This window comes from Campylobacter sp. RM5004, assembly GCF_022369455.1.
GTDB lineage: Bacteria > Campylobacterota > Campylobacteria > Campylobacterales > Campylobacteraceae > Campylobacter_E.
Genome location: NZ_CP059599.1, coordinates 1842551 through 1898802, shown reverse-complemented (window position 1 = coordinate 1898802; position 56252 = coordinate 1842551). Strand labels below are relative to the sequence as shown.

Here is a 56252-nt window from a genome sequence, read left to right as displayed (position 1 = left end):
ATTTAAACTTGCGCTCGTTGTATTAACCAAAATATCAAATTCAAATTCTTTTAAATTAGTATCAACTTCGCATAAAAAATCTTCTTTTTTACTTCTATTAATTACTTTAATATTTATGTTATTTTCTTTTAAAGCATAATAAACAGCTCTAGCAGCCCCACCTGCACCTATTATTAGAGCATTTTTTATATTTTCGTTTTTTATAGGCTCATAAAAGCCAAAAATATCAGTATTATAAGCCTTTAAAAAGCCATTATCATTGATAATTGTATTTGCAGCTTTTATTGCTTTTACTTCTTGGCTTTGTTCATTTACGGTATTAATTACATCTTCTTTATAAGGCAATGTAATATTAACGCCTTTATAATTTAATATATTTTCTTTTAAATCTTTTGTATTTGTTACTAAAATCTTTTCGTAATTTGCTTTTATATTTAATTTTTCATACCAAAAATTATGAATTATTGGAGATTTAGAGTGAGCGATAGGATTTCCTATCACTCCAAAGTTATTATTTTGCATGATAATAGAATGCGTCTTTTTTCACATTATCTCTTATGTATTTTAAAGCATTTGCTTTATCGCTGTTTGAATATGGGCCAACGATAACTCTACTCATTCCTTTATTATCTGTTACAACTTTATATTGTAAGCCTAAAGTATCAAGCTTTTTAATCTCGTGAGATTTTAAGTCAATGTTTTTACCAGCATAAACTTGAATAAAGCTTCCTTGATTGCTTGTGCTTGGAGCTTTAGTTTCTTGTTTTACTAAATTAGTTGGCTTTGATATATTCAAGGTATCAAAAACTGAGCTTTCTTGCTTAGGCTTAGTTTCTTTTTTAACTTCTTGTTTTACTTGAATTACTTCTTTTGGACTTTCTTGAGCTTTTGTTGTTTCTTGGGTAGCTTGTTTAACTTCTTCTTTTATAGGAGTTACTTTTGCTAATTCTTTTACAACATTTTGAACTTCTTGAGATTTTTTAGGTTCTGCTTCAACTATGTTATTTTCTTTTTTAAGTCTTTCTTCTAATGAAGAAAAATCATCGCTAAAGCCATCGTTTTCGCTTTTTAAATTCTCAAATACTTCATTATCTTGACTTTTTTGTTCAAATTTTGCACTAGGCTCTATCGGAGGTAAAGCAGGTTTTGAATTATCACTACTTCCTACAATTTTAAAAATTATTAGTACTATTAAAAATACAATAATTACCATAATGATTTTAAATAAAACTTGCTTTTGTTTATTTTTCTTATTGTTGTTTTCTAATACCAAATCTTCAAATTTATTGTGTTCTTGCATTTTTCATCCTTTACATATGTTTTGACCAAGACGCTCCACGCTCTTTTTGGTAAATTTCATAAGGTAGTGCTAATATATTATATTCTTTTGGCATATCAAGAGTAGGGAATACTCTCCATTCAACAGGCATTTTTTGAGCTAACATTGCGCTTAATTTATTAGCTAACCCACAACCTTCAGTAAAAGCTGTATGACCTTTATGAATATAAAGATGTAAATGTCCTGGAGTTTTGCTTTTATAAGCTGTAAAATTAATAAAACCTTCTTCTCTTAATAATAATTGTGCTCTGTGCCAAAACTTTTCAGTATTAAAACCATTGTAATCAAATACAATATTTTCTACTTTATCTTGAGCATTTACTAGATTATGTGCGATTATGATTTTACCTTCTGCATGCTCTCTCATAAGGCTTGGTGATAAAAATTCATTAATTCTTTCGTATTTATTATAAAAAGTTCTACCTTTATGCTCTATTTTGCTTACTATATTATCTCTTTTAATGAAATAATGTGAATTAATCATTTTAATAAGAGCTATATCATTACTTGTTAGCATTTTAAATCCTTATATAATGGAAATTGTTTAGATATTTCTAAAGTTTTTAATTTAGAAGCTTTAATAATTTCTTCGTTATTAATATTATTTAAAACTTCTTTAATAATTTGTGCTATTTGCACCATTTGCTCTTCTTTCATTCCACGAGCACTAAGCGCAGCTGTTCCTAATCTTAAACCGCTTGTAATAAATGGCGAACGTTTTTCGTTTGGAACTGAGTTTTTATTAGCAGTTATTCCTGCATTTTCTAATGCGATTTGAGCATCTTTTCCACTAAAATCACATTCGCTAAAATCCATTAATAATAAATGATTATCAGTCCCACCACTAACAAGCTTAAAACCTGCTTTTATCAGTTCATCTGCTAAAACTTTGCAGTTTTTAATAACTTGATTTGCATAGCTTTTCCAACTCTCATCAAGATTGTATTTAAAACCTACAGCTTTTGCTGCTATTATATGCATTAATGGGCCACCTTGAAGATTAGGGAAAATTGCTGAATTAATTTTCTTAGCTAATTCTTCATCATTTGTCATAATAATTCCGCCTCTTGGACCTCTTAAAGTCTTATGAGTTGTTGAAGTTACAATGTGTGCATGTGGAAATGGGCTTGGATGAAGACCTGCTACAACAAGTCCAGCAATATGTGCAATATCTGCTAATAAATATGCTCCAACTTTATCTGCAATTTTGCGAAATCTTTCAAAATCAATAATTCTTGCATAAGCACTTGCTCCGCAAACTATTAATTTTGGCTTTGTTTCTAATGCAATACGCTCAATTTCATCATAATTTAAATAGCCATTAACATCTACTCCATAGCTATAACTAGTATATACTTTACCGCTAGCATTTACTTTAGAACCATGTGTTAAATGTCCGCCAGCGCTTAAGTCCATTCCTAAAATAACATCACCAGGATTAATAAGTGCAGCATAAGCTCCTTGGTTTGCTTGTGAGCCTGAGTGTGGTTGAACATTTGCGTAATTACAATTAAATAATTTTTTGCAACGCTCAATTGCTAAAACTTCAGCTTTATCAACTATCTCACAACCACCATAATATCTTTTAGCAGGATAGCCTTCTGCGTATTTGTTTGTAAGAATACTTCCACTAACTTGCATAACTTCAGGAAAAGTAAAATTCTCACTAGCAATCATTTCAAGATTTTCATCTTGTCTTTTAAATTCTTCTTTTATTATGTCATTTATTTCTGTATCAAATATCATTTTAACCCCTTTTAAATTTATTAATCCTTTTTAGGACGCATTGCAGGGAATAATATTACATCTTTAATTGATTTTTTGTTTGTTAACATCATTACAAGTCTATCAATTCCTATTCCTTCTCCCGCAGTTGGAGCCATACCAAAACCTAGTGCATTTACAAAATCTTCATCCATTTCACAAGCTTCATCATTACCTGCTTTTTTAGCTTCAACTTGTGCTAAAAATCTTTCGTATTGATCTAATGGATCGTTTAATTCATTAAATCCATTAGCTAATTCTTTACCTGCTATAAATAATTCAAATCTTTCAGCTATATCAGGATTTTCATCACTTCTTCTGCTTAATGGACTAATTGATACAGGAAAATCTGTAATAAATGTAGGATTGATTAGCTTGTCTTCAACATAATTATCAAATAATTCAGCTTGTAAATGTCCTAAATCTAGTTTTTCATTAGCTTCAAAACCATCAGCCTTTAGTTTTTTTAGTATTTCTTCTTTATTTTCAACTATGTTTGCATCAATTCCACCTATTTTTACCAAGGCTTCTTTATAAGGAATTTTTGCAAATGGAGTGCTAAAATCAATTTGTTTATCATCATAAGTAATGATGTTTGAAGAATACCCTAAATGTTCTATTAGCTTGCTTAATAAATCTTCTGTTAAAGCCATTAAATCTTTATAATTATGATAAGCCCAGTAAAACTCAATAGTGCTAAATTCAGGATTGTGAGTAAGATCCATTCCTTCATTTCTAAAACAACGATTTAGTTCAAACACTGCTTCAAATCCACCAACAATTAAGCGCTTTAAGTGAAGCTCAGGTGCAATTCTTAAGAATCTATCAACACCTAAAGTGTTATGATGAGTTATAAATGGTCTTGCGTTTGCTCCGCCTGCAATTTCGTGCATCATAGGAGTTTCAACTTCTAAAAATCCTAAATTTTCAAAATATCTTCTAACAAAAGAAACAATCTTACTTCTATTTATAAAATCTTGTCTTACTTCTGCATTCATTATCATATCAAGATATCTTTGGCGGTAGCGACTTTCCATATCTACTAAGCCATGGAATTTTTCAGGTAAAATACAAATGCTTTTTGTTACTAAATCTAATTTGCTAACATGAATACTAAATTCGCCTTTTTTGGTTACAAACGCATAACCACTAACTTTAATAATATCTCCAACTTCAATTAATTTTTTGATATTATCAAACCAAACTTCATCTATTGTGCTTTTATTAAAATAGATTTGAATGCTATCACTAAAGTCTTCAATATTAGCAAAAACGGCTTTCCCACCATCACGCATAAATTTAATTCTACCTACTAAATCACAAACTTCTTCTGATTTCTTTTCTTCGAGCTCGTTTATGAAATTATATTTATCTTTAAATTCCTTAATACTCATCGGCTTTGTTACAAAATGAGAATAAGGATTAACTCCTAAAGACCTTAACTCTTCGGCTTTCTTAATTTTTTGTTGTTCTAGTGGGTTTTCAAACATATTTTACCTTTCTATATAATTTATTTTTTTTGACAATCTTTGCAAGTTCCGTATAATTGCATTAAATGGCTTGATAATTTAAATCCATGTTCTTTTGCAATTTTTAATTGTCTTTGTTCTATTGTATCATCTTGGAATTCAATAATTTTTCCACAAGTTTTGCAAATCATGTGATCATGGTGTGGTTTGTTTGCTAATTCAAATTTTTTACCTGCAGAACCAAAAGAAATTGAAGTAACCATTCCTGATTCTTCTAATAAATTTAGTGTTCTATAAATTGTAGCAATCCCTATATTTTGGTTTGGATCCATTGCTTTTAAAGCTTCATATAATTCATCAGGAGTGCTGTGTTCTTCATTGTTGTAAAGTAATTTAAGCAAGCACTCTCTTTGCTTTGTATATTTTAATCCACTTGTTTTTAAGATTTTTTTAAACTCTTCTAACAGAGCATCATATTCCATATTATTTTCCATTTTTATCTCCTTTTAAAATTATTCTTCTTTTTTTAATTCTTTTTCTACTGCTTCTTTTTTAGTATTTATTGTGTTTTGAACTGCTTTAGTATTTGCAATAATTGAACCTGTTTCTATTAATACAGGAAATACCATACTATTTGCAAAAAATTGTCCTATTTTATTGTTTAAAATAGGAACTTCATTTATACAGCTTGCTATTATAGAAAAAATCACAAATATTTTTCCAGCTCCAAATACAAAACCCATAATTCTATCAATAATACCAAGACCGCTTAAAGAAGCTAATTTTGATATTATTCTTCCTAAAATTATAAATATTCCCCAAACCACAACTAACGCTAACACAAAACCAAATAGGTTTAATAACATTTCGTTATCGGTGTTGTAAACATATTGTTTAATTAAATTACCAACTTTTTCTGAATAGCTCGTGCTAACATAAACACCTACTAAAATACCTGCTAATCCAAAACCTTCTTTAATAAGACCTGAGATTATTCCACCTAGGCCTAATATTAAAGTAACGCCGATTATTATACAATCAAGTAATAAGCCGCTATTCATATCAAATTCACTAATTCGTTGTATTGTGTGCTATATCTTAAAGCTAATTCTCTTGTAATTAAACCTGCACGAACAGCTTCTACAAGGCTTTGAGTTTGAGTTTTCATTCCCGTTCCTTGTTGGTTTAACTGCATTTGAGAATAAATTTGATGGTTTTTATTTTCACGAATTAAGTTAGCAATAGCCATATTGTTAATAAGAATTTCGTGAATTGCTAAACGACCACCACCTTTTTTAGGTATCAAGCTTTGTGCAATAACAGCTTGTAATGAAAACGATAGCATATTTCTTATTTGATCTTGCTCTCCACCACTAAAGCTATCTACAATACGGTTAATTGTTTGCATAGCTGAGTTTGTATGCAGTGTTCCAAATACTAAGTGTCCTGTTTCAGCTGCTGTGATTGCTGCTGCTATTGTTTCTCTATTTCTCATCTCACCGATTAAGATAATATCAGGGTCTTGTCTTAACGCGTATTTTAAAGCAGTTTGAAAGCTCTTTGTATCTATATCTACGTTTCTGTATGAAAATACTGAGTTTTTGTTTTTATGCATAAATTCAACAGGATGTTCTATTGTTAGAATATGCTTACTTTCAGTTTCATTGATTTCGTTTAGCATTGCTGCTAGAGTTGTTGATTTACCAGAACCTGTTGGACCTGTTACTAGGATAAGCCCTTTTTCTTTTTTGATTAATTCTTTAAAAATTGAAGGAGCTTTTAAATCATCTAAACTAGGAATGTTTTCAGGAATTAAACGAAATGCAGCTGCAAGTTTTCCTTCTTCAACATAATAATAGTTTGCTCTAAAACGACCAACGCCTTCTACTGAGTATGCGAAGTCTAATTCACGCTCTTCTTCTAAAGTTGCTTTTTGAGCGTCTGATAAAATACTATAACAAGATGCTTTAATGATATCTGAGTTTAAAACATCAAACTCCAAATCATTTAAAACACCATGAATTCTAAGTAGCGGTTTTCTACCTGGAATAAAGTGTAAGTCACTCGCATCATTATCTTTCATAAATGCTAGAATACCATTCATTTGAATGGCTTTTACTTGCTCTTCTTGTTGATGAATATTATCCATAATCTTTCCTTATTCTATAATTTTAGGAACTGAAAAAAAGTGTTCGCTTCTTGAAGGAGCATTTTCTAAAATGCTTTCAATTACTTCTGATTTTTCAGGTATATCTTCTCTTAATGGGGTATAATTTAAATTATTAATTTCTAAATTATTAGTATCAATTTCATTTAAATTATCTACAAATTTTAAAATATCATCAAATTCAGCAAGCAAAGTTTGTCTTTCTTCGTTACTTAATTTAAGTGATGATAATTTTTCTAGTCTTTCTAATAACTTTTCATCTATTAACATAATCTCACCTTGTTAATCTAAAATTAAATCCGATTATATAATAAAAATTTAATATAGCACTAAATTTATCAAGATTTACAAAAAATTGTTACAATTTCAGCTTTAATTTTATCAAAATTTAAGGAATTTAAATTGAAAGAAAATACATATAGTGTTGAAGAATTTGGAATCAAAATTGAGCGTTTTTTGAGAAAAAATAAATTTATAATCATATTTATAATAATTGCAATCATTGCTTATTTTGCATTTAATTCTATTAACGATAGCATAAAGATTAAAAATACAAAAGAAGCAAATAGTTTATATAATGAGTTATTAATTACTAAAGATAATGATAAATTAAATCAATTAAAATCTTTAAATCCTAATTTATATTTAGCATTATTAATGGATGAAAAGTATATTGAAGAATTAGCTACATTTAAGCCAAGTAATGAAGATAAACTACTTTTAGAGATTTATAAAGCTAAGGAATTTGAATCAGGAATTTTCTTAAAAGATTTAAAAACAATTCAAGAAGCATACGAACTATTACAAGCAAATAAAATAGAAGAGGCTAGGGTAAAACTAGATTTAATCAATGCTAATTCAGTATTTTATAAAGTAGCAAATAGCTTAAAACATTATCAAGGCAACAAATGAAAAAATATTCATTATTAGCTTTATCATTATTATTTTTAGCATGTTCAGGTTCAAAACAATATTATGAGCCACAAAATACAGAAAAATTAAGTTCAATAAATATAAAAACTGAAAATATATTAAAAAATTATAAAGATTATGAAATCATAAATCAAAAAGATAATTTAACCTTTATATCTAATAACTTAGGTTTTTTAAAAATATTAAAAGATAAAGAAGTAGTATTTGATAAAAAATTTGAAGCAAAAATCGTAAGCATAGAAACCGAAGGCAATAAAGCTGTAATGGTTGATGCTTTAAATAATGTTATTTTATTTGATTTATTAGAGCAAAATTATTTATTTAGCGATAATTATGGACAAGCAAATGGGGTTATTAAAAAATTAGCAAATCCTATTTTTAGTGGAAATGTTATTATCGCTCCTACTTTAGATGGTAATTTAGTAATATTAAGTAATGTAAATAATACTTTCATTAGAGCTATAAATGTTGGAACTCAAGAATTTTTTAATAATATAATTTTCTTAGACGCAAGTGATGATAAATTAATTGCAGCAAGTTCAAGCAAACTATTTACTATACTAGATAATAAAACATATACAAAATTAATAAATATCAAAAAAGCACTTCTTAAAGATGAATTAATATATGTTTTAGCAAGCGATGGAAGTATTTATAAATTTGATTATTTATTAAACGAAATTTCAAAAACCAAATTTAAATATGCAAATTATAGCGAAATTCACGCAAATAATGGCTATTTATATGCTTTAGAGCATAATGGCTATTTAATTAAGCTTGATGAAAATTTAAATGAAATTGCTGTATTTAATCTAAAATCTAAGATTAAAAAGAATGCATATTTTAAAGATGATATTTTGTTTTACAACGATAAAAGTTACAAACTAAAATGACTTTAATAGATATAGGTAATACAACAGCTTGCGTTTATAAAAACGAACATTTAAAGCGAATAGAGTTAAAAGATTTTTCACCTAGTAGTTTTAAAGAAAAAGTTTTTTATATAAGCGTAAATGCAAATTTTTCGGTATTACCTAGTAATTTTATAAATCTTGAACCCTTTTTTAGCCTAGATACTTCTTATATAGGCTTAGGAGTTGATAGGATTGCATCTTGTTATTATATTGATACGGGTGTTATTGTAGATGCAGGAAGTGCAATAACTATTGATTTAATGAAAAATAAAAAACATTTAGGTGGTTTTATATTACCTGGAATTGAATCTTATCTTAATGCTTATAAAAATATATCTTGTAGATTAAATTATGATTTAAATACCACATTAGACCTAGGTTCGTTACCAAATTCTACAAAAGATGCTATTAGTTATGGAATAATTTCTAGTATAGTAACTTGCATTAAAGAATTTGCCAAAGATGAAACAATATACCTAACAGGTGGAGATTCTAGCTTTTTAAATCAATTTTTTAAAAACGCAATCAATGAGAAAAACCTAGTTTTTCAAGGAATGCAAAAATTAATTAAAGACTTGAATTTATAAATAAATAAAATTATCATTTTTTTAAAAAATACAAAAGGATGGAATATGGCACAGCATTTTGATGTTATTGTAGTCGGTGGTGGAATTAGTGGAGCTGCGTTATTTTACGAGCTTAGCAAATATACAAATGTAAAAAAAGTAGCTTTAATAGAAAAATATCATGCTTTAAGCACTCTTAATTCTAAAGGAACTAGCAATTCTCAAACAATTCACAGCGGAGATATTGAGACAAATTACACTTATGAAAAAGCTTCAAAAGTTAAACCTAATGCTGATATGATTGTAAATTATGCAAAATTAGTAAAAGCAGAAAATAAGTTTATGTTTTCTCATCAAAAAATGGCTTTAGCTGTTGGTGAAGAAGAATGTGCCTTTATGCAAAAACGCTACGAAGAATTCAAAGAACTATATCCATATATTAGAAAATTTGATAAAGCAGAAATCAAAAAAATTGAGCCAAAAGTAATAGAAGCTTTAGGTGGTGGGGATAGACCTGAAGAAATATTTGCTATGGGTGCTTTAGAAAATGATTGCTATACGACCGTTGATTTTGGAAAAATGAGCGAGAGCTTAGCTGAAGAAGCTATGAAGGCTAATCCTGATAATCAAATATTTTTTAATGAAGAAATCGTAAATATTTACAAAAAAGGCGATACTTTTTATCTAATAAGTGCTAATAAAACCGAATTTAGTGCAAATTTTGTTGTAGTAAATGCAGGTGCTCACTCATTATATTTAGCACATAAAATGGGTTATGGATTAGATTACGCATGTTTGCCTGTTGCAGGTAGCTTTTATCTAACAAAAAAACATTTATTAAATGGTAAAGTCTATATGGTTCAAAATCCAAAATTACCATTCGCAGCATTACACGGCGATCCTGATATTTTATGCGATATGAATACTCGCTTTGGTCCAACTGCTTTAGTTTTACCAAAACTTGAGCGTTATCATGGGCTTAAGAGTTTGCCTGAGTTTTTTACTACTTTACGCCTTGATGGAACAACTATAAAAATCTTACTTGATTTAATGAAAGATAGCACTATTAGAAATTATATTTTAAGAAATTTCTTATTTGAAGTGCCGTATTTGAATAAATCTTTATTTGTAAAAGACGCAAGAAAGATTGTCCCAAGTCTTACAACCGATGATATAACTTATGCAAAAGGCTTTGGTGGAGTTCGCCCACAAGTGCTAAATAAAACAGAAAAGAAACTAATGCTAGGAGAAGCAAGCATAGTGCCACAAAATCAAGGAATTATATTTAATATGACTCCAAGTCCAGGTGCAACTAGCTGTATGGGAAATGCTTTAAGAGATTTAAGAATGGTGGTTGATTACTTAAAGCTTGAATTTAACGAAGAATTATTTAATAAAGAACTAAGGGGAGAATAATGAAAAAAACAAAAATAATTGCAACTTTAGGGCCAGCAAGTGATAGCGAAGAATGTATAAGAGAAATGATAAAAGCAGGGGTTAATGTATTTCGCTTAAACTTTTCTCATGGCTCACATGAATATCATAAAGCAAACCTTGATAAAGTTAGAAAAATTTCAAGTGAATTAGGCGAAAATATCGGCGTATTACAAGATATTTCAGGGCCAAAAATTAGAGTTTTAGAACTTCCTGAGCCGTTTTTATTAAAAAAAGGCGATAGATTAGACATTTATAGACATACAATTAAAGCTAATCAAAAATCAGATAATCATTATGAAGTAAGCACAAATTATAATGAAATCTTAGGAGCTGTAAGACCTAGCGAAGCGATATTTTTATGTGATGGTTCTATAAAAGTAATCGTTGAAGAAGTAGGGCAAGATTATTTAAAATGCCAAGTTCAAAACGATGGTAAATTAGCTTCAAATAAAGGAATAAATTTTCCAAATACAAAAATAAACATAGAAGTAATTACTAAAAAAGACAAAGATGATTTATTATGGGGTGTAAAAAACGATGTTGATTATATGGCAATATCTTTCGTTCAAAACGCTTATGATATAAAAAATGCAAAGCAAATCCTAGCAGAAAACGGAAACAAAACTCAAGTATTTGCAAAGATTGAAAAGTTTGATGCGGTTGAAAATATTGATGAGATTTTAAATGTAAGTGATGGAATAATGGTTGCTCGTGGGGATTTAGGTATTGAAGTGCCGTTTTATAAAGTGCCAAGCATTCAAAAATCAATCATCAAAAAAGCTAATGAAATGGGTAAGCCTGTAATTACAGCAACTCAAATGCTATTTTCTTTAGCAAATAATAAAAGTGCAACCAGAGCAGAGATAAGCGACGTTGCAAACGCTGTGCTAGATGGAACTGACGCTGTTATGCTTAGCGAAGAAAGTGCAGTTGGAATCGATCCTGTAAATGCTGTTAGCATTATGTCAGCAACAATTAGCGAAATAGAAAAGATTTATCCATATTGTAATTTTAATCACGACAAAAGAGATATGACAGATACTATTGCAGCATCAGCAGTTCAGCTTGCAAAAGATATTAATGCAGACGCTTTAATTTGTCTTACAAGCAGTGGTGCAAGTGTTAAGAAAATGGCAAGATATAGACCTGATACAAAAATCATTACAATGAGCCATTGCGATAAAACTTTAAAAAGCCTTAGTATTTGCTGGGGACTTAGCGAAACTTATGTAGTAGATAAAGCTTCTAGTTTGCACGAGCTTTTACACAATTGTGTAAAAGTAGGGGTAAAAAAAGGCATAATGGATAAAAATAAAAACTATGTTATAACAGCAGGTTATCCAGTAGGCGAGACAGGTAGCACTAACTTAATTAGAGTTTTAGGTAGAGAACAAATAGATTATTATTTAAACTTACAAAATTAATGCAAAAATATTAAGAATTTGAAATAGGAATTTGAAATTTAAAAAATCAAATTCCGAATTCAAATTCTATGAATTTTTATTTATAAAGTAGGGTAGGTGTATAAAGAATTACGAAATAGGAATTTCAAATTCCTATTTCAAATTCCAAGGAGTTTTATTAATAAAACTCTTTTTTCTTTAAATCTTCAATTATATTGCTAGCTAAATCATCAACGCTATTTGCAGCATTGTTTGTATTATTTGCAACCAAATCATTATCTTTGTTTAGATTATCTATTTCGCAAATTGTTTTATTTATTAGATTAATAGCTTGGGTTTGTTCTTCTATACTCATTCCTATATCGTGGATTTGTTGAACTAATAATTTCACATTTGCTTCTACTTGATTTAGTGATGAGCTAGTATTATTAGCTAATTTTCCAACCTCACTTGCAACAACGCTAAATCCGCGTCCATGCTCACCTGCTCTTGCAGCCTCAATAGCAGCATTTAGGGCTAATAAATTAGTATCTTCTGCGATTTGTCTAATAACATCAATTACGCTTTTTATGCTATCGCTTTGCTGAATGATTTCATGACTTTTGTGTGAAATTGCACCCATTGAGCTTGACATTTGATTGATTGCTGCTGCACTTTCTTCAAGATTGCTCTTTGCTTTATTGCTACCGATTAAAAGCTGTTTCATACTATCTTTTAGATTTTTTGAGTTATTCTTTAAACTATTGCTTATATTTTCTTGAGAATAAAGCATATTTTTTATTTCTTTTTGTAAAGTATTTAAGCTTAGTTCAATTTCTCCGATAGGCTCTTTTATATTATTTACAAACTTCATATTTGCATATTCTTTTAATAAACCATCAATTTTATTAATATCTTTACCGATTTTAGTCTTTAACACTCCTAACATTTCTTTTAATATGCCTTTTAAAGCCTTGATTCTAGGGTTATACGGCTCGCTAAATATATCATTATCTAGTTTTCCTAACTTTATTTCATTTGTGATTTTTGTAATTTCATCTATACAGGTTTGATCTTTTTTATAATTTTCTTTTAGCTCTAAAACGGTTTCGTTTATTTGTTTTGCCATTTTTCCAAACTCATCTTTATTGTTTGTCTTTATTTTCATTACATCATCGCTTTTGTATTTTAAGAAATCAAAAAAACTATCAAGACCTTTATTAATCAAATCAAGATTATTAATAATATTTTTTGAAATTACAAAAGCTAAAAACATATTTATTCCTTGAGCAAATATGGCGATTATGATTTGTAAAATAATGGCTTCTTTTGAATTGCTTTCGTTTTCGCTAGCTTTTGAAAGGATTTTATTTGTAATATCATCTTCAAGCTCTTTATAATCTTCAATCAGTTTTGTAGCAACATCAAAAAACTCACTAGCTTTTACATTAAAATTGCCATTTATATTATTATTAAACGCAATATTTATGTATTCTTGAAATTTTAAGTTTTCATCAAGCTTTGATATTGTTTGTAATTTATCATCTAAAAACTTAAGCTTTAATTCGTTTAATTCTTTTAGTTTATTTAATATACTTGTATTCATATAGCTAACACTTGAAAAAGTTGCAATATCCATAGTATTAGCATTAAATACTCCGTTTAAAGTCCCACGCAATAAACCATATCTTTCTTTAGTTTTTGCTACTAGATTTAAAGCATCGCTAAGGCTTGAATAACTTTCATCAAGGTTTAAAGAAAGTTCTTTTGTCTGCATTAGTAAAGAATTAATCGCTTGTGTATAAGCTGCTAAAACCTCTGCTCTATTTTCTTTAGCATCAACCATTGCTCTTAAATTATTGATTTTTGCTTTTGTGTTTTCATCGTCTATTAAAGCATCAACTTTAGTTCTATTTGCTAACATTGATGAGCTATTTGCTCCTGCTAAAACTCCTACACTAAGACCACGTTCAACTTGTAAAAAATGGATTAAATTATTTGTTTTTAAAATAATTTTTGCATTATCTTGGGCTTTTATAGAAGAGTTGTAGGTTTCATAACTGCTCTTAATTAATAAAATATTATAAATTAATAATATAATTAAAAAAGTTCCTGTGAGCAACAAAAGTTTTTTAGAAATAGAAATTTTAGAAATCATAAGTCCCCTTAATAAATTAATTTAGATGTTAAATTTAAAGTTATTTAAAGGATTATATAAACTTTAGGAGAATAAATGAAATTTTTTTTAGTTTTTTGTTCATTTTGTAGTGTTTTGATGTCTCAAACTTTTAATTATAACGATTTTGATGAGTTAAAAGATATTAATGTACAAGATTATTATGTTAGCGAATATATTGATGGAATGGGTGTTAATTGGGATGGAGAAAGATTATTTAACAACGATAATCAAACATACGAGATAAGTAAGAGTTATACAAAAGATTTCCCACCTTTTGATATTAAAGGGGCTTTATTTTGTGGGACTGATTATTACGACACTTTTAATGATGTAGCTTTAAATAAATTAAAATGCACTAAGTTTTATGTAGCAGATGTGCCTTATCAAAAAGGTGATTTAATGGATAGGTTAAAAGTATTAAAAGAATGGTTACAAAAACATCCAAATAATAATATTACATTTATTAAGCAATATGAGTTTAGCGATAGTGATGAATTTATTGATTTTTTTAATCATATGGTATTAAAAGGCTCTGAAGGTGTTTATATGCATAAGAAAAATACGGCTTATGATGTGCCTTTAAAAGAAAAAATCATAAAAGTTAAAAGATTTTATAAAGATAACTGCATTGTTTCTAAGGTAAATCTTGATTCTGATAATAAACTAATCAATTATGAATGCAAATGGAAAAAAGCTAATGCTTTAAGAGCATTAGAAGATGATAATTTAAGTATAGATAATAAAGAATTAACCACTATCGTAGTAGGTAGTGGTTTTACGATAGATGAGATTAATCATCCGTTTGAGCTTGGGACTAAAATAGGTTTTAAATACTATAAATTAGATAAAGAAAATAAACCTATGCATAGCGTATTTATTAGAAGATTTTAAGGAGATAGTATGAAAAAATTATTATTAGTATTAAGTATTTTTGTTTTATTTTTCACTGCTTGTAGCAAAGATGAAAGCGTAAAAGAATTAAAAGCAGGAGATATAATAACTCTTAAGAGTTGGGATAATCAAGAGCTTAAAATACAAAGATTAGAAAATGGCTTTAAAATAGTTGATAGCAATAAATTATTATTAATTGATATTTTTGGCACATTTTGTCAGCCTTGTAGATTAGAAGCTCCTATGCTTTTTGATATTCAATCAAAGCATTTAGATGATTTAGTAATCTTAGGCTTATCTTATGCAGAGAATGCAGACGCACAAAAATTAAAAGAATTTGCTAAAAACTACAATGCTTATTATTTTTTAACAAATGATGAAAGAGCAGATTTAATCGTAGAAGCAATCACAAATGATATAAAATATAACACTCAAGTTCAATTACCTTTTAAAGTTATGTTAAAAGATGGCAAATATCAAAAACTAGGTAATGAGTATTTTATTTTAGGTAAAGCCGATGAAGGCTTATTAAGAGAAAGTATCAACAAAATCAAAGGAGAATAAATGAAAAAATCTTTAATATTATTAAGTGCATTAGCGTTTTTTGGCTGTGCAAATATACAAAATCAAGGAAATGAAATGAATGTAAATAAAACTCTTGAAAATGGCGAATATAAAATAATCCATATTCTTGATAAGCAAAACAATTCACAATACCCTAATACAGGAAATTGGTCTATTATGATTGAGAATAATAGATTTGGAATGTTTGTTGGATGTAATAGAATTTTTGGAGAAGTTCAACAAAATAATGGTAAGTTAATTTTCAAAGCTCCAGCAAGTACAAAAATGATGTGTCCTGAGGATTTGATGAAGGTTGAAGATTTGGTTACAAGCTCACTAACTGAGCTAGATATTTCTTCAAATTCTTTAGAAAATGATAAAGTGAAAATCACAATAGAAGAAAATAAATGAAAAAATATTTAATCTCATTACTTGCATTAGTTTTCATTGCTTGTGCAAGTAATCAAAATAATGAAAAAATTATTAAAGATGGCGAATATAGAATAGATTGTATTTTAGATACTAAAAGTGGCGTTTGTGAGCAAAACACTGGTGGTTGGGCTTTTTTTCTAGATAAAAATAAATTTATAATCTATGTAGGTTGCAATAAATTAATTGCAGATACTAAGCAAAAAAGCGGAAAATTATTTTTCAACAACTTAGCAAGCACTAAAATGATGTGTTTTAAAAGAGAAGCAATGCTTGAAAAACTACTTTTAGATTCACTAGATGAACTTAGCTTAGAGCGTGAAAATATCTTAGGCAATGATAAGATAAAGATAAAATTTGGTAGCAACTAAATGAAAAAATTATTATTAAGCGTATTTTTAGTTCTTTTTGCAAATGCTAATGCGATTATTAAAGATGGCAATTACGAAATACAAAGCTTAGTGGATAAGAAGACAAATAGTGTTTTAGCTGGAAGTAACCCTTATAATTTTATTATTAATAAAGACGAGTTTGAGCTAAATACAAAATGCAATATGTTTTATGGCAAAATAAAACAAAATGATGGCTTATTAATCTTAGATGAGGTTAAGCAAAATACTTATATGTGTTCTAAAAAAGCCAAAGCTGATGAAGAATTTATACTAAAAACTCTTAAGGAATTTAAAATAAGAAATTGCGAGTTTTTAGAAAACGAAGAAATCAAGATAAATTTAAAAGATTTAGTTGTTTATAAAAATTATGACGAGAAAGTAATTAGTGAATTTAAAGACAAGCTTCTTAAATTATATAATATCTCAAACATTGATATGAGTAATGGCAAACTTTTAAGCAAAGGCGAGTTTTTACAAGCGATAAAATATAAAAATTCTTTATTTAAAGCACCTAATGAAAAAGCTTGGGGTATTGTGATAAAAAATGATGAATTTACTATCTTTGTGGGCTGCAATCTAATCTATGGCAAATTAACTCAGGCAAAAAACGGCGATAGATATACAAACGAGTTTTCTTTTAGTGATATTAAAAGCACAGCTTTAAAATGTAAAAGCTCAAAGCTTGAAAACATACTAAAAACAAATCTAAAAACATTAAAAGAGCAAAGAAATGACTTTTTTAGCAAAGATTTGATTTTGTATTATGAGTAAAAGATGATTTTTCTAGCAAATAAACCTATAAATATAAGCTCAAACACCTACGCAAGTAAATTAGGCAAAAAGTTAGGCGTAAAATTAGGCTATTCAGGAACGCTTGATCCCTTTGCTTGTGGAGCGCTTTTGTGTGCTGATAAAAAACATGCAAAATTATTTCGCTTTTTAAATCTTGAGCCAAAGGTTTATGAAGCTACAATTTGGCTTGGTGCAAGTAGCCCTAGCCTTGATAATGAAAATATAAGCTTAACTAATGTAAATGAGCTTGCTTTAGAGCAAATTAAGGTTGCTTTTAATAAATTTCAAGGCGATATAAAATACACTCCGCCTATATTTTGTGCTAAAAAAATCAATGGCAAAAGAGCTTATGAGCTAGCGAGAAATGGCGAAGAAGTAGTGTTAAGCGAGTGTGTAATGAGTGTAAAAGCAGAGCTTTTGCATTATAATTTCCCATTTATAAGCTTTAGATTAAGTGCTAGCAAAGGAACTTATGTTCGCTCATACGCACAGCTAATTTGCGATGAATTAGGCGTAGTAGGAACGCTAAGTTCTCTTAGAAGAATTAGCGAAGGTGAGTTTAAAGAGTTTAAAAAATATGACGCATACACAAGCGTTGATTTAGAAGAAAATGAATATTTAGGCGATATAAACGATGTTTTATTAGGCAAAAAGCTTAGCTTAAATGATTTTAAATATCAAGAATATAAAACATATAAAATTGACTTAGGAGAATGTTTTAGCATAATAAAACTAGATGAAAAAATAGAATATATTTTAAATAAGGTGGAAAAATGTTAGTAGTGTCAAGAAACGCAGGAGAAGGAATAGTAATTGATGGTGGGATTAAAATCAAGATTTTTGAAATCAAAGGCGATAGCGTAAAAATCGGCATAGAAGCACCAAAACAAACTTTGATTTTAAGAGATGAGCTAGTAGATTGCGTAAAAGATGAAAACATTCAATCAGCTGCATCATCAAGCGATTTATTAGATAGTTTGGTAAGTTCTCTTTCAATGTATAAAAAAGATAAGCAATGAAATCTTTTGCAAAAATCAATGTATTTTTAAAAATTACAGGCAAAAAAAACGGCTATCATCAATTAATTTCAAGATTTTATAGGCTTGATAATTTATATGATGAGTTGTTTTTAGTGCCAAAAGATAAGGCAAAAGATTATCATCTAAAGCAAATTCCTAATCTAAATTCCATAATTAAAAATATTGCTTACGAAAGCGAGTTTAAAGAAGACGTTTTGCTTGATAAAATGTATTTAATAAATGATAATTTGGTAAGCAATTTTTATTCAAAAAGCGATATTTTCTCAAAGGTTTTAAGCTTAGTTGATGAGAATTTAAAACAGGAATTTCAAAATAATTTCGCTCTAATTTTGCAAAAAAATATCCCAACTTTTGCAGGGCTTGGCGGGGCTAGTTCAAACGCAGCTTGTTTTATAAAATTATTAAACGATATAAAGCCTTTTGATATTATGCAAATTGCAAGTAAGAGTGGGGCTGATGTTAGCTTTTTTGCTAGTGGGCTAAAGAGCGCAAATGTTAGTGGATATGGAGAAATTATAGAAGACTTTAGCGATGATGAATGCGAGTTTAGTTTAGAATTTTCTAAGCCTTGTAGCACCAAAGATGTGTTTTGCGAGTTTGCAAAAGAGCCAAAATATTATAAAAACGACGAGCTTAGCAGACTAAAAACAAAGGAGCTTTTAAGTACTTTTAAAAATTACGAGCTAAATGATTTATTAAGACCTTGCAATTCTTTGTATCCTAGCACTATAAATTATGCTAAAAAAGAACTTTTTTTAAGCGGTAGTGGTGGAAGTTTTTTTAAATTAGTTTAATTAATTTTAAAATTTAAAAGCCTAATTCAAATTCTTTTGTTTTTTAATCTAATATAACAAGAAATTTCATAGAATTTGAAATAGGAATTTGATTTTTAATTTTAACAAGAAATAGGTCTTATAAAACCTATTTCGTAGTAAGCAAGACTTTTAGAAGTTTTTTAGCGCTTTCAACGCCTGGTTGATTGTAAGTATTTATCCCCATCATAAGCCCGCAAGCTCCAACAACAAGCTCATAATAATATATCAAATACCCGATATTATAAGCACTTTTGCTATCAAGCTCAATCAGGCTTGTATCAATTCCTTCAGCCTTTATAGCATCAAGACAAGATTTGCTTTGAGCGTAAAGTAGCTCATCTAGGCTATGTCCTACGCTTTGATTTTCAAGGTTTTCAAGTCCTTTTATGGGTTTTATTTTTGGGCTATTCTCGCTTGGTTTTATGCGAATAAACTCAACAAATTTATCCTTTGGACCTTCAATTATGAGTTGTAAAAACGAATGCTGGTCTTTTGGACCTATTAGGCTAATCGGAGTAAGCCCAACGCGTTTATATTCTTTAAACTTGCCAAGACTTTCAGCTACAAGCTGCACGAACCACTCGTTAAAATGGCGTAATTCTTCGCAATATGTAAATAAAACATAGTTTTTATTAATCATTTTTGTTGTTAGCGTGTAGGCTAGATTTATGATATGCTTACGAGCCAAAGTATCACTCATGCAAGCTTTTGCGCCGTTTATGATACTTTCTACATCAGCCCCTGCAAGATATAGTGGCACAAGCCCAACATTACTAAGCACAGAAAATCTACCGCTAACATTTTCATCTAAGTTAAAATGCATAATTTCGTTTGTTTGCAAAAACTCATAAAGCTTAGTTTCTTTCATGCAAATGCCGATAAAATGGTGCCTTAGCTCATTTATGCTAAGATTTAACTTGTCGCATAAAATCCTAAAATAACTTATACATTCAATGGTATTTCCTGATTTTGAAACAAGGATAAAAAGGGTCTTTTCAAGGCTAATTTTTTCTAAAATTTCATTAAAAAGAGTTGTTGAGATATTGTCTAAAAAATCAATGTTTTTAATACCTAAAAAACTAGCAATCGCCCTTGTTCCAACGCTACTACCACCCATTCCAAGCACTACAAAATGACTTTTGTTTTTAAAGTTTTCTTTAGCTTTTTTTAATTTTGAAATTCCTATTTCAAATTCTAGTGGCAAATCATAAAACCCCACTTCGCCACTTTGCCTTTCAGTGTTCATTCTATTTATATAATCATTTATGATTTCTTTGCTAGTTTTTTCAAAATACCCTTCGTAATTTATCATTTAAAATCTCTTTCATAAAAGTATTTTGTAGCTTCAAAAAAGCCTTCTACGCTACCGCAATCAAATCTAAGTCCGCTAAATACTAGCCCAATACATCTTCCTTCTTTTGCTTGAGTGTTTAGTGCGTCTGTTATTTGTATCTCTCCGCCTTTGCCTGCAGGGGTATTGTCTAAGATGTCAAAAATATCAGGGGTTAGGATATAACGACCTATAATAGCTAAGTTTGTTTTAGCGTCTTTTGGGTCAGGCTTTTCTACCATGTCGGTGATTTTATAGATGTTTTCTTCTAGTTTTACGCCTTCTATAATTCCGTATTTTTTGGTATCTTTATTTGGCACCTCCATAAGTGCTACTACACTACAACGATATTTCTCATAAGCTTTTACCATTTGACTCATTACACCGCACTCATCATTTACGCATAAATCATCAGCCAAAATCACTCCAAAAGCTTCATTATTTACCATATATTTTGCATGGTTTATCGCATCTCCAAGACCATTCATTTTGCGTTGTCTAGTAAATGTAAAATTACATACTTCCATTTGACGGCGAACATCGCTCAAAAGCTTTTCTTTTTCACTGCCTTTTATAGCGTCTTCTATCTCATAAGATATGTCAAAATAATCTTCTAAAGCTCTTTTTGTTCTACCTGTGATGATACCAATATTTGTAAGCCCTGCCTCAATAGCTTCTTCCATAGCATAGTGAATTAAAGGCTTATCAAGTATCGGTAGCATTTCTTTAGGTAGTGTTTTTGTAGCAGGTAAAAATCTAGTTCCATAACCCGCCGCTGGAAATATACAAGTCTTTATCATTATTTCTTCCTTTTTTAGGTATATATTAAAAAAGTTTAGCAATAATGTGTTAATTTATATTTATAAGGGTAAATATGCCACTAATATCAATAATAATTCCTATTTATAATTCTAGATTAAGCACTTAAAAAATAGTTTTATAAATGTAAAAAAACAAGATAATCCTATGCGAGAAAAGGTTTGGAAGAGTTATTTTAAAAGATAAAATATGATTTTAGTATATTTTATGGATATATTAAAATACTGATATAGTTATAGTCGAGCAATTTATGTCCTATAGTTAAAAAAACAGCAATAAAGCAAAAAAACTTTTCATGGTTTTAATAAAAAGTCATTCTTGAGATAATTTTCTAAATAGTTAGTAACTCTAATAAGTCAAATTGGATTAAAAACCTATATTATAGTGTTTGATAATAAAAAACTTATTTTTTGAAAGCAGGTGCTTATCAAAGCTAATAAAAATCTATTAAATTTATTTTTTAGTTACAAATATACATCTCATAAAGAAAATAACAAATTATGAAAAAGATAGAAGTAAGTACACAAGATATATAGTATTGAGTATAAGGTTTGATAGTAGGATAAATTTTAAGTCTTAAACTTAGAACCTAGGTTTTAGAGAATCTATTTTTTCAAAGCTATACTAATCCTACAAGATATAGTAGAATAACTACAAATAGGTAAATTAATAATATATTAATTTTAGTGAAGTCTGTTCAGAAGACAAATAGAGATATATGAAAAATGAACTTGTTTTATATGGTCTAATAATACTTAACTGAAAGATGCAAACTTAAGCTTTATGTATCAATTTATATAAATTCAACTACTTTAATAAAGGATTAAAAACAAAATAAGTGAAGAACATATAATAAAACATTAATAATTTATGGTTTTACATATATGTATACTTTTATGCATTAGGGTAATTTATTCAATATAATCACGGGTATAATTATAAATAATTGCAATATAAAAGTTTGATTTAAGCTTAAGTATTATCACTAAAATTAATTATTTACTATTTTTAGTTAAAATAGTACCTATGTACTAATATAGTACAAAATTTATTTAAAAGGAGTAAATATGAGTGATAAAAATACTCAAGTTTCAATACAATCTATAAATGCAACAGTATCAAAAGAGAATGACCAACTCACTCAAACAGTAGTAGAGCAAGTTAAAGCAATACTAGAACAAGTAATCACTGCTAGTAATGCTAAAATAGAAATTAGCAATACACGTGAGGGGCAAGCTACCATTAAAGGTAGTTTTGATTCTAGTGATGGTACTGAAAGATGTAGTTTTACGGTGGAAAAAACCCTCTATCAAAATACAATTTCAAAAACTTATTCTAAAAAACTATCGCCGCAAGAACGAATGGATGCGATTGAAGACATGCATAACAAAGGTATAAAGCAAAAAGATATAGCAGATATACTAATGTGTAGTCAACAGACTGTTTCAAGTGATTTAAAAAAAATCAATAAACAAAAATAAAAGGAGATTAAATGGTAAACATAAGCGATTTAGAAAAGGTGAGACAGGCGACTAAGATTTATAGTCAATATAAGAAAGAATTTGACCTTATAAGAGAAGTTGGTATTAGAGCTGAAGCAGCCTTAAAATTATTATAGGTGGCATTGAAGAGCTTACGCTTGGTGATGATATAATTCCTGCTGTTATTTATCAATATAATATTACAAATAATAAAGAGCTGGTAAAGATTATTAATTTTCTTGCAAAATGTAGAAATTATTCAAGCCACAATGATATAAAAATGGTGAGAAAGAATATTAATAATATTGAAAAGAAACTAAATGATGATTGTATTAAATCTATTGAAAGTTTGAATGCTGTTTATGAGTATATGTTTGTAATTTATTTTTCAAAAGGTAATTATGCTAATAATTTAGAAACTTTAGGACTATTTTCATTATTACCGCCATTTTTTAGACATAATGTACTAGAAAAATATCATTATGATTTGCTAACTACAATTTCAAGCTATAGAAAATTATTTAAAACCATAGAAGAGCGAAAATATTCATTAGAAGCTGATTTTAATCATCACTTAAAGCATGCTATTGATGATATCCTATATCAACTTAGCAATATTTATAGAGATTTTGGTTGTTTTAATTGCTTTAGCAATGCTAAGTCATTAAGTTTAATTGATGCTATATATTCTAACGATTTTGTTTATTCTTATCAAAAAAACGAGATACATTTAGCAATGGAATGTTTTTTAAACCATAGAGTTTATAGATTTTATAATAATTTTAAACATCTTATAAATTTTAACAATGAAAATACTTTAGAAAATACTGAGGAAAAAAAAGAAAAAAAGAAATGAGTGTTATAAGCAAATTGTTTTAGAATTGGATGGAGATATGAAAACAGCTGTTGAATATCTATTGGAGTTTAATATTATTAGACAAAGAGTTTTATTAGATAAGTTATTTTTAGTTAAGATGAAAGCTAAAGGTGTAGATGTTGCTACTAAATTTATTTCTAATGGAATTGATTTAGATGTGATTTATGATTTTGAAAATATAAAGCATGAACTTAATAAAACTGAAGTTATAAAACAACGCTTTGGTGAAATTAAAAATATGAAAGAATACTTTATTGGTAAAACAAAACGTGTTAATAATAATATACAAAATCAAGATAGTTTACCTTACGAAACATTAGAAAAAGCTAAAACAGCTTTTGAAAAACATGTGTATAATCATGACTTAGAGAATTATGATGTAAAATATTTAAAGCTACTTATGGATGAAACTTATGATAGAATTATTGGTGATTCTCAACCTGTAAAAGATTTAAGTAAATACTTTGCAGGTTAGTATGCGATAACAGCTAAGCTTATTGCTTAGTTGTTAGTTTTAACTTGCTGTGTTATGATATGTAAAATTAGTTCTATAACCTGTTGCTGGAAATATGCAAGTATTTATCATAATTATCTTTGTAATTAATAAATATTAAAAAAGTTTAGCAATAATTGATTAATTTTTATTTTAGGATTAAATAAAATGACCAATATAATTTTATGTGGTGGGAGTGGGACTAGACTTTGGCCGCTTAGTAGAAGTCTTATGCCTAAACAATTTCTTAGGATTTTTGATAATAAATCTTTGTTTTTACTAACATGTGAGAGAAATTCAAAACTTTGTGAAAAAACCATTGTTGTATCAAATGAACAGCAGTATTTTTTGGCACTTGATGAGATAAGCCAAACAAACGAAATTTATAAAAACATATCGTATTTACTTGAACCACTTGCTAAAAATACGGCTCCTGCGATAGCTCTTGCTTGTATGGGACTTAGCGCTGAAGAAGTGGTTTTGGTAACTCCAAGCGACCATCTTATAAAAGATTTATTAACGTATGAAAAGGTTGTAAAAAAAGCAAATGAGTTAGCTAATGAAGGCTTTTTAGTAACTTTTGGCATAAAACCAACTCACGCTGAAACCGGATATGGATATATAAAATCAAGCGATAATTTAAATGTAGATGGTTTTTACGAAAAACCAGATATAAAAACAGCACAAAAATACTTAAGCGGGGGGGGGTATTTTTGGAATTCTGGAATGTTTATGTTTAAAGCTGGTATATTTTTAGAAGAGCTTAAAAAACATTCAAATGATATTTATGAGATGAGTTTAAAAGCCTATCAAAACTCTAATAAAAACAATAACACTACTAGGATAAAACTTGATGATATGACACAAATCCCTGAAAATAGCATTGATTATGCTGTTATGGAAAAATCAAACCTGATTAAAGTTGTCCCTGCTGATATAAATTGGTCTGATTTGGGTAGCTTTGAGGCTTTAAGTAATGAAATGAAAAGCGTGGAGCATAAAGTCGTAAATTCAAATAATAACTTTGTATATAGCGATAAATTAGTATCTTTAGTAGGTGTTGATGATTTAATAGTAGTTGATACAAAAGATGCTTTATTAATCTCAAAAAAGGGTGAGTCTCACAATGTAAAGCAAATAGTAAGTGAGCTAAAAGATGATGAAGTAAGCAAGGCTCATACTACAGCTTATAGACCTTGGGGTAGTTATAGTGTGCTTGAAGTTGCAAATGGTTATAAGATTAAAAAAATCGTTGTAAATGTAGGTAAGAGACTATCTTTGCAAAAGCATTTTCACAGAAACGAGCACTGGATAGTAGTAAGTGGAACGGCAAGTGTTGAAATAGATGGGGTAAAGCAACTTGTAAGAGCAAATGAGTCTGTGTATATAAAAATGGGGCAAATTCATCGCCTAAGTAATGATGGTAAAATCCCGCTTGTGCTAATTGAAGCTCAAGTTGGCGAATACACAGGCGAAGATGATATAGTAAGATTTGAAGATGATTATAATAGAATTTAAGAAAGGAATTTAAATGAGTAAAAAAGTAGCTTTAATAACTGGTGTTACTGGTCAAGACGGAGCGTATTTATCTGAGTTTTTACTAAACAAAGGTTATGAGGTTCATGGGATTATAAAGAAGAGCATCACTTTTTAATACAGATAGAATTGACCATCTTATGGAGGATAGCAGTGTGGCTAATAATGGTTTTTTCTTACACTATGGCGATATGACTGATTCTATGAATTTAACTAGAATTGTGAGTGAAGTAAAACCTGATGAGATATATAACCTTGCTGCGATGAGCCATGTTCATGTTAGTTTTGATACACCTGAATATACTGCAAATGCTGATGGTATAGGAACTCTTAGACTTCTTGAAGCGATTAGGTTTTTAGGACTAACTGATAAAACTAAAATTTATCAAGCATCTACAAGTGAGCTTTTTGGTCTAGTTCAGCAAGTTCCACAAACAGAAAAAACTCCATTTTATCCTCGCTCTCCTTATGCTTGTGCTAAGCTTTATGCTTATTGGATTACTGTAAATTACCGCGAGGCTTATAATATTTTTGCTTGTAATGGAATACTATTTAACCATGAAAGCCCTATTAGAGGAGAAACCTTTGTAACTAGAAAGATAACCCGTGCAGCTGCAAAAATCGCCCTTGGAATGCAAGATAAGTTATATTTGGGTAATTTATCAGCTAAAAGAGACTGGGGTCATGCAAAAGATTATGTAAAAATGATGTGGATGATTTTACAGGCAAAAGAGCCAGAAGATTGGGTAATAGCAACTGGAGTTACAACGGAAGTTCGTGAGTTTGTAAGACTTGCTTTTGCTGAGCTTGGAATTGAAGTTGAGTTTCGTGGCAATGGAGTAGATGAAAAAGGCTATGTAAAAGCTTGTCATGGTGAGCATAAACTTGAAATTGGCAAAGAAATTGTAGCAGTTGATCCAAGGTATTTTAGGCCTACTGAAGTAGAGCTTTTAATAGGCGATGCAAGTAAGGCTAAAGAAAAACTTGGCTGGGTACCTGAATATGATTTAAATATGCTTGTAAAAGATATGGTAAAATCAGATTTAAAATTAATGCAAAAAGATAAATACCTACAAGACGGTGGATATAAAATCTTAAGGTATTTTGAATGAAAGTATTAAAAATGCTTGTTGCTGACTGGTGGGGTGAAAATAATGAAGCTAATTTTTATAATAATTTAATTATTAAAAGATTGCAAAAAAAATATAAAGTAGTTTATTCTAATACACCTGATTATTTATTGTATGGACCATTTGGGGATAATCATAAGAAATTTAACAATTGTGTTAAGATTTTTTTTACGCTTGAAAATAAGGTTTCAAATTTTGATGAATGTGACTATGGAATTGATTTTGATAATAATATTGCTAACAATGAAAGGCATTTAAAACACTATCATTATTTATCTGAATCATTTTATGATTCAACATTGGAAAAAAGGTTAGAAAAATTAAAATTTAAAAATAAATTTTGCTCTTTTTTGGTTAGCGCAAGGGCTAAAAATTCTCCGAGAGATGAATTTTTTAATTTTTTAAATGCTTATAAAAAAGTTGATAGTGGTGGGGGGTATTTGAATAATTTAGGTTATAGAGTAGGTGATAGATATAAAAATTTTAAAAAATCGAAATTAGAATGGCTAAAAGAATACAAATTCAATATTTGTTTTGAAAATTCATCATCAAGTGGTTATCTCACTGAAAAATTATTTCATGCTTTTGAGGCTGGTTGTATTCCTATATATTGGGGTGATCCAAGTATAAATGAAATAATAAATCCTAATTCCTATATAAACATTCAAAATTATGCAGATTTTAATGAAGCTTTAGAAAAAATAAAAGAAATTGATAGTAATGAAGAAGCTTATTTAAACATGTTAAAACAACCTATTTTTTTAAAAGATATAGATTATCATAAAATGTATTATGAAAAATTAGATGAATTTTTAGATAATATTTTTTCTCTTAATAAATATAAAGCCATAAAAAGACAAATTAAATTTTTTGATAAAATTAAAATAATGATTGGGATGCAATGAAAAAAACAGATAAAATTTATATAGCAGGACACAATGGGCTTGTTGGCTCTGCTATCTTAAAACATTTAAAAAACAAAGGTTACACAAATTTCGTTTGTTTTAGTCATGATGAGCTAGATTTAACAAATCAAGTAAAAGTAGAGCAAATGTTTGCTAAAGAAAAGCCTGATTATGTAGTTTTAGCAGCTGCAAAAGTTGGTGGTATAATGGCAAACAATACCTATAGGGCTGATTTTATATATGAAAACTTGCAAATTCAAAACAATATAATCCATAGTGCGTATTTGTATGGTGTTAAAAAGCTTTTGTTTTTAGGTTCAAGCTGTATTTATCCAAAAAATGCAAAACAACCCATAAAAGAAGAATATTTGCTAACTGATGAGCTAGAGTATACAAACGAGCCTTACGGGGTAGCAAAAATAGCTGGTCTTAAGATGTGTGAATCTTATAATCTGCAGTATGGCACAAATTTCATCTCTGTAATGCCGACAAACCTTTATGGTAATAATGATAATTTTGATTTAGAAAAATCCCACGTAATGCCAGCGCTTATTCGTAAAATGCACCTTGCAAAACTACTTAGTAAAAATAAATTTGATGAAGTTTGTAAGGATTTGGGCGTGGCTAATATAAATGAGGCTAGAGAATATTTAGCTAAATTTGGTGTGAGTGATAAAAGCGTAGAGATTTGGGGAAGTGGAAGGCCTTTAAGAGAGTTTTTGCATGTTGATGATATGGCAGCTGCAAGTGTTTTTGTGCTTGAAAATGTAGACTTTAAAGATATATGTGGAAATGGCGAGATAAAAAATACCCATATAAATGTTGGTTTTGGAAGTGATATAAGCATAAAAGATTTAGCTTATATGATAAAAGATATCGTGGGTTTTGGTGGAGAGATAGTCTTTAGCGCTGCTAAACCTGATGGCACTATGAAAAAGCTTATGGATAGCTCAAAGTTAAATAAGCTTGGATTTATACCAAAAATAAGACTTGAAGAAGGCATAAAAAGTGTTTATGAAAATTATAAGGAAAAGTTTTGAAAGAGATAAAGCTAAGGATTGTTGATTGGTGGGAAAAAGATAATGAAGAAAATTTTTATAACAATACCTTTGTTCAAATTCTTTCAAAAAAGTACAAAGTAGTTTATTCTAATAATCCTGATTATGTTATATTTGGTCCATTTGGATTAGAGCATATAAAATACATAAATAGTGTTAAAATATTTATTTCAGGTGAAAATGCGAGAGCAAATTGGGATTTTGCAGATTACGCTATTGACTGTGATTATATTGATTTTTTAGATAGACATTTTAGATTTCCATTTGCTTTTTGGAATTATGATTATTGCAATATTCAAAATATTAATAACAGACAAGAATTATTAAAGTATAAGAGCAAATTTTGTGCTTTTATTGTTACATCACCTTCAAATTTTAGCCCAAGAGATGAATTTTTTAAGAAGCTTTGCAATTATAAAAAAGTAGATTCAGGCGGAAGACATTTAAATAATATTAGAGGTTATATAGGTGATAGATATAATGATTTTACAAAGAGTAAAATAGAATGGCTAAAAAATTATAAATTTAATATATGTTTTGAAAATAGTTATCATCCGGGATATATTACAGAAAAAATTTTTCAAGCTTTTTCTGCTGGATGTATTCCGATATATTGGGGTGATCCTAGAATAGATGATATTATAAATCCAAAATCTTATATTAATATAAATAAATTTAGTAACTTTGAAGAGGCTATTGAGTATATAAATATTATTGATAATAATAATGATTTATTTTTAAAAATAGCCACAGAATCGGTATTTAAAGAAAATATTGATTATGTAAAATATTTTAATGATAAATGTGAAGAGTTTTTATTTAGTATTTTCGATCAAGACAGTATTAATGCAAAAAGAGCTTATATGCACCATAGGGTTGAAGATAAAATATGTGAAGTATTATCTTATATACCTGCATCTAATAATAAAAATTTTAATATCAAATATTATTTAAGGCATCCGAAAAAGTTGTTTAAATTATTATTAAGCAAATGATGAATTGTTAGATTTTAATTGTTATTGTAAAGAAAATATTTTTATAATGTGCTAATATGATGTTTATAAGTTGTAAAAATATTATTTTTGCATTTCTATTCTTAATTATATGTTGATAAAATTAAGAATAGTATAACTAATAACACTTGTTTTTTTATTGATAATATTTGCTGTAGTTAATTTTAGTTTTGTAAATATGAATATTAAATTTATTAGAATGTTATATGAAAATAGTAAGATTATATAAATAAGTTATGAGGTTTTAAATGCCACTAATATCAATAATTCTACCAACATATAATGTAGAAAAATATATTGCTCGTGCGCTTGAAAGCTGTATAAATCAAACATTAAAAGATATAGAAATAATAGTGGTAGATGATAAAGGTCAAGATAGAAGTATAGATATTGCATATGAATACGCTAGTCGTGATTATAGAGTAAAAATTATTGATAATACAACAAACAAAGGCACTTATGAAGCTAGAAATATAGGTGTAAGAAATGCTAATTCAGAATTAATTATGTTTTTAGACCCAGATGATGAATTAGAACTTAACGCATGTGAGATAGCTTTAGAAAATATGAAACCTAGTATTGATATGGTTTGCTTTAGTGCGTTTTCTATTATGAATCACCAAAGTTCTTATTTTATTAAACGTAATGATAAATCACTAAGTAACATTGAGTACATGAAAGAAAAAAGTGTATGGAGTATATGTGCTAGGGTAATTAAAAAAGATTTATTTTTAAGAACGATTGAAATTATAGGAAAGTATGATAGGCTAGTAATGGCAGAAGATGCCCTAATAAGCTATGTTTTAGCAAATATTTGTGATAAAATACTATTAAATAATATAAGCATTTATAAATATTATGAAGATATAGAATCTATTACTAAAAGTTATGATAATGAAAAATATAAAGCGGTAGAATATTCATATTTTAAGGTAATAGAGCTTATAGATAATATTTCAAGCATAAATGATTTTAATAAAAATTATTCAGAATATTGCAAGAATAAATTATTAGCTGAATATTATTCATATTCAAGAAGAATTTATAAAAAAAAGAATATTTTAAAATATTTAAAGTTAAAATTAATTAGCATTAAACAGCAAAAGCTTGTTAAAAAAACATACGAAAGGTTAAAATGCCACTAATATCAATAATCCTACCAACATATAATGTAGAAAAATATATTGCTCGTGCGCTTGAAAGCTGTATAAATCAAACATTAAAAGACATAGAAATAATAGTGGTAGATGATAAAGGTCAAGATAGAAGTATAGATATTGCATATGAATACGCTAGTCGTGATTATAGAATAAGGATTATTCATAATGAAGAAAATTTAAAATTACTCCATGCAAGAGCCGAAGGGGTAAAGGTAGCTACAAGTGAATTAATTATGTTTTTAGACCCAGATGATGAGCTTGAACCTAATGCTTGTGAGATTGTTTATAATAATTTTGATAAAAATTGTGAGGTTTTAAGATTTGGATATAATTTAATAGGTTTTGATGATAGTTTTAAATTAAATCACCCTAAAGATTATGATGATTTTATTAAAAGAATAAAGAAATTAGAATATTTTGATTTTTTAATGTGGGATATGGCTATAAAAAAGCAAAAATATTTGGAGTGCTTTAAATATATTCAGGAATATGATTTGACTAATATAAATATTGCTGAAGATGTTGTTTTTAATTTTATATTGAATGCTATTTGTGGTTGTTATAAAAAAATAACTTTTACACTTTACAAATATTATAAAAACAATACTTCTATGACCAATATTAAAACTTTAAATAGTTTGGAAGTTTCTATAAAAACTAAACAAGAAATAATTGTTTTTTTTAATTATTTATTTTGTAAATATCCTAATATTTTTAAAAAAGATTTGTATTATTCTCATGATTTTTTTATAAAAAAAGTAATTATGGAAGAAAAATTACTTGTTCAAAATATGAATACTAGCTTGGTAAATAAATTAATAAATAAAATTAAATATAAATTAGAAATTAAAAGATTAAGATATCTACAAAAGAAATATTTAAATAAAGGTTAAAATGCCACTAATATCAATAATTCTACCAACATATAATGTAGAAAAATATATTGCTCGTGCGCTTGAAAGCTGTATAAATCAAACATTAAAAGATATAGAAATAATAGTGGTAGATGATAAAGGTCAAGATAGAAGTATAGATATTGCAAAAGAATACGCAAATATAGATGATAGAATAAAAATTATTGATAATATAACAAACCAAGGCACTTATGAAGCTAGAAATATAGGTGTAAGAAATGCTAATTCAGAATTAATTATGTTTTTAGATCCAGACGATGAATTAGAGCTTAACGCTTGTGAGATTGTAAATAGTATTGCTGGGGGGGGGCAAAGTTGCATTGATATGATTTGTTTTAATGCTATATATATTCAAGAAAATAAAATTATACAAGTAAAAACTTTTAATGATGAATGTTTTGTAAATTCTAATTTTCATAAATTTATTTATGGAATAGATTCATTTTGGAATTTATGTTTTAAATGTGTTAAAAAAGATTTATATTTAAAGTCTATAACCTTTATTGATATAACAAGCAAAATTAATATGGCAGAAGATGCATTGGTATTTTATTTTATACTTAATTGTTCAAAAAATATAATTTCGGTAAGCACATATTTATATAAATATTATATAAACAGTAATTCAATAATGAATACGGGTAATTTAAAAAAGATTAAAGCTAATATAAGTACTGAAAAATATGTAATTAATTTAATTGGTAGAAATAAATCAAAAGATACTAAGAAAATAAAGAGAATTTTATTGTATAGATTAAAAAAATCATTAGTATATAAACTATATAAATATAGAACAACTAAATATCCAAGAATAAAGCCTTTGTTTAGACTCATATTAAGCATAAATAAAAAATACTTTAAAATTATTGGGTTTTTAAATAATTTTAAAATTTGATACCTAAAAATTTCTTTTTTATTTTTGGCTTCAAGTTGGTTTGATTGTATTCAACGATATCTATAATGCTATTATTTGCTTTGTTTATAAAATTAATTTGATCGTGTACTCTTCCAAGTTTTTTAGCTTGTGTTAAATTTAAAAAATACTCATCAATTAATTTATCATGCATATTTTCAAAGTTGTTATTTTTATATATCATCTTATTGATATTGCTTGTTTTGTTAAAATCAATTTGTTCTAAATTATTACCTTCCAAAAAATCCATACCTATATAGTATATGTTTTTATAACCTAAGGATTTACCTAATAACATTAGCAATATTCCGGAAGTTGGCCTTAAATTATCATAATAATTATATAAGCTTAGTTCTTTTAAATATTTATAATTTAATAAATCTTTTAAAGTGTAAATATATGGATGATGATTTAACAATTCATTTAAATCAAAATTCTCATCCCATCCTTTATTTACATAATTTAAACATATATATTCTATTTCATATTCTTGATTCTTTGATATTTCTTGAATTGTTTTTAGTTGAGAATATATAAACTGTGGATTAAACATAACTAATTTAATGTTTTTACCAATATAATATTGTTTTTCGGCATAAAATTGATTACATCTAAATACATCAAAATTACTTGGCAATGAATTTAAATCTATATTTTTAAGGCTTGGACCGTTTCCGGCTACAATTAAATTATCGCTATCTCTTTTAAAATTTATCATCTTTAAATCCTTTTTTTTACACTAGCAATGTAGTATAACCTTTAAATAAAAATTAAGGTTAAAAAATGCAAATTTTAAATAGAATTATAGATGAAAATCATCCGGCACTAGTTATTGCGGAAATTGGTATTAATCATGGTGGTAGCCTTGAAGTTGCTAAACAGATGGTAGATGCAGCTCATCGTGCAGGGATTGAAATAGTAAAACATCAAACTCATATAGTAGAAGATGAGATGAGTAAAGAAGCTAAAAAGGTAATTCCAGGCAACTCAAACGATAGCATATATGATATTATGGCTAGATGTGCTTTAAATGAAAATGATGAATTAGAGCTTAAAAAATATGTAGAAAGTAAAGGCATGATTTTCATATCAACTCCATTTAGCCGTGTAGCTGCTCTTAGATTAGAGAGTTTTGGGGTAAGTGCTTATAAAATTGGCTCTGGCGAGATGAATAACTATCCGCTTTTAAAATTAATCGCTAGTTTTCACAAGCCTACAATTATTTCAACAGGCATGAATGATATAGCTTCTATTAAAAAGGCTGTGAAGATTTTTAAAGACGAGAACACTCCTATTGCATTACTTCATACTACAAATCTTTATCCAACACCACCACATTTAGTAAGACTTGGAGCTATGCAAGAGATGATGAGAGAATTTCCTAATTTAGAAATAGGACTTAGTGATCATACTTTAAATAACAATTCATCAATTGCAGCTATTGCTTTAGGTGCAACGATAATTGAAAGGCACTTCACCGATCACAAAAATAGAGTTGGAGAAGATATAGTTTGTTCTATGGATGAAAATGAAGCAAGAGAGCTTGTAAATGCTGCAAAAGAACTTCATCAAATGAAAGGTGGCAAAAAAGAAGCAGCAAAAGAAGAAAAGGTTACTATTGATTTTGCATTTGCAACTTGCGTAAGTATAAAACCTATTAAAAAAGGAGAAGTGTTTAGTGTAGATAATCTTTGGGTAAAACGCCCTGGAACAGGTGAAATACTAGCTGAACATTATGAGAGTATATTGGGCAAAAAAGCAAAATATGATATAGAAAACGATACTCATATAACCTGGGATATGATAAATGAGTAAAAAAATACTTTTTGTAAGTGGGACTAGGGCTGATTGGGGAAAGATTAAACCACTTATAAAAGAGATTGATAAGTGTGATGATTTTTCTTATATGATTTATGCTTGCGGTATGCATTTGCTAGAGCAATTTGGAAGCACTTATAAAGAGATTATTAAGGATGGATTTTCAAATTTATATTTAGCAAAAAAATATGAAACAAATAAAACTGATATTAATTTATCTCATTTTATAAGTGATTTTAGCGAGTTTGTAGGTTCGTATAAACCTGACATGATAGTAATTCACGGAGATAGACCAGAGGCGTTAGGTGGAGCTATTGTTGGGGCGTTTAACAATATTCTAGTAGCTCATATTGAAGGTGGAGAAAAAAGCGGCACTATAGATGATAGTATAAGACATTCAGTTACTAAGCTATCCCATATACATTTTGTAGCAAATGATGAAGCTAAAGCTAGACTTATTCAATTAGGGGAAGACGAAAAGACCATTTTTATAATAGGTTCAGCTGATATTGATGTAATGCTAAGCGATGATTTACCAACTTTAGAAGATGTTAAAAAATATTATGGTATAGATTTTAAAGATTACGCAGTATTTTCATTTCATCCAGTTACGACCGAAGTTAATTTTATACAATATCAAGTTGAGAATTTAATTCGTGTATTAATTGATAGTAAAGAAAATTATATTTGCATATATCCAAATAATGATTTAGGTAGCGAAATTATTTTAGGTGAGTTAAAAAAATTAGAAGTTAATCCAAGATTTAAGTTGTTTCCATCAATTAAATTTGAAAAATTTTTAATTTTGTTAAAACATGCGAAATTTATTATAGGAAATAGCTCAGCTGGTATTAGAGAGGCTAGGGTTTATGGAACTTATTGTATAAATATAGGCTCTAGACAAAACGCAAGAGTTAAAGATGATATTAGATTTTTAAAGACTTTTAAATCAGATGATAGCGAGCTTTTAGATTTTATAAAAACACATGATTTTAGTATAAAAAATAAAGATAATATTTTTAGTAGTGGAAATTGTGCTAATGAATTTTTAAACGTATTAAAAAATGATTTAATATGGAAAACAAATTTACAAAAAAGGTTTAATGATTTATGAAAGTTTTGGCAATCATTCCAGCAAGAAGCGGCAGTAAAGGTGTAAAAGATAAAAATATTAGACTCGTAAATGATATTCCTTTAATGGCATACACTATAAAAGCCGCTAAAACAAGTGACATTTGCGATGAAGTAATGGTATCAACCGATAGTGTAGAATATGCAAATATTGCTAAAAGTTATGGTGCTAATGTGCCGTTTTTGCGTAGCGAGAAGACAAGTAGTGATACGGCTAAAACTTTAGATTGTGTTTTAGAGGTTTTAGATGAATATAAAAAAATAGGTAAAACATTTGATGTTTTAATAATTTTACAACCAACTTCACCGCTTAGAGATGCTAAAGATATTAAAGAAGCTTTTAAGACTTTTTTAAAACATGAAAAAAGTGTAGCTAGTGTATGCGAAGGTGATAATGTAGTGCTACTTAGAACTATAAAAGATGATAAATTAGAAAAAATAATAGAGCAAAATAGCACAATAAGACGTCAAGATTTTAAGAAAAATTATAAAATCAACGGAGCTATTTATATAAATTATATTAAAGATATAGATGAAAATACAAGCTTTAATGATAATGAAATAGCATTTGTTATGAAACAATCACATTCAATTGATATAGATGCTGAATGGGATTTGCAGCTTCTAACAAAATTGATTTAAATTTTGAAATTTTGCTTATCATTTAGAGAATAATTTCGGAATTTGAAATAGGAATTATCTAATTTTTTTTAGCTTATGATTTCTTAGTTTTATCATTGTAGATGAGCTAGATTCGTTTAGATTATCATCTACAATTATATTTGCGATACTTTTTGCATAGTTTATATTAAATTTATCCCCGTGTAAATTAGCACTACTTGAGTATAAATATTTAAAATCTTTTAAAAATATACTATGTTTATTATCATTTACTAGCCTAAAAGATAAGCCGTTTTTATGAATATATGTGGTTTTTTTTGCTCTTCTTATTTTGTTTTTAAACTTATTTGGGCATTTTGCTAAAAGTTTTAAGCTTGTTAGATAAGCGCTTGTTGTTATGCAAGGCTGATTTAAATTTCGCTTTTTGGCAAAATTAATTTCTTTATAATCCTTGCTTAAAAACCCTGCAGTAGTGTCAGTTTGAGCTAGATAAATCATTTTACAAAGCTTGGAATTTTATTTAAAATCATGGTTGTAAAATCTATCATTTGATTCATCATCCACGGCATTAAAAATATTATTATGATAACAACTAGGATTATTTTAGGCACAAAACTTAAAGTCATTTCGTTAATTTGCGTTGTAGCTTGAAAAATACTTATCAAAAGACCTGCAATTAGTCCAGCAAGTAGCATTGGCAAAGATAGCATTAAAGCGATTTTAAAAGTTGATACTCCAAGCGAAACAAGTGTGCTTTCCATATTAATCCTTATCATCTAATTATTAAATAATTTTAGGCAAAATAACTAAATATAACCAAAACAAGGAAGAGCTATTAAAACTAATTTTTTAAAACTAATAAAAGAATTTGATATAAACCTTTGGCTTTTAATATCTATACTCCTTACCCATTGTTGTTATTGTTTGATTTTTTATTTTAATGAAATAACTCCGATGGCTATTTTTAATATTTATTCTATTACAAATTATATTTTAGCAATTTGTTTTTATTCAATACATAGAACAAAACTAGCCTTTTTTATGACATTTTTTGAGATTTTTACTCATCAAATCGTAGGCTCTTATTATTTAGGTTTTGCTAGTGGGTTTAATGTTGTTTTAATGTGTTTGTTTTTCTTGCAATTTACATTTTTTACTAGATGGTCTAGTATTGCAATGGTAAGTTGTGGTTTGATTTTAAGCGTATATGGATTACATTATTTTAAAGATTATTTGGTTGGCGAATACTCTTATGCTCAAGAATTATTTTTCTATGTAAATTCTTTTGCTAGTGCTGTTTTTATGATTGTATATGGTGCGTTAGCAACAGTTTCTCAGAGCAAAAAACTAGCAGATTTGACCTATTTGATACACAAAGATTTTTTAACAGGTCTTTTTAATAGAAAGTATTTTGAAGAAAAGGTCGTTTCTAATCTTAATAAAGATGAATCAATTTTAATAGCAATATGTGATATAGATAATTTTAAAGCTATAAATGATAATTATGGTCATGATATAGGCGATATTGTTTTAAAAAGCGTAGCATCAGCAATTTATTACGAAATATTAGAATATAAAGGTGTGGTTGCTAGATGGGGTGGTGAAGAATTTATAGTAAAAGTAAATCTTAAAAACAATCAAGAAGCAGAGCATTGTATGAATATAGTAAAAAATTCAGTAGCAAGACAAGAACTTAAAAAATACAATATAAAACCAACTATAACAATAGGTGGAATTTTTATACAAAATCCTAATAAAGATGACTTTGAAAAATATTTCAAAATAGCAGACCAAGAACTTTATTATGGTAAAAAAAGCGGAAAAAATTTAGTAAATATTCAAGTATCTTAAAAAATATTTTTAATTTTAAGTTTTATTTAAGATTAAATATATATAATTCAGTCTTTATTTCATATATGCGGGAATAGCTCAGTGGTAGAGCACAACCTTGCCAAGGTTGGGGTCGCGAGTTCGAACCTCGTTTCCCGCTCCAGTTATTTTATATACTAAAGCCCAGGTGGCGGAAATGGTAGACGCAAGGGACTTAAAATCCCTCGGTAGTTTTTACCGTGCCGGTTCAAGTCCGGCCCTGGGCACCATAAGGTGATATAGCCAAGCGGTAAGGCATGGGCCTGCAAAGCCTTGATCCTCGGTTCAAATCCGAGTATCACCTCCAATAGGCTTTTTAGCATAAATTATCGCTTGTTTAATAATTTTCGGGAGATGGCTGAGTGGTCGAAAGCGGCGGTCTTGAAAACCGTTGAGGTGCAAGCCTCCAGGGGTTCGAATCCCTTTCTCCCGGCCACTTCATTTTTAACAATCTTTTTCATTTTATATTTTATTAAAATTAAGAATATTTTGTTTTAACTTTTAGCTCCTTCGTTAAAATAAAATATTCTTGAAAGATTTATTTTATTTATAGCAATTTGTGTATTTTGAGTTTAAGTAGGTTTAATTTCCTATTTCAAATTCTTTAAAATTTTCTTGGAAATAGGAATTAGAATATTTAAAGGCTTATTGTTAAATAAGAACATTCTTACTATTAAAAATCCCTTAATTTAAATTTTTTAAAAAATGTTTTTGATAGCTAACTTTAATATTTGATTTAATTCCGCTAAAAGACCATCGGAGCTAGGAGTGTTTGCAGTCTCTAAAAGCATATTTGGTATTAGAAGTAGAAATAAAATTAATATAATATGTTTATTTATCTTTAGGTTCTTTAATTCCCATTCGGTAACGCTAGGAATGATTTTTTGGCTTTTTCCAAGATTTCGCAAATCTACTTAAATCTATCTTCTGATGTGTTTTTGTAATCTTGTTTTTGTTCTTCATTTATTTTTCTCATTTTTGTTACATTTTTTATTTTAGCTTCTTCTAGGTATTTTTCATAATAATCAACTGATTTAACTTCATCACCACAGCCAACAAAAAACTAAATCGCCTACAACCATTAAACTTGATATTAAGTTGCTTTATTTTTAAAGAATTTGAAATAGGAATTTGAGTGTAATATATTTAAAGATTGCTGTAAGATAAAATTATATTATTAATAGTATTGTGATTAATTTCAATAATCATTTAAGCAAAATCACTTGCTTGATATTTTTTAATTAAGAATCTAAATTCCTATTTCAAATTCTTTGTGAATTTTAGGAGATTTACTCCTAAAATTTAATGCCAAATTGATTTACCAATAAACCATCAAGCATTCCATTATATTGCTCAATAAAGCCAAGCTCTCTTACAATTGTTAAAGCAAAATAAATTGATGTTATAGGTCCAGCACTCGTAATTATATTATCACGCACTACAACAGGCTCATTTAGTCTAGTTCCTTTAAGACCTTTTTCGCAACCTGGATAGCAAGTAAATTCATAGCTTAAAACCCCTGCATTATCTAATACAATAGGTGAAGCGCAAATTGCTGCTATTAATTTCTTTTGTGAATTAAGATTTTGTAATATAGATTTTATTTTCTCGCTATTTTTAAGATTTGTCATACCGCCAAATCCACCAGCTAAAGCAATCGCATCAATGCTATTTAAATCTACTTCGCTAAGCTTTACTTTAGCTTTTAAAACCATTTTTGTATCAAGCTCTACATTTAAATCATCTTCTAAACTAGCACAGATAATATTTAAATTAGCTCCGTATTGTTTAGCCCTTGATAAAACATCAATAATGCTAATTAACTCAATATCTTCAGCCCCATTTGCCATAGGAATTAAAATATTTTTCATAATCTCTCCTTTTTATCAAAATTAGTAAATATTTTAATTAAAATTAAGTAATTAATTGTTAATATTGATTTTCAAATTTTTTCAAAGGATGTTTATGGAATCAACGGTTCAAGATGTAAAAGCAGCGACAGCTGAAACTCTAAACAAAATGATTGATTTACAAGGTGCAGGTTTTGATTTTGAAGGTTTTGCACTTAAGTATGGATTTAAGATTTTAGGCTCAATTATTATTATTGTTTTAGCTTTAATTCTTATGAATATTGTTGGCAAGATTTTAAAAATTGCTTTAATGAAAGTAAGCACAGATGAAACGCTAACAAATTTCTTAGTTAAATTATCAAAAATCATTATTTTAGTTGTTGGTATCTTAGCAGCGCTTAATAATATAGGCGTAGATACAACTTCGTTTGTGGCTTTATTTACTGCGACTTCATTTGCAATATCTTTTGCATTTAAAGAAACACTTTCAAATATTGCAGCTGGTGTTTTAGTTATTGTTTTTAGACCTTTCAAGATTGGTGATTATGTAAAATTCGGTGCGGTTGAAGGTTTTGTAGCTGATATTAGCTTATTCTCGGTTACTCTTAGAATGCACGATAATACAAATATAATAGTTCCAAACTCTCAAGTAATTAGCAATAGTATTTATAACTATTCTCGTGAAAAAGTAAGGAGAATAGATTATTCAAAAACAATTGAACCATCAGCTTTATGCGAATTAAGAAAAGAAATTGAAAACACTTTAGGCTCAAATGAATTAATCTTAAAAGACCCAGCAATTTTTGTTGGTGTAAAAAGCGTAAATGATACAAATATTGAAGTTAGCGTTCAAATGTGGGTTAAAAACGAAAATTACGAAAGAGCGTCAATGCTTATTAATGAAGCTATGACAAAGGTGTTTATAAAATAATTTTTAAATTTACGAATAGGAATTTGAGTTTATAATTTAATCAAATTCCTATTTCAAATTCTTTTTTACAACCAACCTTTTTTCTTAAAAAATACAATAGGAATTATTGTTGAAATCACCATCAAACTAACAGCTATAAAATACCCATATTCCCATTTTAATTCAGGCATATTTTCAAAGTTCATTCCATAAATCGTGCCTATTAAAGTAGGCGGCATCATTGCAACGGTTACTATAGTAAAAAGCTTTATGATTTTGTTTTGTTCTATATCAATTTTACTTGTTAAAATCGTTTGAATATTGTCTAAAATCCCAAGTTGCGAAAGGCTAAATTCAATTAAAGAATTTAAATCTTTTAAAATAATATCAAGATTTTCTTTTATATGAGCGCTTATTTTATCGCTTTTAATTAGTGATGATAAGGTCTTTTTCTTCTCAAATAATGAATATCTAATCTGCATATTTAAATCTTGAAGATTTGAGATTTTGCTTAGATAAAAATCATAATCAAGCGATATATTTTGTGCTAAAATCTCAGCCTTTAACGCCCTTGATTCTTTATCAATCCACTCTAAAACATCGCCATCTTTATCCACTCTAATATCAAAAATCTCATTTAATATTTCATAACCGCTTTTATAATGAGTTGGATTTGCAAGTATTATATTTTCTACATTTATAAAGGTAGGAAGTTCTCTAGCCCTTATAGTAAATAATACTTTTTTGTTTAGTAAAAATGTAATTGTATCTTTTGTAGTTGTTGTGTTATCAAGAGCGTCTTTGTTTAAAAATACATTATTTATTGTGATAGTATCTTGCTCTTCCCAGTATCTTGCACTTTCTTCTATATTATACTTTTCATCATCATTTGGAAGCTTTAAATTAAAGTTGTTTTCAATGAAACTAATTTCATCTAAAGTAAAGTTAAATAAATCCACCCACAAAACATTTTCAGGGATTTTCTCATTAGTTTTGATTTCGTATTTTATAACGCTAGAATTTTCTTTACAATAAACAAAAATCATAAAAATCCTTTATAGTTTTTGCTTATTATATTAAAACTTCTTATGTTTTGAATATTTTAAACGGCTTAAAAGCCGTTTAGATTATAGAGTTTTGATGTATTTTGCTAACGCTTTAAAATCTTCATCTTTTAGATTTTTTACTTGTAATTGCATAGTTTTTTGTGATTTTCCGCCGAATGTTCCTGCTTTATAACCACTTAATGCTTCATAGATTTCTTGCTCGCTTAAAGTATTTATGATAATTTCAGCACCAGGAGCTAATTTTTCAGCTTTTTTTCCATGACAGGCAACGCATTTTTTAAATAAAGTTGCACCATCAACACTTAAAGCACTTTCAATATTCTTACTTGCATTATCAATGCTTGAAGTAATAGCTTGTGCTACATTATCTGCATTTTCTTTGATTGTGTTAGCTACTTCGTTTGTGCTTTCTTTTAAAGTATTTGCAACATTTTTTGAAGTTTCGCTAATATTTTCGCTCGCATTAGCTACTACTTGATTTATGATAGGCTCTGCTTTTTCTACGATAGGTGCAATGTTTTCAGTGATTTTGTTAGCTGCATCATCAACTGCATTATTTATCTTCTTAGCACCTTCATCTACAACTGATTTTACACTTTGTGTAACTTCTGATTTTACTTCTTCTTTTTTGCTATCATCACAGCCCATTAACATTAAAGCGCTTACAGCTGCTAAGCTTAGTAAAACTTTTTTCATAAGATCTCCTTAAAAATATTTTAGGACAAAATTTTATCATTATTAAATAATTGCAAAATTAAATAAAAAAATTAATTTTTATTATATAGTTTTTTATATTTTAAATTATAAAATTAAGATTTATAAAAGATTTTTTATTATATAATTTTTTATATTTTAAGGAGTTAGTATGAAAAAAGTATTATTAAGTTTAGTTCTTGCTTCAAATTTATTAGCAAGTAATTTAAACATAGCAGCAGCTGCAAACATAGCTTATCCATTAAATGAGCTAAAGAAAATTTTTGAAGATTTACACCCTGATATAAAGCTAAATATTAATTCGGGTGTAAGCGGTGCGTTTAATGCTCAGATTAAAAACGGCGCAGAATATGATGTATTTTTAGCTGCTAATATGGACTTTGCTAAAGATTTAGAAAATTTAGTAAATAATAAAGCAATCACCTATGCTAAAGGCAAGTTATTATTATTTTCAGCTAAAAAAACACCTAGTCTAGATGATTTAAAAACAGCATCTTGTATAGCAATCGCAAATCCAAAAACAGCACCTTACGGACAAGCTGCAAAAGAAGTTTTAGAAAAAGTGCCTAATAGCAAAAACATAATAACAGCAACCAATATTCAAGCAACCTTGCTACAAGCTACAAAAGCTTGTGATTATGCTTTTATTGCGGCTTCAAGTTTAGAACAATTAAAAGAATTAGGATATAGTGAAAAAAATATTTTAAAGCTTGATGATAATTTATACGAACCTATTTTACAAGGTATGATAATTACTAGCAAAAACCCTGATTCTAAGGTGTTTTTTGACTTTTTATTAAGCGATAAGTCAAAGGAAGTATTTAGTAAATATGGCTATGAATGAGCTTGTTTTAAAGCATAATTTTGATGATTTTAGTGTTGATGCGAAGATTTGTTTTAAAGACTCTGAAATCATCGCACTTTTTGGAGATAGTGGCAGTGGTAAAAGCACTATGTTAAAACTAATTGCAGGGCTTATTGATAAGCCTTTATTAGAAGATGTTGCTTTTTTGTTTCAAGACTGCACTTTATTTGAAAATTTTAATGTTTATGAAAATTTAGTTTTTACTAATACAAAAAGCCTATTTGATGATTTAAAATATAAATTTGGCAAATTACTTGATAGTAAAACTGCTAAATTTTATGATGAGTTATTAGAACTTGCTAATCTAAAAGAGCTTAAAAATAAACCCATTTCAAGCCTTAGTGGAGGGCAAAAGCAACGCTTAGCATTAATTTGTGCTTTGAGTAAAAACTCAAAATATATTTTATTAGACGAGCCTTTAAGTGCTTTAGATGATAGTAATAAATTAGCCCTAATTAAGCTAATTAAAAAAATTAATAAAGATTATAAAAGCACGATAATTTTTGTTTCGCATTCTTGTTTTGAGATAAATGCTCTTGCAAATAGGGTGTTTTTCGTAAAAAATGGTAGAATTGAAAAATGCCTAAATAAAGAAGAATTTTATTTAGAAAAAATCCAAAATAATGAGTTTTTATGCACGATTTAACGCCCATAATATTATCATTAAAACTATCTTTTATAACTACTTTAATATTATTTTTTATATGTTTATATCCTGCGTTTTATTTAAGTAGAAATGATTTTTTTGGCAAAAAAGTCTTACTTAGTGTGCTATCTTTGCCATTAGTATTGCCACCAACCGTTTTAGGATTTTATTTGTTAGTTTGCTTTAGTCCTAATAATTTTTTAGGCAAATTTTTAGCACAATTTGACATTAAATTAGTATTTAATTTCAAGGCATTGTTGATTGCATCTGTTATTTATTCTTTGCCTTTTATGTTTAATCCTATTTATAGTGCGTTTTCAAATTTGCCTGATAATTTATTTCATAGGGCGAAATTATTGCAAAAAACTAAAGCCAATCTTATTTTTCGCCTTTGTATACCTTTAATTAAGCCTAGCATAATTAGTGCTTGTGTTATGAGTTTTGCGCATACGATGGGAGAATTTGGGGTTGTGATGATGATAGGTGGGAGCGTAGAAGGCGAGACTAAAGTAGCTTCTATTGCTGTTTTTGAAGCGTTGGAAAATCTTGAGCTTAGCAAGGCAAATGAAATAAGCTTAATATTATTAGCTCTTTCTTTTGCGATACTTTTTATCTTACAATTCGTAAAACAAAAATAAAGAATTTGAATTAGGAACTAAGTATTTAAACTTTTACTAAATAAGGCATAAAATTTTAAAATCTTAACTCTTAGTATTCACTCGCATTATTATTACAAACTAGCAAATAAATTGCTAGTTTGTAATAATAGTCTCAAGAGTGGTTAAAACTAAATAAAAAGAATTTGAATTAGGAATTTGAATTTTATTAAATCATTAAATTATTTTTTAAACGAATTGCTGTGGTTTGCAATATTAATGCAAGTTAGTGTTAGAATGTTTTTATCTTTTTCGTAAATTAGCACCAAATCGTTTTTCACATGACAATCTCTATAACCTTTAAATCTACCTTGTAATGCATGGTCTTTATAAATCGGCTCTAAGACTTCATCATTTGCAAGGCGTTTGATAATATCTAGTGTTAGTTTTTTATCTTCTTTACTTAGTTTTTTAAAATCAGTTTTAAAGCCTTTTGATTTTAATATTTGATATTTACTCATAGTTTTTCCATCTCGGCCTTAAACTCTTCAAAACTCTGCCCTTTTATCTCCCCACGTAAATATGCAGCTTTTAATTCTTTTACTTCTTTTATAGAATCTAAAAATTCTTTACTATTATAAAAATCATCTAATTTATTTTTATTTTTCTTGATTTTTATAGGTTCATTAAATCCCTTTGCAATCTCCTTAAAAATCTTCAACATTTTTGGATTATCGTTCATAGTAATTGTTACATTCATATTCTACTCCTTTTGTAATCGTTATCTTATACTAATTATGCTTAAATTATCAAGTTTTAAAGAATTTAAAGTAGGAAATTGATTTTTAAAATTTAAAAAAGGGAGCGAGTGCTCCCCTTAGAATTATTGTAATAATCTTATTTGTTTTTACTACTGTAATAATCTCATTACGTTTTGTTGAACAGCGTTAGCTTGGCTCATTGCATAAACACCTGATTGAGCTAGTATTTGGTGCTTACTAAATGTAGCACTTTCTTCTGCAAAGTCAACATCTCTAATATTACTTTCAGCAGCTTTAACGTTTACTTGAGTAACTGAAATGTTATTTACAGTTGAAACAAGTTGGTTTTGAACAGAACCAAGGTCTGAACGAATTGCTTCAAGAGCTTTTTGAGCTGATTCAGCAATATTCATCATAGCTTGAGCACCTTTTAGTGTCATAACACCTGCTGCATATCCATTCTTATTGTCCGCAGTTTCACTTGCTTGCCAATCGTTTGAATTATAACCCATTGCATCTGCTGTTTCTTTATCAATCTTAGAGTTTGTTTCTCTTAATGAAACAGTTTTTTCGCTAACATTTTTATCATAACCAATAGTGCTAGTAATGTTTAATTTCTCAAAATCTCCATTGGCATTTATAATATCTCTACTTGCTTCTACAACTATGTCTTTACCGTTAGTTGATACAAGGCTAAGTCTTCCGAAGTTAGTTTTAGTATCGTTTGTAAGACCAATCATATCTTTAAGGCCTTCTCTATTTGGTTCGTTAATACCTTCTTTAAGACCTTTTAAGAATTGTTGCATAGCATGAGCTGCAATTGCGTTTTCACCATCAGCTGTATTCATAGTCTTACCTTTACCCATATCTACAATTTTCTGTAACGCTTCCATAGCTTTATCAATTCTATTATTAGCATCACTTATTGTCTGTGGGTTGTTACCAGCATCTTTAATTTCAGCTAATGCTGCAGAAGCTGCAATCATCTCTGGGCTAGCATTCGCTGTGTGGTTTTGGTTTACAGCAAGGTTTAAAGCACCTATAGCTTCAGCAGTAACATTTTGTAAATCTATTTCTCCATTAGTTGCAGCTAAAGCAGCAGCTTTACCTTTAGATGCACCGTCCCCTGCAATCCTTGCATCTAATTCATAGTGTGCTTTTTGAATATCTTCAAATGTATTTTTATCATTAAAGATTGAACCTGCTACGTTACCAGCAGGAGCGCCGTTACCCTGACCGTTACTTTGACCTGTTGTCCAACTTGCTTCTAATGCTAAGTCTATAACTTTTTGACCTTTATTAGCTGGAGTGTTTGCATCGTTTACATATAAAACATGCTTATCTGGATTATTAACACCTTGATTTGCAGCAATATCTAAGTTCTTATCCACCCCATCAGTTATCTTAATACCACGACCATCTCTATTATTTAATACAAGCCTACCCTTACTATCTACAGAAGCTTCTACTCCCGTTTGATCTTTAACTGAGTTAATAGCAGCTCTTAAAGCACCGTTACCATCTTTGTCTTTAACTTCAATTGAGCCAATAGTTACACCATTTATACTAAAGCCTTCAAATGTAGTTCCTGCTTTAATAGGTTGCTCGAATACACTCTCAACTGTAACAGAAGCTTTTACACCAGTTTTATCAGTAGCTTTGTTAATAGCTTCAACTAATGAACCTAAACCTTGTCCAGCACCAACTTTATTGCCATTAGTAATTTGTACAGGTTCAAATGTAAAGTCATTAATCCCATCTACGTTTTTAAATGTTAAATTAATCTTATCTCCTAATGCAAGGTCACTTTGTCTTACATTATGCCCAGTCTCAAACCTAGTTAAACCAATCTTATCACTTGTAGTTGCCCCAATACTAGCCTTAACAGTCTCATTTGAATAAGCACCAATTTGAAACTCCTTATTTGAAAACGTTCCAGATAGTAGCTTTTGACCGTTAAATGATGTAGTATTACCAATATTATCAAGCTCTTCCATAAGTCTTGAAATATCAGCTTGAAGCGCCTTTCTTGTCTCAGTTGTTTGACCATCTTGAGCTGATTGAATAGCTTTATTCTTAATAGTTTCAAGTATTTTAATTTGCTCATCCATAGCCTTATCAGCTGTTTGAATAATACCAATAGCATCATTAGCATTCATAATAGCCTTACCAAGTGAACTAGCTTGACTTCTTAAGCTATCTGCAATTGCCATACCTGAAGCATCATCAGCAGCACTATTAATTCTAAAACCTGAGTTTAGCTTTGAAAGTGAGCTATCAATAGCTCTATTGTTCATAGAAGCATTAGCGTGAGCGCTTAATGGTGGGGGAGTTTGATTAATTTAGATTTAATAAAATTAAAAAAAAGGAAAAAGATGAAAAAAATTACTTGTTTGGAAAAATTGCAAGATTTACAAAAATTAGAGCAAATTTATAATAATTTAAAGATAAATATTCTAAAAGAAAATCAATTTAATATAAATTACAATGAAATTAAGCTAAAAATATCAAAAGCAAATGATGAAGAATTAGCAAATATTTATGATAATTTAGAATATTTACAAATGAATTTTATGAATGAAATCACATATCTTGAAAAAATTATAAAGGATATAAAATGATAATTTATGGACTTAGCTATATTAAAAATCAATTTAATTCCGTGGAATTTGAAATAGGAATTAACGAAAACAAAATAAGTTGTATTGAATATAAAAACGAATATCTAGCTAAAAATAATATGAAAAAAGCTTTATTTTGCAATACTTTAAGTGAAGTATTAAAATCAAACGCGGCTTTGTGTGAATATATAATCCCAAATATTAATATTTTAACAGATAGCGTTTTGTTAGCTGAAAAATACTTGTTCGATAGCAAGATTTTAACCCTTGCAACTAACGATGAAGCTATTGTTAAGGCTGCTAATGTTGGTGTTGATTGTGTTTTGATAAAAGAATTTGATGAAAAATATAAAGAATATTTTATAGGCTAGAAAATCTAGCCTAATTATTATAAACCTTCAAATGGGTTTGTTACTACATTTTTGCGGTCGCATACATAAGGAATTAATGCAACTGCTCTTGCTCTTTTAATTGCAAGCTCAACCATTTCTTGGTGTTTCTTGCTTGTTCCTGTTAATCTTCTTGGCATTATTTTAAAGCGCTCTGATAAAGCGTGTTTTAATAATGCTGTATCTTTATAATCAATAAAATCAACTTTTGCTTCTGTAAATTTGCAATATTTTCTTGAATACTTTCTTTTTTCTGCCATGATTTATCCTTTAAAATGGTATCTCTTCATCATAAGAAGAGTTATAGTTATAATTGTTTCTTTCTTCAGCAAAATTGTTTTGTTTTTGATATGAATTATTCTCTCTTGAGAAATTATTTTGCTGATAATTATTTTGAGTAGGTCTAGCGTAGTTATTATTAGCTTGAACATTGTTTCTAGCAGCATTAGTTTCTTCAGGCTTATTATCAAGCATTTCCATATTTTCAACTACAAGTTGAATTTTTGAGCGATTTTGATTTGTCGCAGTATCAACCCAATTTTGTTGTTGTAAATAACCTTCTGCCATAAGTTTTGAGCCTTTTCTTAAATATTGCCCTACAATTTCTGCTAATCTATTATAAAAAACTACATCTATAAATAAAGTTTCTTCTATTCTTTCGCCTGTGTTTGAAGTTCTATATCTACTAACAGCAATAGCGTTATTTACTACCGCATTTCCAGTAGTGCTAATGGTTTTTATCTCAACATCTCTTACTAAACGACCTATTAGAATAACTTTATTCATTTTTTATCCTTTACTCTGCTGGAGTTTCAGCCTTTGCTTCTTTTTTATTTTCTTTTTTACCTAATCTTTTGCCTTGAGAAAGTATTTCCCACGCAGCGATTTCGCGTCTGTTTTCATATTTAACGATTAAAAATCTGATAATATCTTCAGTAATTTTTAAAACACGCTCAAGTTCTTTAATTAAAGCACCTGGAGCTTTGAAATATATTACATAATATACGCCACGCTCATATTTATCAATTTGGTAAGCTAATTTTCTAGCACCCATTTCAATAGTATTTGCAATTTCAGCACCATTTTTAACTAGAGTTTCTTTAACAAACTCAACTCTCGCCTTTAATTCTTCATCTGTTAGCGTTGGCTTTGCGATGAATAAAACCTCATAATGTCTCATGATTCTCCTTTTGGATATTAAGCCTAATTAAATTAAGCAAGGAATTTTGCATAAAGCAAGGCAAGATTTTAGCAATTTAAACTTAATATTTTATGAGTTTATTAAAAAATAAATCTTTAATAGATTTGAATACATAATTTCTTTTGAAGAATTATTGCTATCTAGCTTTATTTCATATTCAGCATCAAGTAAAATAGCAAAAATTTCTTCATAAAATTTAGATAATTTTCTAGCTTGATTTTCTAATTCAACGCAAACTTGCCTTGGTGGTGTATATCCAAAAGCAACTTTATAATCAATTCTGCCATTTATTTTAAGATTTGAGCTAATCGTAAATAATCTTAAAAGACTTGAATAAAGTTTATTAATTAGTGCAATTTCATCTTCGTTTTCTATGATTTTATAAATATATTCTTTTGGCTCTTTTGTATTTAAAAAATTTCTTAAAAAATCATCAAAACCTAAAGCATTATCAACTTCGCAATGCTCTTTTAAAGTATTTATATCAAGAATTTGATTTTGGTATTTTAAAAGCTCACAACCTGCTTTAAAAATATCAAATTCGTAATTTTTTTGAAGATATTGCAAGGCTATTTCATTTGTTTTTATATTGTAAAAATTCGCTACATCTTGTAATAAACTAATCTGCTCAAAGCTAGTTTTTTTATCAAAAAATCTAACAAAATTATTATTCATAACTAGCTCTAAATCTTTTAAAGCTTTTGTTTCATAAATAGCTAAAATTAGTCTATTTTCACTATTTACGCATTTTAAAATTTCTTTTAAATCCTTATTTGAAATTCCTTTTTCAAATTCCAATACGAGTAGTTTTGAATTTGAAAATAACGAGCTTTCTCCTAGAAAATTAATAGCTTTTTCCAATTTATAATCGCTATCTCTTAGGATTAATCTCTCATCGCTTTTATCAGCACTTTTTATTATTTCAAGATTTAAAAATATGCTTAATCTACAACTTCCATAGAGCATAAAAGCATTAGCTAATTTGTTTTTTATTTTGTTAAATTCTGCTTCATACATCTTTAACTATCCTAGCAAAAACCTTAGCGCTTATTAAATCTACTTCATAAATCTCAACCAAAACTCTAGAAAATAATGGCACATTTGGGTTTGCTATAAAAATTCTTGCACCCTTGAACTCATCATCTAAAATTCCTATCGTAATTTCTTCATTTTTTGTAATTTTTACATAAAATCTCTTGCCTATATTTTGATGAAAATACCTTGCATATACTCTATCACAAAAATCCATTGCAACCTTATCTGAAAGCCTTTCAAGAGAACTTACTTCAAAGCATTTATTTTCTAAATTAGTGCTTAAATATGAAAATAATTTATCATTTTTTTGCATAAGAGCTTTTAATAATCTATGCAAAATCAAATCCGAATATCTTCTAATAGGACTTGTAAAATGCGAGTATCTATCAAATCCTAAAGCAAAATGCCCAGCATTTTCATGTCCATATTCAGCTTTTTTCATAGAGCGAATTATGATTTTATCTACTTCTGCACGAATGTTTAATTCATCTGCTAAAGCTTGAATATTTTTAATATTTTCGTAAATATTTTCGCCACCACTAAACTCAATCCCTAAAAGCTGTAATTCTTCATACATAGCAGTGATTTTATTGTAATTAGGACTTCTGTGGTTTCTAAAAATCGCTAAATCAGGACACATTTTCGCAGCTGCTTTATTTGCTAAAAGCATACAATCTTCAATTAATTGATGAGACCTTGTTGATTGCTCGTAATATGTTTTTTTAATTTGCCAGTTTTCATCAATTTCCATTCTAAGCTCTTCGGTTAAGAAATTAAAGCCTTTATTTAGTCTATTATTTCTTAATTTTTGTGTAAGTTCATTTAGAGCGTAGATATAATTGCATTCTTTTAAATCAATTCTATTTTGAAAATATTCATCAACTTCATCATAATTAAATCTTCTTTTTGAATTAATTATTCCTTCAAAAATTTCTTCTTTTATTACTTTTGAGCTTTCAAAATATATTTTAAAACCAAAGCAAAGCCTATCCTCATTAGGATTTAGCGAACAAATTCCTTCACTTAAAACGCGTGGCAACATAGGAATGCTCTTGTGTGGAAAATATATACTAAATCCACGCTTTAAAGCTTCATTATCTAGTGCGCCAAAAGCTCTTACATACTCGCTAACATCGGCTATTGCTACATATAAAATCTCATTTTTTTCATCAAAATAAATAGCATCATCAAAATCTTTTGCATGAATAGGATCAATAGTGCAAAATGGCAAAGCTCTTAAATCAAGCCTATTTGGATAAAAGCTAATATCAACACTTCCAGCATAAGCATTTGCTTCATCTAAACAAGCTTTATCAAAAACTTCAACTCTATCATATAAAGCCATTGATATTTTTTCATCTACTTTGTTATCACTAATATGACCTAGCACTTCTACTACATTAGAGCTTGCATTATCAATTTTTAAAATTGTTCCAATAGGAAGTGCTTTAAGTGATTTTTGAGATACGCTAAGCTGTCTTAAAAGCCCTGTTTTAAAGCATTTACCAAATATCACATTTTTTAGCATTTGAGTAATAACTAAAGAAAATTCTTCTTCTCTTTTTAATACCAAAACAACTATTGCACTAGGGCGACCTTTTTTTACTTTATTTTTCTTAGCAATTACTATATCGCCGTATCTTGCTGAATGTAAATCTTTTGATCTTATGAGCAAATCACGCTCTAAAAAAGAGGCTTGTAAAAAGCCATCTCCTTTTGAGTTTATATCCATTTTGCCATAATAAAATCCATTGTTAAAATAGATTTTATTATTGTATTCGCTTACGATTTTTTCTGTTAATAAGACTTTTATTAGTTCTTTTTGCTTTGAATTAGCTTCTAATTTATTAAAACCTTGTCTAATATTTTCTAAGAATTCAAGCATCTTGTTCTACTACTTTAATAGCTTCTATTAATTTATCCCCTAATAATCCATTATTTTTAGCATCTAAGATACATTGAACCATTATTTCTTCATTAAAAATTCCAAAAATATTTACTAAGTTTGAAACGATATTTAAAGCAACTGCATTGTTTCTTATATCATTACTTGCTTTTTCTGGAGTTACGCTATAAAAAATAGCATCAATCATATCAACTTCAAGATTCCATTTATCAAAAATCATAGAAGTTACTTCTTCACTACTCATTCCCAAAAATTGTTTTTCATACTCGCTTAATTCTCTTATGTTTTTAAGTTCGCTTAAGCCTTGTTTAAATTCATTAGCTTTATTAGTTTCTATTAGTTCAGCAGATATTATAATTTTTCCAATTTCTAGCAAAAACGAAGCAGGAATTACAACTTTTTTTACATCATCACTACCTTTGCTTAGCCAGTTTATTGCTAGTGAATTTTGCATTGTTGAGATTTTTGCAAATTTTGCTTCGTCCATATTGTATGCACTTAAATTAATCTTAAACGAATTTTTTACTGCTGCATTTAAAGCAAAACCTTTAATTGTTGTCATTCCAAATAAATTAACAGCTCTATCAACACTACTAATTTCTCTTGAAAATCCATAAAGCGGGGAATTTGCTGATTTAAGGATATTTGCAGTAAGCATTGGGTCTTTTTCTACTACTTTTGCTAAGTCTTTTAAAGACGCACCTTCATCATTGCAAATTCTTTGAATTTCTAGTGTGCTTTCATTGAGTGGAGGTAGGCTTTTTATTCTTTTACTAATAAAATCTTGCATAACAAACCTTTTTTGAGTAAATAAAATTTGATAATTTTTTATTAGATTGTAACTAAAATAGTTATAATTTGCTTAATTAAATCAAAAGAAAAGGAAAAATTATGGCAGTAAATGTTTATTATGATCGTGATTGCGATTTAAGCTTAATTAAGTCTAAAGTAGTAGCGATTATTGGTTTTGGTTCTCAAGGACACGCACACGCAGAAAACTTAAGAGATAGTGGTGTAAAAGTTATTATTGGTCTTAGAGATGGAAGCTCAGCAAACAAAGCTCGTGCAAAGAATTTTGAAGTTTTAAGCGTTGCTGATGCAACTAAAAAAGCTGATGTTATTATGATTTTAACTCCTGATGAGTTCCAAGCACAAATCTTTAACTCAGAAATCAAGCCAAACCTAAGCGAAGGTAAAGCAATAGCATTTGCTCATGGTTTTAATGTTCATTACGGACAAATTGTTGCACCTAAAGGCGTTGATGTTATTATGATTGCACCTAAAGCTCCAGGTCATACCGTAAGAAACGAATTCGTAAATGGTGGCGGTGTTCCTGATTTAATCGCAGTTGCACAAAACGAAAGTGGTAACGCAAAAGCTCTAGCACTAAGCTATGCAAGTGCAATCGGTGGCGGACGCACAGCTATAATTGAAACTACATTTAAAGATGAAACAGAAACAGACCTTTTCGGTGAGCAAGCAGTTCTTTGTGGTGGCTTGACTGCACTTATTGAAGCTGGATTTAATACTCTAGTAGAAGCTGGATATGAGCCTGAAATGGCATATTTTGAGTGCTTACACGAAATGAAATTAATCGTTGATTTAATGTATCAAGGCGGTATTGCTGATATGAGATATTCTATTTCAAATACAGCTGAATACGGCGATTATATTACAGGTGAAAAAGTTATCACCGAAGAGAGCAAAAAAGCTATGAAAAAGGTATTAAAAGACATTCAAGATGGCACATTTGCAAAAGATTTCATCCTTGAAAGCCGTGCAAATTATCCTAAGATGAATGCAAGACGCAATATTACTAAAAACAGCCTTTTAGAGCAAACTGGCGTTAAATTACGCAAAATGATGCCTTGGATTGAAAAGAGCAAATTAGTTCAACAAGACAAAAATTAATGGCTAAAAAAAAGCAAAAAAGCAAAGCTAATTCTAGCTTTGCTACTTATCTTAAAATCATATTCGCATTTTTAATAATCATAGGAATAGGACTTTTAACATACTTAAACCTAAACGAAAATAAAGAAACAAATAAAAGTTTAAAAACTGAAATAACAAAAACAATAAAACCAAAAAATGATGAAAAAAACATTGTAAATGCCATTTATAAAGCCCCTAAAAATCAAAATGAAGAAAAGAATTTAAAACAGGAATTTAGCGAGATTTTTGCTAATCTTGATATAAATAAAAATGATGATAATTGCAAAATAACAAGCGTAAATTGCTTTGAAACAAAAGAGTATTCAGCCTTTGGAAAAGACACAAAGGCAACAAATATAAAAGCAAAATTAGCAATAATTATTGATGATGTAGCGACAAGGCAAGAAAGCGATGAAATAAAAGCAATTATTAAAAGTGGTAAAAAAATCACACCTAGCTTTTTTCCAAACACTAATAATCATCCTAATACAAATGATTTTGCTAAAGAATTTAGCCATTACATGATACATTTGCCACTTCGTGCTGTAAGTTTTAGTAAAGAAGAGCCGCTTACTCTAACGCCACAAGATGATTATAAAAACATAGAAAATAGAATAAAAAATATAAAAATAGCTTTCCCTAATTTAAAGTTTTTAAACAATCACACAGGCTCAGCCTTTACAAGTGATGAAGATGCTATGAGAAGACTTTTTAAAGCACTTAAAAAATACGATTTGATTTTCGTAGATTCAAGAACAATTGCAAGCACAAAAGCACCAGTATTAGCTAAAGAATTTAAGCAAAATTACATTCATAGAAATATATTCTTAGATAATTCACAAAATCTATCAGATATTAATAAAAAGCTTGATGAAGCAGTGCAATTTGCATTAAAAAATAAGCGTGCAATAGCAATAGCGCATCCACACAAAAACAGCCTAAAAGCAATTAGCGAATATGATTTTTCTAAAGTTGAGTTAGTTTATATAGATGATATCTACAACGATTATAAATGAGTTTAAAACTCTTGCAAAGCCACCTAAAACTATTTACTATAAAGGAAATTTAAGCCTACTAAATAAGCCAAAAATAAGCATAGTAGGTTCAAGAAAAATGAGCGTATATACCAAAAACGCAACCTTTATGCTAAGCAAAAAGCTAAGTAATGCAGGATTTTGCATAGTAAGCGGTGGAGCAATCGGCGTAGATATTGAAAGTGCAAAAGCAAGTATGCCTTATCATATAGGTATATTTGCAAATGGACTTAATGAAATATATCCAAAAAGTAATGAGCAAATCATAAAACAAATTTATGAAAACGCCCTTGCATTAAGCGAAAACGAGCCAAACCATATCCCACAAAAATATGACTTTTTGACTAGAAATCGCCTTGTGGTTGCTCTAAGTGACATTTTAATAATCGCTCAAGCAGATATTAAAAGTGGCTCGCTAAACTCAGCAAAACACGCACTAGAACTTAATAAAGATATTTTTGTATTAGCTCAAAGAATAGGAGAAAGCGATGGCACAAATGAGCTAATCGCAAACTATAAGGCTAAAATTATTTATGATATTGATATATTTGTTGATGAGATGAAAGAGCGTTTTAAAACTCAAA

General features: G+C 28.4%; 64 protein-coding genes, 4 tRNA genes and 1 pseudogene (2 of these 69 running past the window's edge). 42 read left to right on the top strand and 27 right to left on the bottom strand.

Translation table 11 applies throughout. From position 1 onward, the window contains the following. The 9 genes in view from aroE to gatC are tightly spaced (at most 54 nt apart) and all read right to left on the bottom strand, a layout consistent with a single transcriptional unit that may run on beyond the window. A protein-coding gene (gene aroE, locus AVANS_RS09490; protein ID WP_239817629.1) for a shikimate dehydrogenase crosses the window boundary here: on the bottom strand, positions 1-522 show its 5' portion. 240 nt of this gene lie to the left of the window's left edge; only the first 522 of its 762 coding nucleotides appear in the window; it begins with the start codon at positions 520-522; its stop codon lies beyond the left edge, outside the window. After that, on the bottom strand, positions 512-1300 hold the full coding sequence (locus AVANS_RS09485; protein WP_239817628.1) for an SPOR domain-containing protein: 789 nt from the start codon (positions 1298-1300) through the stop codon (positions 512-514). The genes aroE and AVANS_RS09485 overlap by 11 nt, the downstream gene beginning before the upstream one ends. Before the next feature lie 10 nt (positions 1301-1310). After that, positions 1311-1856 (bottom strand): DUF1882 domain-containing protein, encoded by a 546-nt coding sequence (locus AVANS_RS09480; protein WP_239817627.1) that lies wholly within the window; start codon positions 1854-1856, stop codon positions 1311-1313. After that, entirely contained in the window at positions 1850-3085 is a 1236-nt protein-coding gene (glyA, locus tag AVANS_RS09475; RefSeq protein WP_239817626.1) for a serine hydroxymethyltransferase, read from the bottom strand. Before glyA ends, AVANS_RS09480 begins: the two co-directional genes overlap by 7 nt. A gap of 20 nt (positions 3086-3105) precedes the next feature. Continuing rightward, positions 3106-4593, bottom strand: a complete 1488-nt coding sequence (gene lysS / locus AVANS_RS09470) for a lysine--tRNA ligase (RefSeq protein WP_239817625.1) — start codon at positions 4591-4593, stop codon at positions 3106-3108. A 20-nt stretch (positions 4594-4613) separates the two neighbouring features. Further along, positions 4614-5066 carry a Fur family transcriptional regulator gene (locus tag AVANS_RS09465; protein WP_239817624.1) on the bottom strand — a complete coding sequence of 151 codons (453 nt, stop codon included), beginning with the start codon at positions 5064-5066 and terminating at the stop codon, positions 4614-4616. Between the two features lie 18 nt (positions 5067-5084). Then, a complete protein-coding gene (locus tag AVANS_RS09460) occupies positions 5085-5633 on the bottom strand; it encodes a CvpA family protein (RefSeq protein WP_239817623.1) in 549 nt (182 codons plus the stop codon). After that, a complete protein-coding gene (locus AVANS_RS09455; RefSeq protein WP_275583467.1) occupies positions 5630-6676 on the bottom strand; it encodes a PilT/PilU family type 4a pilus ATPase in 1047 nt (348 codons plus the stop codon). Before AVANS_RS09455 ends, AVANS_RS09460 begins: the two co-directional genes overlap by 4 nt. Before the next feature lie 54 nt (positions 6677-6730). Then, complete coding sequence (gene gatC, locus AVANS_RS09450; RefSeq protein ID WP_239817622.1) at positions 6731-7009, bottom strand: Asp-tRNA(Asn)/Glu-tRNA(Gln) amidotransferase subunit GatC; 279 nt, start codon at positions 7007-7009, stop codon at positions 6731-6733. 132 nt (positions 7010-7141) lie between these two features. On the opposite strand from gatC, the gene AVANS_RS09445 reads away from it, so the two are divergent. Genes AVANS_RS09445 through pyk form a run of 5 tightly spaced genes read left to right on the top strand, consistent with a single transcriptional unit; the run spans position 7142 to position 12013 of the window. Further along, entirely contained in the window at positions 7142-7651 is a 510-nt protein-coding gene (locus AVANS_RS09445; RefSeq protein WP_239817621.1) for a hypothetical protein, read from the top strand. Continuing rightward, on the top strand, positions 7648-8565 hold the full coding sequence (locus tag AVANS_RS09440; protein ID WP_239817620.1) for a hypothetical protein: 918 nt from the start codon (positions 7648-7650) through the stop codon (positions 8563-8565). The genes AVANS_RS09445 and AVANS_RS09440 overlap by 4 nt, the downstream gene beginning before the upstream one ends. Continuing rightward, the gene (locus tag AVANS_RS09435) at positions 8562-9173 is read left to right on the top strand and encodes a type III pantothenate kinase (protein WP_239817619.1); all 612 of its coding nucleotides are present in this window, start codon (positions 8562-8564) and stop codon (positions 9171-9173) included. The genes AVANS_RS09440 and AVANS_RS09435 overlap by 4 nt, the downstream gene beginning before the upstream one ends. Before the next feature lie 45 nt (positions 9174-9218). Further along, positions 9219-10568: an FAD-dependent oxidoreductase gene (locus AVANS_RS09430; RefSeq protein WP_239817618.1), complete on the top strand. Its 1350-nt coding sequence runs from the start codon at positions 9219-9221 to the stop codon at positions 10566-10568. Beyond that, positions 10565-12013, top strand: a complete 1449-nt coding sequence (gene pyk, locus AVANS_RS09425; protein ID WP_239818555.1) for a pyruvate kinase — start codon at positions 10565-10567, stop codon at positions 12011-12013. The genes AVANS_RS09430 and pyk overlap by 4 nt, the downstream gene beginning before the upstream one ends. 157 nt (positions 12014-12170) lie before the next feature. Here pyk and AVANS_RS09605 read toward each other — a convergent pair whose 3' ends face one another. Next, positions 12171-14129: a methyl-accepting chemotaxis protein gene (locus AVANS_RS09605; RefSeq protein WP_275583446.1), complete on the bottom strand. Its 1959-nt coding sequence runs from the start codon at positions 14127-14129 to the stop codon at positions 12171-12173. Between the two features lie 75 nt (positions 14130-14204). Between AVANS_RS09605 and AVANS_RS09410 the strand changes: the two genes are divergently transcribed. The 8 genes from AVANS_RS09410 to AVANS_RS09375 are packed head-to-tail and all read left to right on the top strand — an operon-like array spanning position 14205 to position 19052. Next, positions 14205-15041, top strand: coding sequence for a hypothetical protein (locus AVANS_RS09410; protein ID WP_239817617.1), 837 nt, complete (start codon positions 14205-14207; stop codon positions 15039-15041). Between the two features lie 9 nt (positions 15042-15050). Then, a complete protein-coding gene (locus AVANS_RS09405; RefSeq protein ID WP_239817616.1) occupies positions 15051-15605 on the top strand; it encodes a TlpA disulfide reductase family protein in 555 nt (184 codons plus the stop codon). After that, positions 15606-16016 (top strand): META domain-containing protein, encoded by a 411-nt coding sequence (locus AVANS_RS09400; RefSeq protein ID WP_239817615.1) that lies wholly within the window; start codon positions 15606-15608, stop codon positions 16014-16016. It abuts the gene before it with no gap. After that, positions 16013-16405, top strand: coding sequence for an META domain-containing protein (locus AVANS_RS09395; RefSeq protein WP_239817614.1), 393 nt, complete (start codon positions 16013-16015; stop codon positions 16403-16405). The genes AVANS_RS09400 and AVANS_RS09395 overlap by 4 nt, the downstream gene beginning before the upstream one ends. Further along, on the top strand, positions 16406-17197 hold the full coding sequence (locus tag AVANS_RS09390) for an META domain-containing protein (RefSeq protein ID WP_239817613.1): 792 nt from the start codon (positions 16406-16408) through the stop codon (positions 17195-17197). A 3-nt stretch (positions 17198-17200) separates the two neighbouring features. Continuing rightward, on the top strand, positions 17201-17998 hold the full coding sequence (gene truB, locus AVANS_RS09385; RefSeq protein ID WP_239817612.1) for a tRNA pseudouridine(55) synthase TruB: 798 nt from the start codon (positions 17201-17203) through the stop codon (positions 17996-17998). After that, complete coding sequence (csrA, locus tag AVANS_RS09380; RefSeq protein WP_239817611.1) at positions 17992-18237, top strand: carbon storage regulator CsrA; 246 nt, start codon at positions 17992-17994, stop codon at positions 18235-18237. The genes truB and csrA overlap by 7 nt, the downstream gene beginning before the upstream one ends. Beyond that, positions 18234-19052: a 4-(cytidine 5'-diphospho)-2-C-methyl-D-erythritol kinase gene (locus tag AVANS_RS09375; RefSeq protein WP_239817610.1), complete on the top strand. Its 819-nt coding sequence runs from the start codon at positions 18234-18236 to the stop codon at positions 19050-19052. Before csrA ends, AVANS_RS09375 begins: the two co-directional genes overlap by 4 nt. A 127-nt stretch (positions 19053-19179) precedes the next feature. On the opposite strand, the gene AVANS_RS09370 is transcribed toward AVANS_RS09375, so the two are convergent. Further along, entirely contained in the window at positions 19180-20385 is a 1206-nt protein-coding gene (locus AVANS_RS09370; protein ID WP_239817609.1) for a glucose-6-phosphate isomerase, read from the bottom strand. Further along, positions 20382-21203 carry a UTP--glucose-1-phosphate uridylyltransferase GalU gene (gene galU, locus AVANS_RS09365; RefSeq protein ID WP_239817608.1) on the bottom strand — a complete coding sequence of 274 codons (822 nt, stop codon included), beginning with the start codon at positions 21201-21203 and terminating at the stop codon, positions 20382-20384. Before galU ends, AVANS_RS09370 begins: the two co-directional genes overlap by 4 nt. A gap of 1086 nt (positions 21204-22289) precedes the next feature. Here galU and AVANS_RS09360 point away from each other — a divergent pair. From AVANS_RS09360 to AVANS_RS09310, 12 genes and pseudogenes are all read left to right on the top strand, one after another. Next, positions 22290-22703, top strand: coding sequence for a helix-turn-helix domain-containing protein (locus AVANS_RS09360; protein WP_239817607.1), 414 nt, complete (start codon positions 22290-22292; stop codon positions 22701-22703). 11 nt (positions 22704-22714) lie between these two features. After that, a complete protein-coding gene (locus AVANS_RS09600) occupies positions 22715-22840 on the top strand; it encodes a hypothetical protein (RefSeq protein ID WP_275583445.1) in 126 nt (41 codons plus the stop codon). 143 nt (positions 22841-22983) lie between these two features. Then, positions 22984-23559: a hypothetical protein gene (locus AVANS_RS09355; protein WP_239817606.1), complete on the top strand. Its 576-nt coding sequence runs from the start codon at positions 22984-22986 to the stop codon at positions 23557-23559. Between the two features lie 37 nt (positions 23560-23596). Then, on the top strand, positions 23597-24055 hold the full coding sequence (locus AVANS_RS09350) for a hypothetical protein (RefSeq protein ID WP_239817605.1): 459 nt from the start codon (positions 23597-23599) through the stop codon (positions 24053-24055). Positions 24056-24241: 186 nt separating this feature from the next. Then, a complete protein-coding gene (locus AVANS_RS09345; RefSeq protein WP_239817604.1) occupies positions 24242-25591 on the top strand; it encodes a mannose-1-phosphate guanylyltransferase/mannose-6-phosphate isomerase in 1350 nt (449 codons plus the stop codon). Positions 25592-25604: 13 nt separating this feature from the next. Beyond that, positions 25605-26721, top strand: a pseudogene (gene gmd, locus AVANS_RS09340) (GDP-mannose 4,6-dehydratase). Next, positions 26718-27644, top strand: a complete 927-nt coding sequence (locus tag AVANS_RS09335) for a glycosyltransferase family 10 (protein WP_239817603.1) — start codon at positions 26718-26720, stop codon at positions 27642-27644. The pseudogene gmd and the gene AVANS_RS09335 overlap by 4 nt, the downstream one beginning before the upstream one ends. Next, positions 27641-28684, top strand: coding sequence for a GDP-L-fucose synthase (locus tag AVANS_RS09330; protein WP_239817602.1), 1044 nt, complete (start codon positions 27641-27643; stop codon positions 28682-28684). Before AVANS_RS09335 ends, AVANS_RS09330 begins: the two co-directional genes overlap by 4 nt. Continuing rightward, the gene (locus AVANS_RS09325) at positions 28681-29697 is read left to right on the top strand and encodes a glycosyltransferase family 10 (RefSeq protein WP_239817601.1); all 1017 of its coding nucleotides are present in this window, start codon (positions 28681-28683) and stop codon (positions 29695-29697) included. Before AVANS_RS09330 ends, AVANS_RS09325 begins: the two co-directional genes overlap by 4 nt. 266 nt (positions 29698-29963) lie before the next feature. Further along, positions 29964-30860, top strand: coding sequence for a glycosyltransferase family 2 protein (locus AVANS_RS09320; RefSeq protein ID WP_239817600.1), 897 nt, complete (start codon positions 29964-29966; stop codon positions 30858-30860). Further along, positions 30851-31768, top strand: a complete 918-nt coding sequence (locus AVANS_RS09315) for a glycosyltransferase family 2 protein (protein ID WP_239817599.1) — start codon at positions 30851-30853, stop codon at positions 31766-31768. Before AVANS_RS09320 ends, AVANS_RS09315 begins: the two co-directional genes overlap by 10 nt. Before the next feature lies 1 nt (position 31769). Then, positions 31770-32684: a glycosyltransferase family 2 protein gene (locus AVANS_RS09310; RefSeq protein WP_239817598.1), complete on the top strand. Its 915-nt coding sequence runs from the start codon at positions 31770-31772 to the stop codon at positions 32682-32684. Here AVANS_RS09310 and AVANS_RS09305 read toward each other — a convergent pair. Then, positions 32674-33420: an alpha-2,3-sialyltransferase gene (locus tag AVANS_RS09305; RefSeq protein ID WP_239817597.1), complete on the bottom strand. Its 747-nt coding sequence runs from the start codon at positions 33418-33420 to the stop codon at positions 32674-32676. The two genes, AVANS_RS09310 and AVANS_RS09305, sit on opposite strands and share 11 nt — an antisense overlap. Positions 33421-33485: 65 nt before the next feature. Between AVANS_RS09305 and AVANS_RS09300 the strand changes: the two genes are divergently transcribed. The 3 genes from AVANS_RS09300 to AVANS_RS09290 are packed head-to-tail and all read left to right on the top strand — an operon-like array spanning position 33486 to position 36293. Continuing rightward, positions 33486-34517, top strand: coding sequence for an N-acetylneuraminate synthase family protein (locus AVANS_RS09300; protein WP_239817596.1), 1032 nt, complete (start codon positions 33486-33488; stop codon positions 34515-34517). After that, positions 34510-35634 carry a UDP-N-acetylglucosamine 2-epimerase gene (neuC, locus tag AVANS_RS09295; RefSeq protein ID WP_239817595.1) on the top strand — a complete coding sequence of 375 codons (1125 nt, stop codon included), beginning with the start codon at positions 34510-34512 and terminating at the stop codon, positions 35632-35634. Before AVANS_RS09300 ends, neuC begins: the two co-directional genes overlap by 8 nt. Next, complete coding sequence (locus AVANS_RS09290) at positions 35631-36293, top strand: acylneuraminate cytidylyltransferase family protein (protein WP_239817594.1); 663 nt, start codon at positions 35631-35633, stop codon at positions 36291-36293. Before neuC ends, AVANS_RS09290 begins: the two co-directional genes overlap by 4 nt. Before the next feature lie 54 nt (positions 36294-36347). Here AVANS_RS09290 and AVANS_RS09285 read toward each other — a convergent pair whose 3' ends face one another. Further along, entirely contained in the window at positions 36348-36770 is a 423-nt protein-coding gene (locus AVANS_RS09285) for a Sua5 YciO YrdC YwlC family protein (RefSeq protein WP_239817593.1), read from the bottom strand. After that, positions 36767-37033, bottom strand: a complete 267-nt coding sequence (fliQ, locus tag AVANS_RS09280) for a flagellar biosynthesis protein FliQ (protein WP_239817592.1) — start codon at positions 37031-37033, stop codon at positions 36767-36769. The genes AVANS_RS09285 and fliQ overlap by 4 nt, the downstream gene beginning before the upstream one ends. Before the next feature lie 193 nt (positions 37034-37226). Here fliQ and AVANS_RS09275 point away from each other — a divergent pair, with 193 nt between their 5' ends. The 5 genes from AVANS_RS09275 (at position 37227) to AVANS_RS09255 (ending at position 38577) form a co-directional block, all read left to right on the top strand. Further along, positions 37227-38123 carry a diguanylate cyclase gene (locus AVANS_RS09275; protein ID WP_239817591.1) on the top strand — a complete coding sequence of 299 codons (897 nt, stop codon included), beginning with the start codon at positions 37227-37229 and terminating at the stop codon, positions 38121-38123. A 67-nt stretch (positions 38124-38190) separates the two neighbouring features. After that, positions 38191-38265, top strand: a tRNA-Gly gene (locus AVANS_RS09270). Between the two features lie 18 nt (positions 38266-38283). After that, positions 38284-38371 (top strand) — tRNA-Leu (locus tag AVANS_RS09265). 3 nt (positions 38372-38374) lie between these two features. After that, positions 38375-38448, top strand: a tRNA-Cys gene (locus tag AVANS_RS09260). A gap of 41 nt (positions 38449-38489) precedes the next feature. Then, positions 38490-38577 (top strand) — tRNA-Ser (locus AVANS_RS09255). Between the two features lie 859 nt (positions 38578-39436). Here the strand turns inward: AVANS_RS09255 and AVANS_RS09250 are convergent. Continuing rightward, positions 39437-40015 (bottom strand): DJ-1 family glyoxalase III, encoded by a 579-nt coding sequence (locus tag AVANS_RS09250; RefSeq protein WP_239818553.1) that lies wholly within the window; start codon positions 40013-40015, stop codon positions 39437-39439. A 91-nt stretch (positions 40016-40106) separates the two neighbouring features. Here AVANS_RS09250 and AVANS_RS09245 point away from each other — a divergent pair, with 91 nt between their 5' ends. Next, the gene (locus tag AVANS_RS09245) at positions 40107-40922 is read left to right on the top strand and encodes a mechanosensitive ion channel family protein (RefSeq protein WP_239817590.1); all 816 of its coding nucleotides are present in this window, start codon (positions 40107-40109) and stop codon (positions 40920-40922) included. Positions 40923-40987: 65 nt separating this feature from the next. On the opposite strand, the gene corA is transcribed toward AVANS_RS09245, so the two are convergent. Both corA and AVANS_RS09235 read right to left on the bottom strand, forming a co-directional pair. Next, positions 40988-41947, bottom strand: a complete 960-nt coding sequence (gene corA / locus AVANS_RS09240) for a magnesium/cobalt transporter CorA (protein ID WP_239817589.1) — start codon at positions 41945-41947, stop codon at positions 40988-40990. A gap of 81 nt (positions 41948-42028) precedes the next feature. Next, complete coding sequence (locus AVANS_RS09235) at positions 42029-42664, bottom strand: c-type cytochrome (protein WP_239817588.1); 636 nt, start codon at positions 42662-42664, stop codon at positions 42029-42031. Positions 42665-42833: 169 nt separating this feature from the next. On the opposite strand from AVANS_RS09235, the gene modA reads away from it, so the two are divergent. From modA to modB, 3 genes are read left to right on the top strand one after another with little or no spacing between them, the layout of a single operon-like run. Then, a complete protein-coding gene (modA, locus tag AVANS_RS09230) occupies positions 42834-43526 on the top strand; it encodes a molybdate ABC transporter substrate-binding protein (protein ID WP_239817587.1) in 693 nt (230 codons plus the stop codon). Then, the gene (locus AVANS_RS09225) at positions 43513-44193 is read left to right on the top strand and encodes an ATP-binding cassette domain-containing protein (RefSeq protein ID WP_239817586.1); all 681 of its coding nucleotides are present in this window, start codon (positions 43513-43515) and stop codon (positions 44191-44193) included. Before modA ends, AVANS_RS09225 begins: the two co-directional genes overlap by 14 nt. Continuing rightward, entirely contained in the window at positions 44181-44831 is a 651-nt protein-coding gene (gene modB, locus AVANS_RS09220; protein WP_239817585.1) for a molybdate ABC transporter permease subunit, read from the top strand. Before AVANS_RS09225 ends, modB begins: the two co-directional genes overlap by 13 nt. A gap of 200 nt (positions 44832-45031) precedes the next feature. On the opposite strand, the gene AVANS_RS09215 is transcribed toward modB, so the two are convergent. The 3 genes from AVANS_RS09215 to AVANS_RS09205 form a co-directional block, all read right to left on the bottom strand. Continuing rightward, positions 45032-45310 (bottom strand): type II toxin-antitoxin system YafQ family toxin, encoded by a 279-nt coding sequence (locus tag AVANS_RS09215; protein ID WP_239817584.1) that lies wholly within the window; start codon positions 45308-45310, stop codon positions 45032-45034. Then, positions 45307-45549, bottom strand: coding sequence for a hypothetical protein (locus tag AVANS_RS09210; protein ID WP_239817583.1), 243 nt, complete (start codon positions 45547-45549; stop codon positions 45307-45309). The genes AVANS_RS09215 and AVANS_RS09210 overlap by 4 nt, the downstream gene beginning before the upstream one ends. A gap of 150 nt (positions 45550-45699) precedes the next feature. Next, positions 45700-47892 carry a flagellin gene (locus AVANS_RS09205; RefSeq protein WP_275583466.1) on the bottom strand — a complete coding sequence of 731 codons (2193 nt, stop codon included), beginning with the start codon at positions 47890-47892 and terminating at the stop codon, positions 45700-45702. Positions 47893-47925: 33 nt separating this feature from the next. Here AVANS_RS09205 and AVANS_RS09200 point away from each other — a divergent pair, with 33 nt between their 5' ends. Further along, complete coding sequence (locus AVANS_RS09200) at positions 47926-48171, top strand: hypothetical protein (RefSeq protein ID WP_239817581.1); 246 nt, start codon at positions 47926-47928, stop codon at positions 48169-48171. Further along, positions 48168-48542 carry a hypothetical protein gene (locus AVANS_RS09195; RefSeq protein WP_239817580.1) on the top strand — a complete coding sequence of 125 codons (375 nt, stop codon included), beginning with the start codon at positions 48168-48170 and terminating at the stop codon, positions 48540-48542. The genes AVANS_RS09200 and AVANS_RS09195 overlap by 4 nt, the downstream gene beginning before the upstream one ends. 17 nt (positions 48543-48559) lie before the next feature. On the opposite strand, the gene rpsR is transcribed toward AVANS_RS09195, so the two are convergent. The 6 genes from rpsR to AVANS_RS09165 form a co-directional block, all read right to left on the bottom strand. Beyond that, positions 48560-48820, bottom strand: coding sequence for a 30S ribosomal protein S18 (gene rpsR / locus AVANS_RS09190; RefSeq protein WP_214116366.1), 261 nt, complete (start codon positions 48818-48820; stop codon positions 48560-48562). A gap of 10 nt (positions 48821-48830) precedes the next feature. Next, a complete protein-coding gene (ssb, locus tag AVANS_RS09185) occupies positions 48831-49346 on the bottom strand; it encodes a single-stranded DNA-binding protein (protein WP_239817579.1) in 516 nt (171 codons plus the stop codon). 10 nt (positions 49347-49356) lie between these two features. Beyond that, positions 49357-49740, bottom strand: a complete 384-nt coding sequence (rpsF, locus tag AVANS_RS09180; RefSeq protein ID WP_239817578.1) for a 30S ribosomal protein S6 — start codon at positions 49738-49740, stop codon at positions 49357-49359. Between the two features lie 90 nt (positions 49741-49830). Further along, positions 49831-50778 (bottom strand): hypothetical protein, encoded by a 948-nt coding sequence (locus AVANS_RS09175; protein WP_239817577.1) that lies wholly within the window; start codon positions 50776-50778, stop codon positions 49831-49833. After that, positions 50771-52681, bottom strand: a complete 1911-nt coding sequence (locus AVANS_RS09170) for a ribonuclease R family protein (protein WP_239817576.1) — start codon at positions 52679-52681, stop codon at positions 50771-50773. Before AVANS_RS09170 ends, AVANS_RS09175 begins: the two co-directional genes overlap by 8 nt. Further along, on the bottom strand, positions 52674-53492 hold the full coding sequence (locus tag AVANS_RS09165) for an HDOD domain-containing protein (protein ID WP_239817575.1): 819 nt from the start codon (positions 53490-53492) through the stop codon (positions 52674-52676). Before AVANS_RS09165 ends, AVANS_RS09170 begins: the two co-directional genes overlap by 8 nt. Before the next feature lie 101 nt (positions 53493-53593). On the opposite strand from AVANS_RS09165, the gene ilvC reads away from it, so the two are divergent. The 3 genes in view from ilvC to AVANS_RS09150 are tightly spaced (each overlapping or abutting the next) and all read left to right on the top strand, a layout consistent with a single transcriptional unit that may run on beyond the window. Beyond that, a complete protein-coding gene (gene ilvC, locus AVANS_RS09160; protein WP_239817574.1) occupies positions 53594-54613 on the top strand; it encodes a ketol-acid reductoisomerase in 1020 nt (339 codons plus the stop codon). Next, positions 54613-55650 (top strand): divergent polysaccharide deacetylase family protein, encoded by a 1038-nt coding sequence (locus AVANS_RS09155; RefSeq protein WP_239817573.1) that lies wholly within the window; start codon positions 54613-54615, stop codon positions 55648-55650. The genes ilvC and AVANS_RS09155 overlap by 1 nt, the downstream gene beginning before the upstream one ends. Further along, positions 55625-56252: the 5' portion of a DNA-processing protein DprA gene (locus AVANS_RS09150; RefSeq protein ID WP_239817572.1), read on the top strand. It continues 152 nt past the right edge of the window; 628 of the gene's 780 nt are visible here — the first part of the coding sequence; it begins with the start codon at positions 55625-55627; its stop codon lies off the right edge, out of view. Before AVANS_RS09155 ends, AVANS_RS09150 begins: the two co-directional genes overlap by 26 nt.

Excerpts from the sequence above, each read along its gene's own strand:
- AVANS_RS09485 (WP_239817628.1), bottom strand. The coding sequence starts at position 1,300 with ATGCAAGAACACAATAAATTTGAAGATTTGGTATTAGAAAACAACAAT.
- AVANS_RS09480 (WP_239817627.1), bottom strand. The coding sequence starts at position 1,856 with ATGCTAACAAGTAATGATATAGCTCTTATTAAAATGATTAATTCACAT.
- glyA (WP_239817626.1), bottom strand. The coding sequence starts at position 3,085 with ATGATATTTGATACAGAAATAAATGACATAATAAAAGAAGAATTTAAA.
- lysS (WP_239817625.1), bottom strand. The coding sequence starts at position 4,593 with ATGTTTGAAAACCCACTAGAACAACAAAAAATTAAGAAAGCCGAAGAG.
- AVANS_RS09465 (WP_239817624.1), bottom strand. The coding sequence starts at position 5,066 with ATGGAAAATAATATGGAATATGATGCTCTGTTAGAAGAGTTTAAAAAA.
- AVANS_RS09460 (WP_239817623.1), bottom strand. The coding sequence starts at position 5,633 with ATGAATAGCGGCTTATTACTTGATTGTATAATAATCGGCGTTACTTTA.
- AVANS_RS09455 (WP_275583467.1), bottom strand. The coding sequence starts at position 6,676 with ATGAATGGTATTCTAGCATTTATGAAAGATAATGATGCGAGTGACTTA.
- gatC (WP_239817622.1), bottom strand. The coding sequence starts at position 7,009 with ATGTTAATAGATGAAAAGTTATTAGAAAGACTAGAAAAATTATCATCA.
- AVANS_RS09440 (WP_239817620.1), top strand. The coding sequence starts at position 7,648 with ATGAAAAAATATTCATTATTAGCTTTATCATTATTATTTTTAGCATGT.
- AVANS_RS09435 (WP_239817619.1), top strand. The coding sequence starts at position 8,562 with ATGACTTTAATAGATATAGGTAATACAACAGCTTGCGTTTATAAAAAC.
- AVANS_RS09430 (WP_239817618.1), top strand. The coding sequence starts at position 9,219 with ATGGCACAGCATTTTGATGTTATTGTAGTCGGTGGTGGAATTAGTGGA.
- AVANS_RS09605 (WP_275583446.1), bottom strand. The coding sequence starts at position 14,129 with ATGATTTCTAAAATTTCTATTTCTAAAAAACTTTTGTTGCTCACAGGA.
- AVANS_RS09410 (WP_239817617.1), top strand. The coding sequence starts at position 14,205 with ATGAAATTTTTTTTAGTTTTTTGTTCATTTTGTAGTGTTTTGATGTCT.
- AVANS_RS09405 (WP_239817616.1), top strand. The coding sequence starts at position 15,051 with ATGAAAAAATTATTATTAGTATTAAGTATTTTTGTTTTATTTTTCACT.
- AVANS_RS09400 (WP_239817615.1), top strand. The coding sequence starts at position 15,606 with ATGAAAAAATCTTTAATATTATTAAGTGCATTAGCGTTTTTTGGCTGT.
- AVANS_RS09395 (WP_239817614.1), top strand. The coding sequence starts at position 16,013 with ATGAAAAAATATTTAATCTCATTACTTGCATTAGTTTTCATTGCTTGT.
- AVANS_RS09390 (WP_239817613.1), top strand. The coding sequence starts at position 16,406 with ATGAAAAAATTATTATTAAGCGTATTTTTAGTTCTTTTTGCAAATGCT.
- truB (WP_239817612.1), top strand. The coding sequence starts at position 17,201 with ATGATTTTTCTAGCAAATAAACCTATAAATATAAGCTCAAACACCTAC.
- csrA (WP_239817611.1), top strand. The coding sequence starts at position 17,992 with ATGTTAGTAGTGTCAAGAAACGCAGGAGAAGGAATAGTAATTGATGGT.
- AVANS_RS09375 (WP_239817610.1), top strand. The coding sequence starts at position 18,234 with ATGAAATCTTTTGCAAAAATCAATGTATTTTTAAAAATTACAGGCAAA.
- AVANS_RS09370 (WP_239817609.1), bottom strand. The coding sequence starts at position 20,385 with ATGATAAATTACGAAGGGTATTTTGAAAAAACTAGCAAAGAAATCATA.
- galU (WP_239817608.1), bottom strand. The coding sequence starts at position 21,203 with ATGATAAAGACTTGTATATTTCCAGCGGCGGGTTATGGAACTAGATTT.
- AVANS_RS09360 (WP_239817607.1), top strand. The coding sequence starts at position 22,290 with ATGAGTGATAAAAATACTCAAGTTTCAATACAATCTATAAATGCAACA.
- AVANS_RS09600 (WP_275583445.1), top strand. The coding sequence starts at position 22,715 with ATGGTAAACATAAGCGATTTAGAAAAGGTGAGACAGGCGACTAAGATT.
- AVANS_RS09355 (WP_239817606.1), top strand. The coding sequence starts at position 22,984 with ATGGTGAGAAAGAATATTAATAATATTGAAAAGAAACTAAATGATGAT.
- AVANS_RS09350 (WP_239817605.1), top strand. The coding sequence starts at position 23,597 with ATGAAAACAGCTGTTGAATATCTATTGGAGTTTAATATTATTAGACAA.
- AVANS_RS09345 (WP_239817604.1), top strand. The coding sequence starts at position 24,242 with ATGACCAATATAATTTTATGTGGTGGGAGTGGGACTAGACTTTGGCCG.
- AVANS_RS09335 (WP_239817603.1), top strand. The coding sequence starts at position 26,718 with ATGAAAGTATTAAAAATGCTTGTTGCTGACTGGTGGGGTGAAAATAAT.
- AVANS_RS09330 (WP_239817602.1), top strand. The coding sequence starts at position 27,641 with ATGAAAAAAACAGATAAAATTTATATAGCAGGACACAATGGGCTTGTT.
- AVANS_RS09320 (WP_239817600.1), top strand. The coding sequence starts at position 29,964 with ATGCCACTAATATCAATAATTCTACCAACATATAATGTAGAAAAATAT.
- AVANS_RS09315 (WP_239817599.1), top strand. The coding sequence starts at position 30,851 with ATGCCACTAATATCAATAATCCTACCAACATATAATGTAGAAAAATAT.
- AVANS_RS09310 (WP_239817598.1), top strand. The coding sequence starts at position 31,770 with ATGCCACTAATATCAATAATTCTACCAACATATAATGTAGAAAAATAT.
- AVANS_RS09305 (WP_239817597.1), bottom strand. The coding sequence starts at position 33,420 with ATGATAAATTTTAAAAGAGATAGCGATAATTTAATTGTAGCCGGAAAC.
- AVANS_RS09300 (WP_239817596.1), top strand. The coding sequence starts at position 33,486 with ATGCAAATTTTAAATAGAATTATAGATGAAAATCATCCGGCACTAGTT.
- neuC (WP_239817595.1), top strand. The coding sequence starts at position 34,510 with ATGAGTAAAAAAATACTTTTTGTAAGTGGGACTAGGGCTGATTGGGGA.
- AVANS_RS09290 (WP_239817594.1), top strand. The coding sequence starts at position 35,631 with ATGAAAGTTTTGGCAATCATTCCAGCAAGAAGCGGCAGTAAAGGTGTA.
- AVANS_RS09285 (WP_239817593.1), bottom strand. The coding sequence starts at position 36,770 with ATGATTTATCTAGCTCAAACTGACACTACTGCAGGGTTTTTAAGCAAG.
- fliQ (WP_239817592.1), bottom strand. The coding sequence starts at position 37,033 with ATGGAAAGCACACTTGTTTCGCTTGGAGTATCAACTTTTAAAATCGCT.
- AVANS_RS09275 (WP_239817591.1), top strand. The coding sequence starts at position 37,227 with ATGGCTATTTTTAATATTTATTCTATTACAAATTATATTTTAGCAATT.
- AVANS_RS09245 (WP_239817590.1), top strand. The coding sequence starts at position 40,107 with ATGGAATCAACGGTTCAAGATGTAAAAGCAGCGACAGCTGAAACTCTA.
- corA (WP_239817589.1), bottom strand. The coding sequence starts at position 41,947 with ATGATTTTTGTTTATTGTAAAGAAAATTCTAGCGTTATAAAATACGAA.
- AVANS_RS09235 (WP_239817588.1), bottom strand. The coding sequence starts at position 42,664 with ATGAAAAAAGTTTTACTAAGCTTAGCAGCTGTAAGCGCTTTAATGTTA.
- modA (WP_239817587.1), top strand. The coding sequence starts at position 42,834 with ATGAAAAAAGTATTATTAAGTTTAGTTCTTGCTTCAAATTTATTAGCA.
- AVANS_RS09225 (WP_239817586.1), top strand. The coding sequence starts at position 43,513 with ATGGCTATGAATGAGCTTGTTTTAAAGCATAATTTTGATGATTTTAGT.
- modB (WP_239817585.1), top strand. The coding sequence starts at position 44,181 with ATGCACGATTTAACGCCCATAATATTATCATTAAAACTATCTTTTATA.
- AVANS_RS09215 (WP_239817584.1), bottom strand. The coding sequence starts at position 45,310 with ATGAGTAAATATCAAATATTAAAATCAAAAGGCTTTAAAACTGATTTT.
- AVANS_RS09210 (WP_239817583.1), bottom strand. The coding sequence starts at position 45,549 with ATGAATGTAACAATTACTATGAACGATAATCCAAAAATGTTGAAGATT.
- AVANS_RS09200 (WP_239817581.1), top strand. The coding sequence starts at position 47,926 with ATGAAAAAAATTACTTGTTTGGAAAAATTGCAAGATTTACAAAAATTA.
- AVANS_RS09195 (WP_239817580.1), top strand. The coding sequence starts at position 48,168 with ATGATAATTTATGGACTTAGCTATATTAAAAATCAATTTAATTCCGTG.
- rpsR (WP_214116366.1), bottom strand. The coding sequence starts at position 48,820 with ATGGCAGAAAAAAGAAAGTATTCAAGAAAATATTGCAAATTTACAGAA.
- ssb (WP_239817579.1), bottom strand. The coding sequence starts at position 49,346 with ATGAATAAAGTTATTCTAATAGGTCGTTTAGTAAGAGATGTTGAGATA.
- rpsF (WP_239817578.1), bottom strand. The coding sequence starts at position 49,740 with ATGAGACATTATGAGGTTTTATTCATCGCAAAGCCAACGCTAACAGAT.
- AVANS_RS09175 (WP_239817577.1), bottom strand. The coding sequence starts at position 50,778 with ATGTATGAAGCAGAATTTAACAAAATAAAAAACAAATTAGCTAATGCT.
- AVANS_RS09170 (WP_239817576.1), bottom strand. The coding sequence starts at position 52,681 with ATGCTTGAATTCTTAGAAAATATTAGACAAGGTTTTAATAAATTAGAA.
- AVANS_RS09165 (WP_239817575.1), bottom strand. The coding sequence starts at position 53,492 with ATGCAAGATTTTATTAGTAAAAGAATAAAAAGCCTACCTCCACTCAAT.
- ilvC (WP_239817574.1), top strand. The coding sequence starts at position 53,594 with ATGGCAGTAAATGTTTATTATGATCGTGATTGCGATTTAAGCTTAATT.
- AVANS_RS09155 (WP_239817573.1), top strand. The coding sequence starts at position 54,613 with ATGGCTAAAAAAAAGCAAAAAAGCAAAGCTAATTCTAGCTTTGCTACT.